42 protein-coding genes are annotated in these 51,467 nt (G+C 41.0%); 29 read left to right on the top strand and 13 right to left on the bottom strand.

The genetic code is table 11. The features are described 5' to 3' along the window. Positions 1-135 precede the first annotated feature (135 nt). Positions 136-1,014, top strand: a complete 879-nt coding sequence (gene era, locus B4Z90_RS18530) for a GTPase Era (RefSeq protein WP_070570335.1) — start codon at positions 136-138, stop codon at positions 1,012-1,014. Positions 1,015-1,087: 73 nt separating this feature from the next. Here era and uvrC read toward each other — a convergent pair whose 3' ends face one another. The 4 genes from uvrC to B4Z90_RS18510 form a co-directional block, all read right to left on the bottom strand. Next, the gene (gene uvrC / locus B4Z90_RS18525) at positions 1,088-2,887 is read right to left on the bottom strand and encodes an excinuclease ABC subunit UvrC (protein ID WP_115046553.1); all 1,800 of its coding nucleotides are present in this window, start codon (positions 2,885-2,887) and stop codon (positions 1,088-1,090) included. Between the two features lie 93 nt (positions 2,888-2,980). Next, positions 2,981-5,251, bottom strand: a complete 2,271-nt coding sequence (locus tag B4Z90_RS18520; protein ID WP_286802936.1) for a penicillin-binding protein 1A — start codon at positions 5,249-5,251, stop codon at positions 2,981-2,983. A gap of 240 nt (positions 5,252-5,491) precedes the next feature. After that, positions 5,492-5,971: a 2-C-methyl-D-erythritol 2,4-cyclodiphosphate synthase gene (ispF, locus tag B4Z90_RS18515; protein WP_070570337.1), complete on the bottom strand. Its 480-nt coding sequence runs from the start codon at positions 5,969-5,971 to the stop codon at positions 5,492-5,494. 322 nt (positions 5,972-6,293) lie between these two features. Further along, positions 6,294-7,112 (bottom strand): glycogen/starch synthase, encoded by an 819-nt coding sequence (locus tag B4Z90_RS18510; protein ID WP_286802935.1) that lies wholly within the window; start codon positions 7,110-7,112, stop codon positions 6,294-6,296. Between the two features lie 148 nt (positions 7,113-7,260). Here B4Z90_RS18510 and panC point away from each other — a divergent pair, with 148 nt between their 5' ends. From panC to B4Z90_RS18455, 11 genes are all read left to right on the top strand, one after another. Further along, positions 7,261-8,121 carry a pantoate--beta-alanine ligase gene (panC, locus tag B4Z90_RS18505; RefSeq protein ID WP_112374937.1) on the top strand — a complete coding sequence of 287 codons (861 nt, stop codon included), beginning with the start codon at positions 7,261-7,263 and terminating at the stop codon, positions 8,119-8,121. A 44-nt stretch (positions 8,122-8,165) separates the two neighbouring features. After that, positions 8,166-8,516, top strand: a complete 351-nt coding sequence (gene panD, locus B4Z90_RS18500) for an aspartate 1-decarboxylase (RefSeq protein WP_070570112.1) — start codon at positions 8,166-8,168, stop codon at positions 8,514-8,516. A gap of 120 nt (positions 8,517-8,636) precedes the next feature. Then, the gene (locus B4Z90_RS18495; protein ID WP_070570114.1) at positions 8,637-8,999 is read left to right on the top strand and encodes a hypothetical protein; all 363 of its coding nucleotides are present in this window, start codon (positions 8,637-8,639) and stop codon (positions 8,997-8,999) included. Between the two features lie 374 nt (positions 9,000-9,373). Then, positions 9,374-11,710 (top strand): TonB-dependent receptor, encoded by a 2,337-nt coding sequence (locus B4Z90_RS18490; RefSeq protein WP_112374938.1) that lies wholly within the window; start codon positions 9,374-9,376, stop codon positions 11,708-11,710. A gap of 14 nt (positions 11,711-11,724) precedes the next feature. Then, entirely contained in the window at positions 11,725-12,192 is a 468-nt protein-coding gene (locus tag B4Z90_RS18485; RefSeq protein ID WP_112374939.1) for a thioredoxin family protein, read from the top strand. 75 nt (positions 12,193-12,267) lie between these two features. After that, on the top strand, positions 12,268-12,939 hold the full coding sequence (locus B4Z90_RS18480; protein ID WP_088163058.1) for a hypothetical protein: 672 nt from the start codon (positions 12,268-12,270) through the stop codon (positions 12,937-12,939). Positions 12,940-13,141: 202 nt separating this feature from the next. Then, on the top strand, positions 13,142-13,735 hold the full coding sequence (locus B4Z90_RS18475; RefSeq protein WP_088163059.1) for an FKBP-type peptidyl-prolyl cis-trans isomerase: 594 nt from the start codon (positions 13,142-13,144) through the stop codon (positions 13,733-13,735). Positions 13,736-14,764: 1,029 nt separating this feature from the next. Continuing rightward, the gene (locus B4Z90_RS18470; protein WP_115046539.1) at positions 14,765-16,408 is read left to right on the top strand and encodes an NAD+ synthase; all 1,644 of its coding nucleotides are present in this window, start codon (positions 14,765-14,767) and stop codon (positions 16,406-16,408) included. A 284-nt stretch (positions 16,409-16,692) separates the two neighbouring features. Further along, on the top strand, positions 16,693-17,265 hold the full coding sequence (locus B4Z90_RS18465) for a DUF4136 domain-containing protein (protein ID WP_286802933.1): 573 nt from the start codon (positions 16,693-16,695) through the stop codon (positions 17,263-17,265). 179 nt (positions 17,266-17,444) lie between these two features. Beyond that, on the top strand, positions 17,445-18,065 hold the full coding sequence (locus tag B4Z90_RS18460) for a 3'-5' exonuclease (RefSeq protein WP_286802932.1): 621 nt from the start codon (positions 17,445-17,447) through the stop codon (positions 18,063-18,065). A 10-nt stretch (positions 18,066-18,075) separates the two neighbouring features. Beyond that, complete coding sequence (locus B4Z90_RS18455) at positions 18,076-19,989, top strand: DUF294 nucleotidyltransferase-like domain-containing protein (RefSeq protein ID WP_112375437.1); 1,914 nt, start codon at positions 18,076-18,078, stop codon at positions 19,987-19,989. 55 nt (positions 19,990-20,044) lie between these two features. Here B4Z90_RS18455 and B4Z90_RS18450 read toward each other — a convergent pair whose 3' ends face one another. The 9 genes from B4Z90_RS18450 to B4Z90_RS18410 all read right to left on the bottom strand — a co-directional run bounded on the left by B4Z90_RS18450 (position 20,045) and on the right by B4Z90_RS18410 (position 31,672). Beyond that, entirely contained in the window at positions 20,045-20,827 is a 783-nt protein-coding gene (locus B4Z90_RS18450; protein ID WP_286802931.1) for a glycoside hydrolase family 43 protein, read from the bottom strand. A 6-nt stretch (positions 20,828-20,833) separates the two neighbouring features. Then, a complete protein-coding gene (locus B4Z90_RS18445) occupies positions 20,834-21,097 on the bottom strand; it encodes a hypothetical protein (protein ID WP_070570132.1) in 264 nt (87 codons plus the stop codon). 1 nt (position 21,098) lies between these two features. Continuing rightward, the gene (locus B4Z90_RS18440) at positions 21,099-23,060 is read right to left on the bottom strand and encodes an alpha-L-arabinofuranosidase C-terminal domain-containing protein (RefSeq protein WP_115046533.1); all 1,962 of its coding nucleotides are present in this window, start codon (positions 23,058-23,060) and stop codon (positions 21,099-21,101) included. A 105-nt stretch (positions 23,061-23,165) separates the two neighbouring features. Then, a complete protein-coding gene (locus tag B4Z90_RS18435; RefSeq protein WP_236560294.1) occupies positions 23,166-24,710 on the bottom strand; it encodes an alpha-N-arabinofuranosidase in 1,545 nt (514 codons plus the stop codon). Between the two features lie 10 nt (positions 24,711-24,720). Next, the gene (locus tag B4Z90_RS18430) at positions 24,721-25,869 is read right to left on the bottom strand and encodes an aldose epimerase family protein (RefSeq protein WP_286802930.1); all 1,149 of its coding nucleotides are present in this window, start codon (positions 25,867-25,869) and stop codon (positions 24,721-24,723) included. A gap of 94 nt (positions 25,870-25,963) precedes the next feature. Next, positions 25,964-27,664 (bottom strand): sodium:solute symporter family transporter, encoded by a 1,701-nt coding sequence (locus tag B4Z90_RS18425; RefSeq protein WP_286802928.1) that lies wholly within the window; start codon positions 27,662-27,664, stop codon positions 25,964-25,966. Between the two features lie 69 nt (positions 27,665-27,733). Further along, entirely contained in the window at positions 27,734-29,236 is a 1,503-nt protein-coding gene (araA, locus tag B4Z90_RS18420) for an L-arabinose isomerase (protein WP_286802926.1), read from the bottom strand. Positions 29,237-29,273: 37 nt separating this feature from the next. After that, positions 29,274-29,966 (bottom strand): L-ribulose-5-phosphate 4-epimerase, encoded by a 693-nt coding sequence (locus B4Z90_RS18415; protein ID WP_286802925.1) that lies wholly within the window; start codon positions 29,964-29,966, stop codon positions 29,274-29,276. 17 nt (positions 29,967-29,983) lie between these two features. Beyond that, on the bottom strand, positions 29,984-31,672 hold the full coding sequence (locus B4Z90_RS18410) for a ribulokinase (protein ID WP_115049386.1): 1,689 nt from the start codon (positions 31,670-31,672) through the stop codon (positions 29,984-29,986). Positions 31,673-32,001: 329 nt separating this feature from the next. On the opposite strand from B4Z90_RS18410, the gene B4Z90_RS18405 reads away from it, so the two are divergent. The 17 genes from B4Z90_RS18405 to B4Z90_RS18325 all read left to right on the top strand — a co-directional run bounded on the left by B4Z90_RS18405 (position 32,002) and on the right by B4Z90_RS18325 (position 51,369). Beyond that, positions 32,002-32,706 carry an NUDIX hydrolase gene (locus B4Z90_RS18405; RefSeq protein WP_070570142.1) on the top strand — a complete coding sequence of 235 codons (705 nt, stop codon included), beginning with the start codon at positions 32,002-32,004 and terminating at the stop codon, positions 32,704-32,706. A gap of 145 nt (positions 32,707-32,851) precedes the next feature. Next, positions 32,852-33,502 (top strand): hypothetical protein, encoded by a 651-nt coding sequence (locus tag B4Z90_RS18400; protein WP_286802923.1) that lies wholly within the window; start codon positions 32,852-32,854, stop codon positions 33,500-33,502. A gap of 368 nt (positions 33,503-33,870) precedes the next feature. Further along, a complete protein-coding gene (gene atpD, locus B4Z90_RS18395) occupies positions 33,871-35,373 on the top strand; it encodes a F0F1 ATP synthase subunit beta (RefSeq protein ID WP_070570146.1) in 1,503 nt (500 codons plus the stop codon). A 21-nt stretch (positions 35,374-35,394) separates the two neighbouring features. Further along, positions 35,395-35,643, top strand: a complete 249-nt coding sequence (atpC, locus tag B4Z90_RS18390) for an ATP synthase F1 subunit epsilon (protein ID WP_070570148.1) — start codon at positions 35,395-35,397, stop codon at positions 35,641-35,643. 398 nt (positions 35,644-36,041) lie between these two features. Continuing rightward, positions 36,042-36,932, top strand: a complete 891-nt coding sequence (locus B4Z90_RS18385) for a branched-chain amino acid transaminase (RefSeq protein ID WP_112374967.1) — start codon at positions 36,042-36,044, stop codon at positions 36,930-36,932. Next, positions 36,916-38,616 carry a dihydroxy-acid dehydratase gene (gene ilvD, locus B4Z90_RS18380; protein WP_070570151.1) on the top strand — a complete coding sequence of 567 codons (1,701 nt, stop codon included), beginning with the start codon at positions 36,916-36,918 and terminating at the stop codon, positions 38,614-38,616. Before B4Z90_RS18385 ends, ilvD begins: the two co-directional genes overlap by 17 nt. Before the next feature lie 117 nt (positions 38,617-38,733). Next, the gene (ilvB, locus tag B4Z90_RS18375; RefSeq protein WP_286802922.1) at positions 38,734-40,476 is read left to right on the top strand and encodes a biosynthetic-type acetolactate synthase large subunit; all 1,743 of its coding nucleotides are present in this window, start codon (positions 38,734-38,736) and stop codon (positions 40,474-40,476) included. 8 nt (positions 40,477-40,484) lie between these two features. After that, positions 40,485-41,075, top strand: a complete 591-nt coding sequence (ilvN, locus tag B4Z90_RS18370) for an acetolactate synthase small subunit (protein WP_070570155.1) — start codon at positions 40,485-40,487, stop codon at positions 41,073-41,075. Positions 41,076-41,089: 14 nt separating this feature from the next. Beyond that, complete coding sequence (locus tag B4Z90_RS18365; protein WP_236560296.1) at positions 41,090-41,554, top strand: DinB family protein; 465 nt, start codon at positions 41,090-41,092, stop codon at positions 41,552-41,554. A 45-nt stretch (positions 41,555-41,599) separates the two neighbouring features. Beyond that, a complete protein-coding gene (gene ilvC / locus B4Z90_RS18360; RefSeq protein WP_075994367.1) occupies positions 41,600-43,081 on the top strand; it encodes a ketol-acid reductoisomerase in 1,482 nt (493 codons plus the stop codon). Between the two features lie 134 nt (positions 43,082-43,215). Next, positions 43,216-44,613: a 3-isopropylmalate dehydratase large subunit gene (gene leuC, locus B4Z90_RS18355; protein ID WP_070570162.1), complete on the top strand. Its 1,398-nt coding sequence runs from the start codon at positions 43,216-43,218 to the stop codon at positions 44,611-44,613. Between the two features lie 10 nt (positions 44,614-44,623). Further along, the gene (gene leuD, locus B4Z90_RS18350) at positions 44,624-45,214 is read left to right on the top strand and encodes a 3-isopropylmalate dehydratase small subunit (RefSeq protein WP_070570164.1); all 591 of its coding nucleotides are present in this window, start codon (positions 44,624-44,626) and stop codon (positions 45,212-45,214) included. Then, positions 45,208-46,686: an ATP-binding cassette domain-containing protein gene (locus B4Z90_RS18345; RefSeq protein WP_070570166.1), complete on the top strand. Its 1,479-nt coding sequence runs from the start codon at positions 45,208-45,210 to the stop codon at positions 46,684-46,686. Before leuD ends, B4Z90_RS18345 begins: the two co-directional genes overlap by 7 nt. A gap of 176 nt (positions 46,687-46,862) precedes the next feature. Continuing rightward, positions 46,863-47,936 carry a 3-isopropylmalate dehydrogenase gene (leuB, locus tag B4Z90_RS18340; RefSeq protein ID WP_286802920.1) on the top strand — a complete coding sequence of 358 codons (1,074 nt, stop codon included), beginning with the start codon at positions 46,863-46,865 and terminating at the stop codon, positions 47,934-47,936. A gap of 41 nt (positions 47,937-47,977) precedes the next feature. Continuing rightward, entirely contained in the window at positions 47,978-49,141 is a 1,164-nt protein-coding gene (locus B4Z90_RS18335) for a 2-isopropylmalate synthase (protein WP_083296124.1), read from the top strand. 213 nt (positions 49,142-49,354) lie between these two features. After that, the gene (gene ilvA / locus B4Z90_RS18330; RefSeq protein WP_070570170.1) at positions 49,355-50,602 is read left to right on the top strand and encodes a threonine ammonia-lyase IlvA; all 1,248 of its coding nucleotides are present in this window, start codon (positions 49,355-49,357) and stop codon (positions 50,600-50,602) included. Positions 50,603-50,853: 251 nt separating this feature from the next. Then, entirely contained in the window at positions 50,854-51,369 is a 516-nt protein-coding gene (locus B4Z90_RS18325; protein WP_070570172.1) for a DUF2911 domain-containing protein, read from the top strand. Positions 51,370-51,467: the final 98 nt, after the last annotated feature.

The raw sequence follows: 51,467 nt of genomic DNA, 5'->3' as shown, positions 1-51,467 counted from the left end.
ACCAACTGCTCCACCCCGCAATATATTTTTGAACAAAATTGCTTTTTTCTTTTGAAAAAACAAGATTATGATCCTTCCGAATTGGAGTACAAAGATATATTTTGTTTCTTTGTAATCCTAATAAAATTTAGAAAAATGTCACACAAAGCAGGATTCGTAAGTATCATCGGAAAGCCAAATGCTGGTAAGTCCACCCTAATGAACGCTTTAGTGGGTGAAAAAATGTCTATCATTACACCCAAAGCGCAAACGACAAGACACCGCATTATCGGTATTGTAAACGATGAAGACCATCAAATTGTGTTTTCGGACACCCCTGGTGTCATCAAACCAAACTATTCTTTACAAGAATCGATGATGAATTTTGTCCAAGGATCGTTGATCGATGCAGACATTATTTTATTTGTGACAGATATCCACGAAAAATACGATGAGAACGATGTTCTGGAGAAATTGCGTAAAACAAATTCCCCTGTTGCCGTGCTTATCAACAAAATTGATAAATCTTCGGAAGAAGAGGTCAAGGCTAAGATTGAATTTTGGCAGGAAAAATTAAATCCAGATACCGTTTTTGCAATTTCAGCAAAATTAAATCATAATGTCGCCGCCGTGATGCACTACATCAAGGACAAGTTACCGATTCACGAAGCCTATTATGAGAAAGATGAGCTAACGGATAAATCCATGCGTTTCTTCGTCTCTGAGATGATCCGTGAAAAAGTATTCAAACTATACGATAAGGAAATCCCCTACAGTACAGAGGTAATCGTCACATCATACAAAGAAGAAGCAAATATCACACGTATTGCTGCCGAAATTATTGTAGAGCGCGACTCTCAAAAAAATATTATCATCGGAAAAGCAGGTGCCATGATCAAAAAAGTCGGTACCTATGCCCGCCAGGATATTGAAGAGTTTATCGATGGAAAAGTATTCCTCGAACTTTTTGTTAAGGTGATTCCTGACTGGAGAAGTAAAAAGAACTACCTTAAACGTTTTGGTTACGATGATTAATTCGCTTTGAAAAGTTCGTACGGAGACCTTTTTTACCGACCTCGACTGCACGAACTATTCTTCTTTTAAATTTTTACGTTGCAAAATATTCACGAAGTGCTTTAATCTGTTTCAGATTAAGCACTTTTTTTAGTTCTTCATCGGAGGCTTCCTTCACTTTTTTTACCGATTTAAACTCGGTTAACACTTTCTCAACCGTTGTTTTTCCAATACCCGGAACATTTTCCAGCTCTGAAACGAAGGTTTTGCGGCTACGTTGATTTCTGTGGAAGGTGATTCCGAAACGGTGTGCTTCATCCCGGAGATGTTGAATGACCTTGAGGGTTTCAGACTTCTTATCCAGATAAAGTGGATATTGATCACCCGGATAGAATAGCTCCTCCAGTCTTTTGGCAATGCCGATGACCGTGACTTTCCGTTCTATCCCCAACAAGCGCAGACTCTTTAAGGCTGCGCCCAGCTGCCCCTTTCCCCCATCGATAATGATCAATTGCGGCAAAGGCTGATCTTCATCCAATAATCGCCTATAGCGTCTAAAAACAGCCTCCTCCATCGTGGCAAAATCATTGGGACCCTCCACGGTTTTCACATTAAAGTGGCGGTAATCTTTCTTCGAAGGTTTTGCATCCTTAAAGACAACAATAGCCGATACGGGATAATTCCCCTGAATATTCGAGTTATCGAAACATTCAATATGTTGCGGGAGCACATTCATGCGCAGATCTTTTTGCATCTGCTTTAAGATGCGCTCCGTCCGAATATCCGGATTAAGCTTTTCATATTGCAACAGACGCTCTTTTCTAAAAAATGCCACGTTCTTTTGGGAAAGTTCCAGCAATTTTTTCTTTTCGCCCAACTTCGGAATCGTAAATCGAATCCGTTCGTTCTCTTCAATATCCAATTCAAAAGGTACGATAATTTCCCGCGAGAGGCTTTTGAAGCGCTCCCGAATCTCCGGTATGGCCAAGGCCAAAAGCTCCTGTTCACTCTCGTCCAAACGCCTTTTCATTTCGAGGGTCTGTGTCTGAATAATAACACCATTCATGACTTTCAGGTAATTGACAAAAGCGTAACCCTCGTCTGAAGCAATACTAAATACATCCACATTGGTAATGGATGAGTTGACCACCGTCGACTTGCTCTGGTAGTTGTCCAGCTTATCCAACTTGGCCTTCATTAACTGTGCCCTTTCAAAATCCAAAGCCGCTGCTGCTGTACCAATACTTTCCTTTAAACGATTGGTCACCACAGCAATCTTTCCGTTCAGAATATCCTTGATATCACTCAGGTTCTGATCGTAGTCGTCTTCGGACTGATACCCTTCGCAGGGCCCCTTACAATTTCCAATTTGATATTCAAGACAGATCTTAAACTTGCCTTTCCGTATGTTTTCCTGTGTGAGAGCCAAATTGCAGGTACGGAGGGGAAATAGTTCACGGATCAGATCCAATACAATATGCATCATCCCCACCGAAGGATAGGGGCCATAATAACGAGACCCATCCTTGATATATTGTCTGGTCCAAAAAACCCGCGGAAAAGGTTCGTTCTTGATGACAATCCATGGATAGGTTTTATCATCCTTCAACAGAACATTATACTTGGGCTTGTGTTTCTTGATTAATGAATTCTCAAGCAACCAAGCATCAATCTCTGTATCAACTATAGTAAAAGATATACGGTTGATCTTGCGAACCAAAACACGGGTTTTGCCATTCAGCTGATTTTCATTCACGAAATACGAACCGACCCGATTACGCAGATCCTTCGCTTTACCGATATAGATCAGCTCACTATTTTTATCAAAATACTGATAGACTCCCGGTCGATGTGGTATCTTTTTTAATTCTTCTCTATAATCAAATACGTCCATTACGTTCCAATATCAAACATGTTCAGCAAAAAGGCCAGACAACAAATCTCGAAAAAATTTATTATCTGGCCCAATGGTAATCGTTAAAATAACTTAGAAACCTAAGCGATCATCTTTTAGTTTAGTTGCATCTTTACCGCTTGAATCCGTAGATCCATCTTCGACATCAGAGCCACCACCGCCCCAATACTGATTACAGTCAATGACACGGGTAAGCCCACCCTGCGGTTGCTCAAAATCGCCCTTGGTATACTTCAGATTTGAATCTTTATATACTTTCTGCATATAGTACGCAAATACAGGCATCGCTGCTGCGGCCCCCTGTCCGTACTCCATCCTGTCGAAACTAATACCTCGATCTTCTGCACCGGTCCAAACCCCTGTAACCAGTTCCGGTGTGATACCGATAAACCAGGCATCTGAGTTATCGTTGGTTGTACCTGTTTTACCACCAATTGGATTGGTGAGCTTATACATCCATTGAATACGTCTCGCCGTACCTTGGGATACCACCTTTTTCAACATATCAACAATAATATAAGCAGATTCACTATTTAAGGCTTTTACGACCTTTGGTGCTTTATCATAGATCGGTGTACCATTTTTATCTTCAATACGTAAGATCGCAGTTGGCTCAATCCAGGTTCCTTGATTCACAAATGCCGAATAAGCACCCACCATATCAAAGACCGACGCTTCATAAGCACCTAATGAGATCGAAGGATAATTAGGCACATCACTTGTTATACCCATCCGTTTAGTCAATGCGGCCACTTCTGCAGCACCAACTTCGTGTACCAAATAGGCCGTCGCATAGTTTTGCGAATAAGCCAATGCCTTCGCTAAAGTAATCGGGTTCCCACCTTGTGCATTTCCTCTTGGCGTCCACCCATTATAGGTTTGTTGGTAATTGGGAATACTGTAACATGGTGAATAACCGTTGTCAATCGCCACCGCGTACGTAAATGGTTTCGCCGTCGATCCGACTTGACGTGTACCCATTTTTACCTGATCATATTTGAAGTGGTCAAAATCAATACCACCAACCCAAGCTTTGATGTGTCCGGTCTTCGGCTCCATAGACATCATCGCATTGCGCAACATGAGTTTATTGTACTTAATGGAATCCATTGGCGTCATCATCGTATCAACACTTCCCTTCCACGTAAAAATATTCATCGGAACCTTTACATTGAAAGCCTTTTTGATTGCGTCTTCATTCAAGCCCTCTTCTTTCAAAATACGGTAACGGTCAGAGCGCTTCATTCCACTCATGAGCAGTTTGGCTTTGTCGCCTTTAAAAGGATCCCTATTTTTCCATTGTGCGGAAAATTTAGACTGCAATTGCTTCATCCATTCTTTTTGCGAATCCTCTGCATATTGCTGCATCGACATATTGATCGTCGTATAGATTTTCAATCCATCACGATCGAGGTCATACGGCGTACCATCTGGTTTGGTGATGGACAATTTTGCGAATTCTTTTTTGATTTCATCCTTTAATACCGCTCTAAAATAGGGTGCCAAACCTTCACCGTAATTTGCAATCTTCAGTTCTAAACCAAGTGGTTTCTCCTTCGCTTTGTTAGCCTCCTCTGCCGAAATAAAATTAGCGGCAACCATATTGTTCAATACTGTATTACGGCGCGTACGTGATTTTTCGGGGTACCGCACAGGAGAATATGCTCCCGGGCCTTTAAGCATTCCTACCAAAAGGGCTGCTTGTTCCGCCGTCAGTTTATCCGGAGTCGTATTGAAATAAGTCCGCGCAGCGGATTTGATTCCGTAGGTATTATAAGCACCAAAGTCTACCGTATTAAAATACATGGTAATAATCTCATCTTTGGTATAATTTCTTTCCAAACGAACAGCGGTAATCCATTCCTGAAATTTTTGGATGACACGCTTTAGAAAATTCTTTTGCCGTCCATCCGAAAATAGATTCAGAGCCAGCTGTTGTGTAATGGTACTTCCCCCCTGTTTGTTACCGGTCAAGGTGTGAAAGATAACTGTAAATGTCCGTGAGTAGTCTATCCCGGAGTGATCATAAAAGCGTTTATCCTCTGTAGAAACCAATGCTTTGACCAAATAAGGCGACAATTCACTATACTTTACATTGGAACGGTTTTGGACATAATACGTTCCCAATACCTTATGATCTTCCGTGATAACTTCAGACGCTAAATTACTTTTGGGGTTTTCCAAATCACTGAAGGAGGGTAATTTTCCAAATAGGCCAAGACGTATACTCAATATAAAGAGAAAACCTATCGCGACAATCCCGACGATAATTTTCCAAAAATTGAACGTATACCGCTTGACATCAGCCTCAGTAAGTTGATTTTTTTTTGATACTCGTTTCATCTATTTACTAAATTTCAGACGTAAATATTATTCATTGTAAAGACCGCAATGCAGAGACCATTTTTCCAACCGCAGTTGCATTTTGCAAACTTGGATAGGGCATCATTTTGATCTTTAAAGACTTCAATTAAGACATTAATGCACACTCTATCAGATAGTGTGCCAAGAATCCCTACTTTGGCAAAGGTATTACTAATTGGGCCAAAAGCAAGAATTTAAACGTGAAAATATTGTGGCGAACTACGCGCGTTCAATCAAGCAAACCGCATAGGCAACCACCCCTTCCTGACGACCGATAAATCCCATCGTTTCATTTGTTGTTGCTTTAATAGAGATGTCATCGATATCCAAACCCGTTGCTTCAGCCAGTTTAACCTTCATTTGTGGAATATAGGGTTTGATCTTAGGAGCTTCGAGACACAGCATCGCATCAATATTGCCAAGCGTATATCCCTTCGCAGCAATCAGCGCCATACATTCTTTTAACAACAATAAGCTACTAATGCCTTTCCAGCGCATATCTGTATTTGGAAAGTGGTAGCCAATATCTTCTAAATTGGCAGCGCCCAAAATGGCATCACATATCGCATGGACCAACACATCGGCATCAGAATGCCCAAAGGCACCAGCATGATGCTCCAATTGCACTCCACCAACAATAAATGGATGACCTTCTTTCATCTGATGGACATCAAATCCAAATCCTACCTTAATTTTCATGACACGAATTATATACAATAAAATACAGCCAATGTATGCTATTTGATAACCTAACCTATGAGGTATAGATCAAAACCGATTCATCTTCGCTGAGATTCCCTGGTATGAACATCTAAAATCATTGACAGATTACTGCGAAGATAGCAATTCGCAGCTATATTTATTGCGACAAAAGGTTTCTGGCAGGTAGCGCAACGAAAATCATTGAAATAACGGTTCGACCAGAAGAAAAAGAGTCGCATAAAAAAAAGGCTATCCTTGAGAATAGCCTTTTTCTATATTATTGTCTGTTTGTTTTTCGAAACGCTTCGAAAGGTAAAGCTTAAGCTTCTACTTCTTCTGGCGCAAACTGATCATATACTTCTCCAAAAGCATCGTAGTCCTGATCGCCATTAGGCTCAAAAACCTGAATATCTTTTGATCGAGCAAAATCAACTATTTCCGTGTTGACATTTTCGTCAGCGACAACCACCATATCGGTAAAATGCAAAGCACCTTTGTAGATCGCCTCATAACTACCATCGCCGTACACCTGCGCATCCGCAGCCTTAAAGGAGCCCTCGGGCGCCATTTCAGCATACTTTGTACCTAATGTACCTTTAAATTCTTCATTGAACAAAGAGTACATCACTTTTGCATCCTTGAATGTAGGATCGTCTTTATACGTTGTCTTCAAGTAAGCCGGTACCAAAGCAGAGAACCATCCATGACAGTGTACTACATCAGGGGACCAACCTAATTTCTTCACAGTTTCCAATGCTCCTTTACAGAAGAACACCGAACGCTCATTATTGTCTGCAAAGAATTCGCCATGCTCATCACTAAAAACTTTTTTACGCTGAAAGTAGTCTTCATTATCCAAGAAATATACCTGCATACGGGCCGCAGGTAATGAAGCAACTTTAATAATTAGCGGATTATCATTATTATCCACAACAATGTTCAAGCCTGAAAGACGAATAACCTCATGTAATCTATTTCGACGCTCATTGATATTCCCAAAACGCGGCATTAAGATCCGGATCTCAAAACCCTTTTCTTGCATCGCTTGCGGAAGTTGACGTGTAATTTCAGAAATTTTAGTTAATTCGAGGAAAGGCGACATCTCGTGAGTAATAAACAATATCTTCGTTTTTGCCATCTCCAGTTATTTTTATTTATTATTTTCGAACAGTAAAATCGGTCTACAAAGGTACGAAAAAAATACTTACTATGCAATTTACTATTAATCATCGTTTTATATTCCCAAAATATTATGCACCTTTGCCAACAAAAAACTAAATAGCAAAGTGGAAATTTTCAAAACGAAAGCATCTCTCCAAGCATACCTGCAAGAAGCCCGATCAACAGGTCAAAAAATCGCCCTAATCCCTACGATGGGCGCTTTACATGAAGGACATTTATCCCTATTAAATTATGCAAAACCGATCAGTGATATTCGTGTTTGCAGCATTTTTGTAAACCCCACACAATTTAACGATCCGAAAGATCTCGAAAAATATCCACGGCCCATTGAAAACGACATCAGATTACTGGAATCCGTTGATTGCGACATTCTTTTCTTACCAAGTGTTGATGAGATGTACCCCGATAAAAATGAGGCCTGGCATCTCGATCTTGGCGAACTGGACCAAATTTGGGAAGGTGAAAGACGCCCCGGCCATTTCCAAGGAGTCACGCAGGTGGTCTATAAATTATTTACATTGGTACAACCGGATATTGCTTGTTTCGGGCAGAAAGATTTTCAGCAGGTCATGGTTATTAAACGCATGATAGCCATGAAGGATCTCGCGATTCAATTGGCGATATGTCCTATCATTAGAGACCAAGACGGCCTAGCACTGAGCTCTAGAAACGCGCGCTTAAGTGAAGCTGGAAAAAGAACAGCTTTGGCACTCTCCCGTTCTCTGCAATTCGTAAAAGATCATATACATGACCCTATCCCACTAGCGGAAATAAAAGACAAAGCCCTGCAGATTTTAACAGACACCGATGGGCTTAGCGTTGAATACTTTGCGCTATGTGAAAGTTCAACGTTAAAAGAAGTCAACCACATCGATTTCAGCAAGCAGCATGTCGCACTTGTCACTGGCTGGGTTGAAGGTGTCCGTTTGATTGATAATATGATTCTGAATAATTTGTCAAATTAATTGACAAATCTTTCAAATTCAGCAGAAAGCCCTACCTTTGCGCCATGGTAATAGAAGTAATGAAATCCAAGATTCACCGCGTTAAAGTCACACAAGCGGAATTGAATTATGTGGGTAGTATCACAATAGATGAAGATTTGATGGATGCCGCAAATATCATCGCTAACGAGAAAGTTCAAATCGTAAACAACAATAATGGAGCCCGTCTTGAAACATACGTCATCCCAGGTCAACGTGGATCAGGTATTATCTGTTTGAATGGTGCTGCGGCTCGCCTGGTTCAAGTTGGCGATATCGTCATCATTATTTCCTACGCGAACATGGACTTTGAAGAAGCTAAGCAGTTTAAACCTTCCGTTGTATTTCCAGACGACAACAATCATCTGATTAAATAATCAGGAAGCAAGTTAAGCTTAGCACATAGAAACTTTATAATTTTTTAATGAGTGGATCACGAATACTCACAAAATAAAATCGTATTTTTGAAGCGTTACCCTAAAAAGTAGCGCTTTTTTATGTACCGAAAAACAACAAAATCCCCACGTCAGCTTATCGCATTATGCCAATTGGTATTAATGTCGCTGATTATTATTTCGGGTGTTGTTTTTATGCACAAGGAGGTAAAATCAACCGGTGAAATTGTCATGCACACCCACCCTTATGATTTTACAAAAAAACAAAAGCCGCAAGAAACAGATGACCAGATCGAATACCTCAATGTCATCTATCACAATACCTACGTACAAACCGAATTTACCGTCCTTGAACTTCCTATTCCGCGTGAAGTAAAAGAAGAGCATTATAATTCATTTTGTCCGGAGGCGATCACCACAACGATCGATCATTACCACTTACGTGGTCCCCCCAGCTTAGCATAAACCAAAAATCAAAGATTTCGAGGGCCTGTCCCTAGTTCCATAACGATCAAACGAACTTGGTGCAAACAAGTAAGAGATTACGTATGTGCTAAATCGCTTGGCTCCAGAACGACAGCATGAAATACCGCTATCAATATATCATCTTTGATCCCATTTTTATTTGCCTCTTCTTTGAGAATTGTCCCTGTTACAATAGCGAACTTTCGCTGAATACTGTTACGATGGTTTCAGTGAGCTCATCGGCATACATTACCTTGTCGGAAACAAGCTATTACCCTGCTTCCGATAAGACGCAATGCCTTGAACGCCGTTCATAACGAGGAACAGATCATGTTATACGAGGCCTGTATTTTTAAAATTTTCATAAAATTACGATGCTAAAGCAATACACTTTACTGGCCACATTACTGGTTGGTACATCCACTATATACGCCCAATCAAAACTTGAAGGCTACTTATTCAACAAAAACCATGAGGCGGTTCCCTCTGGTACACTGACTTTAAAAAACAGCAAGCTCGCAACTACATCCGATCCAAACGGGTACTTTAAGCTATCCGCCATACCAACGCAAAAAGTAACCTTAAATATATCGGCAGTGGGCTATCGCTCCTTCAGCAAAGTCATCTCTTTAGACACGTTGAAGTCGCCTTTGCAAATTCAACTGGAAGAAGACAACCTCAATTTGGATGAGGTCGTTGTTTCGGCTACACGCTATGGCGTCAAACGTAAGGACGCCCCCGTGGTTGTCAATGTCATAGGGCCTAAATTATTTAATGCAACACAATCTGTTGCCATGTCGGAAACATTGAATTATCAGCCGGGTGTACGGGTAGAAAACAATTGCCAGAATTGCGGCTTTTCACAAGTCCGCCTGAATGGCCTCGAAGGCCCCTATTCACAAATATTGATCAACAGTAGGGCGGTATTTTCCGCATTAAATATCGTGTATGGATTGGATCAGATTCCAACAAGTATGATCGATCGTATTGAGGTTGTGCGCAGTGGTGGTTCGGCATTATTTGGTGCCAATGCGATCGCTGGAACAATCAATATTATTACAAAAGATCCGGTAGAAAACGACTGGCAAGTAAAATCCACCAACTCACTCATTGGCGGCAAAAGCTGGGATAATACAGTGGATTTTAATACCTCCACCGTTTCGGAAGACCTCAAAAGAGGAGCCACATTCTACGGTATGCACCGTAATCGGGAAGCTTACGATGCGAATGGTGATGGTTTTTCGGAAATAACCAAACTTCGTAACACCACGTTCGGCACAAAATTATTTTACAAGCCGAGTGACCTGGATAAGATAACGGTGGACTTTAGCACCGTGAACGAGTTCCGCCGCGGTGGTGATCAACTCGATAAAGTACCGCACCTGACGCAGATCACCGAGCAGTTGGAAACCAGTTCGCTTGTTGGCGGAATCACATACGATCACTATTCCACAGATTATAAGCAAAAAATGTCGTTGTATGGCTCTATACAGAAAACTGTTCGCGACAGCTACTATGGCGGTCTTGGGGGCGGAACAACCCTTGCGGACAGCACATTAGCAGCAAATGCCTATGGAAAAACGAATGATATTGCGCTAGTTGCCGGGGGACAATATACCTACAACTTTGAAAGAGATGTATTTACTGCCGGAGTGGAGTTTTCATACAACAATACCCAGGATGAAATACCAGGTTATAAACGAACCATTGATCAGCAGAACAAAGGACTAGGCAGTTATGCCCAATACGAATGGAAGCCTTTAAGCAATTTTAAAACGTTAATCGGAGCGCGATATGATTACACCTATGTTGACGGTAAATATAGTCTTGCAGGTATAAACCGAAACTCGGATCAGCGCTTCGGCACCTTTAGCCCACGGTTGACCATCTTATACGATATCACAAAAGACCTTCAATTTAGAGGCGGCTATGCACGTGGCTTCCGCGCACCACAAGCATTTAATGAAGACATGCACGTCACTTCCATTGGCGGAAACCAAGTATTTGTATTGATCGGTGAAAATCTGAAAACAGAATACTCCAATGCGTATACAGGTTCTTTTAGCTACAATAAAAATTTCGGAAATGTACAAACCAGTTTGCTCGTGGAGGGATTTTACACGGATCTAAATAATCAGTTTGTCAACGTCATGGCGTCTGAAAAAGACGGATTGATTATCCAGGAAATGCAAAATGGTGAAGGGGCCCGGGTGTATGGTTCTAATATTGAAATCAATATCGCGCCATCCTCCTGGTTTTCTATCCAAACCGGCGGGACGATCCAGCGCTCACGTTACAAGAAAGACCAAATCATCTATACAGGAAAAGAAGATGGGCAGGATATCCTCACCAAAAAATATGTCCGTACGCCCAACATTTATGGTTATTTGAATAGCAACCTGAAAGCAACCAAACAATTTGCGATCGATCTGACTGGAGTATATACGGGAAAAATGATTGTTCCACACATTCAAAATGATGTGATGACCCTTAAAAATGCCCGGGACTTTGTGGAATTAAATCTCCGCCTAGGGTATACCTTTCCAATACATAAAGATTTCAGCATTGAAATTTTTGGGGGTGTACAAAACATGTTCAATGCTTTTCAGAAGGACTTTGACAAGGGAGCGCTACGTGATTCAGATTATATCTACGGTCCAACACGCCCTCGAACTTATACATTTGGCCTTCGTGTTGGTCATTTTCATTAACATGGATTTGGGATATGAAGCATTTCCAAAAAATATATGTGCTCTTAATCCTATTCTTTTATCCGCTCTGTTCTCAAGGACAGGAGCGGATAAATTGGATTGATTTTGCACAACTGGATTCACTCCTGAATGTTTCTCCGCGCGAAACGCTCCTCTTTATTCATACGGATTGGTGTAGCTATTGCCGGAAAATGGAACAGGAAATCTTTACAAAAAAGGAGATTGTCCAATTAATCAACAAGCGCTACTACGCCGTTCATTTAGATGCAGAATCTATCGATGAGATTGCTTTTGATCGAAGCATATGGAAGCCCTTAAAGAAAAGAAAAAAAACAGGACAATTCCATCCTTTAGCTTTGCAATTGCTACAAGGGAGAAAAATGATTTTCCCAACTCTCCTACGTTTTGACAGTGAATTTCGGCTAAAAAACATACAACAAAAATACTTGAACTCAAAGGAGTTAGCTATTTTTTTAGAATAATTTAACATTTACGTGTAGCGAACTCCATTATTCCTGCGTTTTGGATTTTATAATTAATACACACTTTAAGAAATTATGAAAAATATCACGAAATTATTAATGGCGTTTTTGTGTCTTGGGGTTCTTTTTACAGCTTGTAATAAAGATAATATCGATTATGATGCATTGAATAGACAACAAATAGAAGCTGCTAGAAAAGAAAAAGCACGCAGGGATTCCCTATTAAGAATACAAGCACCTCTTTTAGAGCAATACGCCAAAACCAAATGGAAAGAAAATGCACGGTTTTCCGACTCTACAGGAATCTGGTACAAAGTAGAGCTTGCAACAGATAACTCAACACCATATAGTTATACAGGAAGTATCGGCTATTATGGTCCACAAGCAAACGCGTGGTCTGCAACCTTAAACTTCAAAGGCGAACTGATGGATGGAACTGTGTTCGACAAAAATACAGATGGTGTTCCTAAAGTTTATGACGACATTCGCGTTGCCATAAAAACTTATGGCCAAGCATGGGTGCAAGCATTTATTCCTACCATTATTAATATCCAAGGTCAAGATGTAAGATTTGAAGGTTTATTACAAAAAGGATTGCAAAAAGGAGACAAAATAAGCTTTATTGCTCCTTCTTACTATTCTTTTGATCAAGTAGAATATACAACAGGAAGCGAAAAGGTAACTGTTCCTAAAAATACACCAGTAGTATACACCATCGACCTAAAAGCTGTTGGTGCTGTTAAATAAAAAATAAAAACAATGCATTCATCGAAGCCGTTCTCCTCGTGAGAATGGCTTTTTTGTAAGTACACGTTCAGAAGTGTAAATTAATGTATCAAAATGTTAATTGTTATAGCGAAAACCTTTAACGAAGAAAAAATAATATACATTTGCAAAGCTACTTTCATAAAGAAAATAGCTTTTCCTTGAAAAACCAATAAAAAATATAATGAAAAAACTGTTATCACCACTATTCATGGGAATTGCAGCAATCGCTTTCCTTATTATCAGCTGTAACAAAAGCGACGATGCGCCGGTTTATGATGCGAATGCACAATTTAAAACGGATTCTGTAACACTTAAAAATTACGTTAGCCAAAATTACCCCGATGCACAATACAACAGCGAAACGGGAATTTGGTATGAAATTCTTGCCGAAGGAACAGGGAACTATGAATATAAAGTGGTTGACACATTAAATGGCAAATACTTAAAATTTAAACCGACGGTAAAATACGTTGGAAAATTATTGAGTGGAAGTGTATTTGATCAAACTGATACGGCCAAAGAATTTGAAATCATCACAAACACGGGGTATCAATATCCATTTTATAGCACCATTATTCCTGCTTGGACCTTCGCATTTGCACCACAAAAAATCGGTGACATGAAATTGGGCGGCTTAACGGAAAAAGGTCTACAAAAAGGCAGTAAAATTCACATCATGGCACCTTCCCTTTATGGATACCAAAACCAGGCTGTGGGAACTATTCCGGCAAACTCCCCATTGGATTTTGTCATTGAAGTTACAGATATCAAATAATTATCGCCCCTTCTGAAGCAATAAAGCATAAAAGCTCCTAAAATGATCTCATTTTAGGAGCTTTTTAGTTCAAAGAGGTTTTCAACATAAACCTTCACAGCATCATTGCCTCATATCGACCCCTCTCTACAGGGAAATATGCTCCCACAATCTCTTCAAACTAAGAAATAAGGATTGATCTGTTTATCGGACGATAGTTTTAGTGTTTCCAAAATTATCCAAAAACTCAAAAGTAAGATCGATATTAATACTGATATATCTTGATACCTACTTATACCTAATAATAATTTTTAATCAATTTTTAAACAGTGATCAGTCACTAGTAATTCAGTGTTCACTGAGCAATCACTGAACAAGCACTGAACGATCACTGAACAAGTACTGTCTAAAGAGTTAATTTGGTCACTATCTAATTCTAATTTTTCTGTAGAAAAAATGAAAGAGAAAAAAGAAAGGCGCTATACTTAAGTAACAAAAGGATCGCTGCTGTGCGGTAATGGTATGATCCGAAAACAACACTTTAAATTAATTAAACCAAGGAGGAAATTGAAACACCACTCGAAACAGGATTTTAGAAAAAATAAAAGCTCGAAGTGGGGAACTCCGAGCTTTACCTAACCAATTATTAACCTAAATTATGAAAAGTTCTTTATATATTATTTTTAATATCTTTCGTTTCTTTTGATATATCAAAGGTACTACAGATCTGCTTTCATGTCAAGAAATTTAACAGCATTTAACGTTGTTAAAATTATGTTAAAACAATTTAGCACATTCAATATCGTCACGCGTTGTAAAAAACATACATCTACAACGATAGCAGCTTAACAGATCGACTCAACATGGACTGACTGTGCATTCATTCCACTTACAGGCCATAACTGGTAATACGATGTGCTTCAATTGATCGGAAGATAATTTAGCGCTTTTATTCGACCAAGGGCGGTCTGAGTATCAAAAAAAAGAAATAAATTTGTGAGAAGATCCGACATCAATTGGTATCTTATTTAGTTAGACGATTAATAGCATATGAAAATAGCTTTAGCACAATTGAATTACCATATCGGTAATTTTGAAGCAAATACTAAAAAAATAATTAGCGCGATCCAACAGGCCAAAGAAGCAACGGCCGATCTTATTATTTTCGCCGAACTCGCGATTGGTGGTTATCCTGCCAAGGATCTTTTGCGAAGTAAGGCCTTTAAACGTCAATGCGATGAAGCTATTCATCAAATCGCTGCTCATTGTCAGGATATCGCCTGTATCATCGGAGCCCCCGTCAAAAACAGCGATCCTGAGGGCAAAGAGCTTTATAATACCGCTGTATTTATTGAGCATGGGGCAGTCCGAAACATTGTTAAAAAAGGCCTTTTGCCCGATTACGATGTATTTGATGAATATCGTTATTTTGAACCCAGCAGACGTTTTGATTGTATCGAGTTGAAAGGCGTAAAAATCGCCTTAACCATATGTGAAGATTTGTGGGATGATGACGACGGGGGCAATTCTTACGTTGGTGATCCCATGGCGGAATTGAGAAAAGAAAATCCAGACCTCCTCATCAACATTGCGGCCTCCCCTTTTTCCTATACCCATTTTGATGAACGGATCAAGGTACTCAGCCAACAGGTAACAAAGTCTGGCAGACCGCTCATTTATGTCAATCAAATTGGTGCTCACATGGATATTATCTTTGACGGCCGCTCAATCGCCCTGAATAATGAAGGAACAAAAATTGCTGAACTAAAAAGCTTTGAAGAAGATCTTCAATTTGTCACTTATCATCAACGAAATATAACCTCCACCACAGCATCTTCGAAAGAGTCTATTGCTGAGATGGCTCTTATACATGATGCATTGATCCTCGGGCTACGTGATTATTTTCAAAAATCTGGTTTCAAGAAGGCGGTTTTAGGTTTGTCCGGTGGGCTAGATTCGGCCTTAGTTGCTGCTTTGGCCTGCGAGGCTCTGGGTGCCGATAATGTATTAGCCATTCTGATGCCATCGGTCTACTCTTCCGACCATTCGATAAAAGATGCGATGGATCTCGTCAACAATACCGGTTGCAAACATTATATCGTTCCGATCAAAGATATTGCCAATGCCTTCGAACATAGTTTAGCTCCTCTTTTTGAAGGGCTGCAGCCAGATACGACTGAAGAGAATATTCAAGCGCGCGCACGTGCGGTAATTCTGATGGCCGCTTCCAATAAATTCGGCAATATTTTACTCAATACATCCAACAAAAGTGAGGCTGCTGTAGGATATGGTACACTCTATGGTGATATGGCAGGTTCCATCTCTGTAATCGGTGATGTTTACAAATCCAAAGCCTATGATTTAGCGCGCTATATCAATCGAGAAAGGGAGATCATTCCAGTCAATACCATTGAAAAAGCGCCTTCTGCGGAACTTCGGCCCGATCAAAAAGATTCGGACTCCTTACCAGAATACGACCTCTTGGATCAAATCCTCTTTGAACTCATCGAAAATGAGAAAGCGGGATCTGAGGTTGTAGCAATGGGCTTTGAAAAATCGTTAGTAGAAAGGGTATGTAAATTGGTTAATAATGCGGAATTCAAACGTTTTCAAGCTCCTCCCATCCTGCGTATTAGTCCAAAAGCTTTTGGTCCAGGAAGGCAGATTCCGTTGGTGGCAAAATATCCTTATTAATTTTACAATTCGGATTAAACCATATTTATAGTTTTTTGTCTAAAGCAATAGATTGTAAAATCAAAAAGGATGGTAGCATCCCGGACGATAAAAAAACAATTGCCATGAAGACCGTCAACTGTACTATTTTTACAATTGAAAGGTATGCGGATAAAGAATAAAAACAAATTAGTTAAATAAATATAAGTTCCATATAGGCCATGAACCATCATGAGTGTGGTTGTCCAATGCAGCGACAAAATACTCATGGTAGATTCATCACAGTTGATAAATAAATTACTACGATGAAAAAGATTCTATTATTTTTGGTGCTTTGCGTCGCACTCGCATCATGTTCGTCTTATCAATACAATACCACTCGGGTAGAAAAGATGGATTTTACTCCTTTCAAGACCTATGCTTGGTTACCTCCGGTAGACTCGCTTTCGAAGTCTTATTTTGACAACGATATCGCCAAAGCTAATATCCTGGATGCTGCGAATACTGCGCTGGAGGCAAAGGGCCTACAATATTCTAAAGATAATCCTGATTTACTATTTCGGTATATTACCATTGTCAACAATAAAAGCCGTTTGGTCTATGGCGGCGGCGGTTATTACGGATGGGGGGGCCCCTGGGGCTGGTACCGTCCATGGTTTTCACCATATTACTATGGCGGCGGTTATTACCCAGTTGCAAAAGAACGCTATCGTTATGGCCATTTGATTATAGAAGCCATCGATCGTAAAACAAAAGCAGTGATCTGGCAGGCACGTGGTTCTGGCGATGTTGACAATCCAGAAAAAGCAATTAATAACATCAGCAAGGTTGCAAAAGGTGTTATTGATTTGTTCCCTGTGAAGACGTTAAAGAAATAAGAGATATTCTTATTTTAAAAAAGGCTGATTTACAAAATAAATCAGCCTTTTTAGTGTAACTAAAATTATTAGATAGCATCAGTGCCCTCCCTGCCCTCCCACAGCAAAAATATAAGCTGATTTACCATCTTTCCTCGGCAAATTTTGATTACTTTTAATTATTAATTACCGACAATTCATTGAAAAAATATTTGCTATTCTTAGATACGGAAACATCTGGTTTACCGAAAAAGTGGAACAAGAGTTACATGGACGGTGATAATTGGCCCCACATCTTGCAACTGGCTTGGATCATTTATGACGAAGAGCAACATGAAGTTAAACGAACCAATAAATATATTTATGAGCCGTTAATACCAATCAGTCCTGCATCAGAACAGATTCATGGATTGACACCGCCTTTTCTAATGAAATATGGTGAGAAGAAAAAAGACGTATTACGGAAATTCAGTCATGACATCAAAAAATATAAGCCCCAGCTTATCGGGCATTTTCTTTCATTCGACCTGCAGGTATTAGCGGCCGAATTCTATCGATCCAACTTGGCTATTCCATTTCATAACTTAGCATATTTTTGCACCTTGTTGCATAGCAAAAAATACGTTCGGAATCCAAATATGGTGCATCTCCCGCTTTCATCGCTGCATGATACTCTATTTGCGAGTCCAGCCACAGAAATGCACAATGCTGAAAAAGATGCTGAAATTACTGCTAAATGCTATTTTGAAATGATTCGAAAAGATGAATTATCCGAGCAGGACATACAAAATCAGCAAGCTGAATTCGAAAACATCTGTTAATGTAACTTCCATGAAAAACCCCGACGCTATACTACGCCTACTGAAATCGACTCAGCCATTTCAAATTCTGCCCGAAACCCTACAATTGAGTATCGTCGACAGATTCAATGAACATCGTTTTTCCAAAGATACCTTAGTTTATCGGCAGAACATTACCGACATGGATGGTGTTGATTTAATCCTCGAAGGTGAATATGAAACGTTCTTTCTGGATGTTTCTGATAATAAACGATTGGTCGAGATACACCATAAGCCGTATTGTTTTGGTGGAATATCGGTCTTATTAAACCGAACAAAAGCACTCAAGTCTGTTATCGCCAAAAAAGGTACAATTATTTATCGTTTACCCCGAAAAGACTTTATTGAGTTGTGTAATGCGAATGAAGAGTTTTTCCATTTTTTCACCAATTCCTTTGGAAAAAGAATGTTAGATGAGGAGTTTTCTCATTTTGTGAAGTCGCCAGCTTCCTTTGAGGAAAGCTACTTTGCGGCAGACCAACTCTATTCGCGCAAAATTGAGCATATTACCTATAAAGATATCGTATCCTGTACACCCGATACCCCCATCTTTGAGGCTGCACAGACCATGGCGAAACACAAGGTAAGCTGCATATTTATTAAAAAGGAGGAGCAGATTCTCGGCTATGCAACCGATATTACCTTAAGAGACAATGTCGTGGCCCAGCAGATTCCGGCAACGCAATCTATCGCGCAGGTTATGGATAACCCCATTGTCAGTATTTCCGATCAGGCCTATCTTTACGAGGCGGTACTGATGATGTTCCGCACGAAATCGAGGTATCTCCTTGTCGAGAAGGCGGGCAATTATATCGGTTTCCTTAGTCGAAATCGGCTATTGAGTGAACAGGGGCAGTCTCCGCTCGTATTCATTCAATCGGTTAAACTCGCCGAAACGCTGGATGAGTTGCGTGAAAAATGGAATAATGTTCCCGAGATTATTCACCAATTGCTCGGTAGGGGTGTAAATGCCGAGATTGCGAACCAGGTCATCACGACCGTTGCCGACAGTATTGCCCTTAAAGTAATTGAAAAAGTGATCGGGGAAATGGGCGAGCCACCCGCCAAATTTGTGTTTATGGTAACGGGCAGCGAAGGAAGGAAAGAACAAACGCTAATGACCGACCAAGATAACGCCATTATTTATGAAGATAAAGCAAACGAACAACGGGAGCTCGTACGCGCGTATTTCCTCAATTTTGCCAGTCGCGTGTCGGATCATCTCAATACCATCGGTTTTAGCTACTGTACCGGTGGATATATGGCCAGTAATCCCGAATGGACACATTCGCTGTCGCATTGGAAGAAAAATTACAAGAAATGGATTGAAGAGAGCATCCCCGAGAATGCGATTAAATTTTCGACCTTCTTCGACTGTAGGCGATTATATGGTGACCAGGGCATTATTGATCAACTCAAAGAATTTCTCAATATTGAGCTACAAAAACCCAACGAGCGTTTTTTTACGTTCATTGCAAAGAATGCGCTGCAATATGAACCGCCGCTCACATTTTTCAAGGCAATAAAAACGCAAACAATAGGTTCTTCTGAAGTCTTCAATATCAAGAAAGCGATGACACCCATTGTTGACTTAGTCCGGGTTTACGCACTGCAAAACAGAATTTATGAAGAAAATACCGGTGGTAGGTTGAAACAGCTCCTTGAATTGGGCATCTTCACACAAGAACAGTACGAGGAATTAAATCAATCCTATTATTACCTGATGTCGATCCGTTTAAAAAATCAGGCCAACCAGATCCGTATCGCTAAACTGGCGCCCAACAATTATGTACCTATCGATAGCTTAACCAATATCGAAAAGGCGACAATTAAAGAGATCTTCAAAACAATCCATAATTTTCAACTCGGTATTAAGCTGAAATTCACTAGCAATTTATTTGGTTAAGTACCTTATTGCCATATAAAGGCAATAAGGTACGAAGATCAGCGCTAACGCGCTTCTATTTTTTTGGGAAAGACAAATCAAACTGCCAATGCTTTGCTAATCGCTGCAACTCTTGCTTTGTTATTGGGATGACAGCACCATGTTTGGGCGAAGTGAAATTAGTAGATTTCATTTTACCTGCATTAAAGTGTCCCAGATCAACAAAATTTTTAAAATCTGTGGTTTCACTGAAGCCAAAATTATGTGGTGATATCCCATAGATATCATACATTAACACCCATTTTTCTTCCCCTATCCTTTTCCACACATTCGGAGCTTCACAGGCTTCTGGCTCAGGGTCATAGAAACGATCATCATACTGATAGGGTCCATTCGGGTGGTCTGAAACAGCTTGCTTAATGCCTGGAACACCATCATGGGCAACATAAAAAAGATGGTATTTATTCCCCACCTTCGGCATATCGCCATCGATATAATTTTTATTTGATTTGGGGTATTGAAACAAAAGCTGTGGTTCTGATTCAAATGCTGTGAACTCCTTATTTAAGTAGGCATAGTAGAGCTGATTAAGTCCATTGCCAAACCGCATCGTAAAATAGATCATCATTTTACCATTCCGATCATCATAGATGAGTTCGGGAGCCCAAAAGGCGCCAACATTTTCCCAGCCTTTAAAGGCTTTCTCCAAGTAGAGCTCCGTATGGGTCCATTGAATTAAATCAGCCGATTTCATTAAGACAATACCGCGGTTGTTACCCCATCCAAATGCGACTCCGTCGCGCTCCCATTCCGTATTTCTATACCCTTGCTTTTGTCCGTAGATATGTAGATCCGTCATGACCATTTAAAAATAACCATCTTTTCCACGCATGATATAGGGATCGCGAATACCTTTCTGCTGTGCAATGCTATCACCAGCAATGGTCGGTTTTCCTTTATTGATATCGGTGAAAGAATAGCCATCCTGACTGACAGCAACATACAGACCATGGCTTTCATCCTTAAAATAAACCATGAGGTAAGCAGCCAGATCCGATTCCTTCACCTGTGCAAACAAGTTATGCACAAATAGCATCAGGGTTGTAAAAATGAGTATGCGGATATTCATCTTATTTTACGGTCAATTTTATCAAGGTCAAGGAGTAAGGTTCAAATGTTTCAACAATTGTCTTCCCCTTATAAGTTATTGTATTTTGCTTTGGACGGATATTCAATGGTTCCTCGATACTGTTACTCTGGTTTAAGTTGGCGTTGGCCAAGGTGATTTTCTCTGCTGTCGCAGCAGGCTTTTTCTTCGAATTTATGGCAAGGTTCACTTTCATCGGCTTACTATTGTAATTGACGACTTTCACGATAAGCTGTTGCGCAACGGCATCAAATACTGCAGAAGCATATAGGCTATCTTTGCCCGCTACGAATTCACCATCCCGTTTGATCGGAACAATACTTGTCCCTTTATTGGTCGCATATAATTTTTGCACGTGGTAGCTCGGTGTTCCATATACCTGCAAGTTATCCACCCAAATTAAATCAGGTGACCACTGCCAGCCTTCGACATGACCGAATAATGGCGCGTAAGATGCCATTTCCACTACGTCGCCATTTCGTTCCAGGCCCGTCATGAAAGCGGCTTCCGAGAGGGCCGCCTCCCAGGTACTTTTGCCAGGACCGTTTGGTCGTGTGGTATGCGAAGCGTATTCCCCTGCGAAGATTTTCACCCCATTTCTAGGGTAATTATCATAACGATTGGCGCTCGACAGAAACCAGGATGGTGGGCGGTAATAATGTTCATCAATGATATCGATATTCATCGCCCGCAGTTTATCATCTAAGAAGTCAAAACGATCTCCTTCGGGATCGGTACCCGAACTGGCGATAATTTTGATCTCCGGATGTTTCTCGTTTAACGCTTTCTTGAAGACGGTTAACCGCTCGATATATTGCGGGCCCCAATTTTCATTTCCAACGCCCAACATGCTGAGGTGGAAAGGCTCAGGATGCCCCATATCCGCTCGTAATTTTCCCCATTTTGTAGCTGTTGTGCCGTTAGCAAATTCAATCAGATCCAAAGCGTCTTGAACATATGTATCTAACTCATCTAAGGGTACCACTTCACCGGTATTAAATTGGCAGGCCATACCGCAATTGAGAATTGGCACCGGAGATGCGCCAATATCTTCCGCCAGCAAAAAGTATTCATAAAATCCTAAACCGAAGGTCTGAAAATAATCAGGTGTCAGACGATGGCTAAACTCGGTATTCCAGCGGTTGATAATCAATTCCCTTTCCGTTATTGGTCCAACCGTTTTTTTCCATTGAAACCGATTGGCCAAATCTCTCCCTTCAACAATACAGCCGCCAGGAAAACGGATAAAGCCGGGTTTCATATCGGCAAGCATCTGAACCATATCTTTACGTAAACCCTTCGGTCTACCTTTCCAGGTGTCTACTGGAAATAACGAAAGCATATCGACGTCTAACGTACCTGTCCCTGTAAACCACACATTTAATTTGGCTTTATCTGTCGTTTGGTTGGCAGGAAATTTGACTGCAGCTTCAGACCATGATCCGACGGATTCAAGCGGAAGTTCAGCTGTTCCAATAACTTTATTCTGTTGATCGAGCAGTTCAACATGGATTTTCATTCCTTTAGCTGCACTTTGGTATTGTACTGAGAATTCATATGCTGCACCCGCTTTCACTCCCATTCCTCTAAAGCCTTCATTTTGTAGACCTAATTTCAGGTTAGCTGCACTATGTATCCTTAAATAACGTTTGTTCCCTTTACGTTTGCCATCGTTTAGTAGCAGGTAGCTTCCCTCAGGACCATTTTCGAGCTTTTTCCAGCCCATCCAAGGCTGATCAAACTCAAATGATCTATTCTTTACCAATTCTGCATAGATTCCCCCATCGGCACCAAGATTGATATCTTCAAAAAAGACGCCCCACATATGCGGCGATATGTTGCCTGTAGGTTTATCCAACGCAACATTTAATGTTATCGGTGACTGCGCCAATGCTGAAGAGCCCAAGCTCGCTAACAGTAACAGTGTTGACAGTACTCTTTTCATCCCTATATTTATTTTTTCAACAATAATTTATTATTTCAGGTTTTACACCAGCTTTAACAGCACAAATAGGGTAACACGACATGACAACCCTATCAAAATTAGCTGTTATATTAATTCCAATACAATAACTGAAAATGCAGGAATGTCCACTTCAATTGTACCATTTACAACCTTTGCCTTATTGTACACAACAGGTGCAATTGTTGCGGGTTTCTTAAAGGAATTATAATCGCGTAGGTTGTCCGCGGTAAGTATTCGACCTGTTACTTTTCCAGCTTTCACCGAACCCAAATCTACCTTTACCTTATTATTCTTTTTCGGATCAATATTTACTAAGGAGATATGTGTACGACCTTGCTGATCTTGAGAGGCTGAAACCGACACGGCCGGAATTTTTTCTTGGTTAAATTCAAAATCCGTTGATTGAAGGGAAATAGGAATTAACTTGGCATCCTGATGTACCTTATACATTTCCATCACATGATAAGTCGGCGTCAAAATCATATTCTTTCCTTCTGTCAGGATAACAGCTTGCAATACATTCACGGCTTGGGCAAGATTGGCCATCTTCACCCGGCGAGCATGATTGTTAAAGATATTGAGTGTCATTCCTGCAATCATGGCATCACGCATGGTATTTTGTTGGTAGAGAAAGCCCGGATTCGTGCCAGGTTCTACCGCATACCAGCCGCCCCATTCGTCTACGATCAGATCCACCAGTCCTTTCGGATCATATTTGTCCATGATGGCGATATTCTTTTCCACGAGCTCATTCATAAACCAAGCTGATTTCATGGTTTTAAAATACTCCTCCTCCGAATATTGCGTTGCAGAGCCCTTGTCGTCCCAGTTGATCACGGCATAGTGATGAAGTCCCATGCCTTTCATCAAACCACTTGGAATTTTCTTCATCAAAGTCTCCGTCCAATTATAATCGGCACTATTGGCTCCCGAGGCGATTCGATACAAACCGCTTCCATTGGTCCAGTCCGACATAAACGTGGCGTATTTGCGGTAGATGTCTGTATAGTAATCGGCAGTCATATTTCCGCCACAGCCCCAGGCTTCATTTCCTACGCCCCAGAATTTCACCTTCCAAGGCTCTTGCCGACCATTTTTTCGTCGCCAATCCGACATGGGGCTCTCGCCTTTAAAATTCACATATTGAACCCAGTCGGCAAGTTCCTGCACCTCACCGCTCCCCACATTTCCCGCCAGATAAGGCTCTGCACCCAACAATTCACACATATTGAGAAAATCGTGTGTACCAAAAGAGTTATCCTCTGTCACGCCGCCCCACCAATTGTTTACGATAGCAGGACGCTGGGCTTTGGGGCCAACGCCATCCTTCCAATGATACGTATCGGCAAAACATCCTCCTGGCCAACGCAAATTGGGAATATTCAACTTCTTAAGAGCTTCGATGATATCTTTCCGGACGCCGTCAGCATGGGGAATCGAATCATTTTTCTCACCGACATAAAATCCATCATAAATACAGCGTCCCAAATGTTCGGCAAAATGTCCATAGATATGTCGACTTATAATCTGCTCCTGCTGTGGTGTTTCCAATCTTACACTACTCTGTCCATACAGTAATCCAGTGGCCAGCGTAAAAACAACGCCTAATTTTAATCTTAGCTTCATCATATCGATTTTATTATTTCACACTAAATTGATAGGTTGTCTTTGAACTATATTTTTCTCCAGGTTTTAACACCGTTGATGTAAAATTGGGGTGATTTGGTGCATCTGGAAAATGTTGTGTCTCCAAACAAAAGGCAGAACGGAATGGATACACTTTTCCCTCTTTCCCTTTAGGATCCGAATCCTTCATAAAATTACCGCTGTAAAACTGCAAGCCTGGTTCGGTTGTGTAGATGTCCATTTCAATACCTGTCTTGGTAGCATACACCTGTGCGACCTTCTGGAAACCATCCTTCTTGTTGAGTTCAAAATTATGGTCATAGCCCTTTCCAATCTTCAGTTGAGCATTTTGATCTTCAATACGAGCGCCAATGCGTGTCGGTTTGGTAAAATCGAATGCGGTGCCCGCGACAGGCAAGCTCTTTCCTGTTGGGATCAAGGTATTATCAACTTCGGTAATTGCCTTTGCATCAATCTGAAGTTCATGATCCAAAATAGAAGAATCTCCGGCTCCATTGAGGTTAAAATACGCATGGTTGGTCAGATTTAAGACCGTCTCTTTATCTGTTGTCGCCTGATAGGCGATGGCCAAAGCACCATTGTCCTCCAGGGTGTAGGTAACCTCCATCTTGACCGTTCCTGGATACCCCGCTTCTTTATCAGGTGAGGTATAGGCTAATGTGATTGATGTATTAGTGCTACTAACAACATCCCACACCTTATTGTAAACGCCATTGGTACCGCCATGAAGTGAGTTCTCGCCATCATTCTTTTCCAACGTATACACCTCACCATTCAGTTTAAATGATGCTTTCCCGATCCGGTTACCATAACGCCCTACAATGGCGCCGTAAAAATTATTATAGTTATCCTTGTATTCTTTGGCCGAATCATAGCCCAAAATCACATCAGTCGCTTTACCGTTCTTATCCGGGACTTTTAAACTCACCAGACGTGCACCATAATTTGTCAACGTAATGGCGAGTTTGTCGTTCTTGAGCTGGAACAGTTTAACTTCTTTACCATCAATCTGACTGTCGAAAGCAGGGCTGGAAGTAGAATCAGCCATCGTTGCTGCTTGCTTATTTTGAGTTGATGAAGATTGGCAGCCATAGGCCAATGAAGCACAAGTCAACAAACCAATAATAATTTTCTTATTCATCTGTAATTAAGTTTTACCCCATCGGTCTGATGGAGGCTTCCTAATTTTCATTAGGAATGGTTCATAATTTTTTAATTATTCAAATGGCAACATTCTACCAAAAACGCACGTAGATAGCGGTCACCAACAATAAAGTCACAACAATTAATGCCAATACGGATGGTTCTACTTTAAACATCGACCGATCCAATACAAAAGCTTTTGGATTAACCTTTGGTCCAAATATGCTCACAGCAATCATAGCAATCATTGTAAATACAAATGCGAGTCCCATACATATCTGGAATGGTATTTCATAAACGCCCGCTTTGTTGAGATATGCCGTATAGATCCATGTCTCTGGTCCGAAAACCTTTGTTGCAAACTCATTGAAAAATATAGACAACGCAAATCCCGTAACAAGGCCTGTAATGGCGGCTGCACCTGTCGTCCTTTTCCAAAACATTCCTAGCAAAAACATCGCAAAAACACCTGGGCTGATGAAGCCTGTATATTTTTGGATAAAAGTAAATCCGCCGGCACCACCGATGCCCAGCGCATCATTCCAGGTAAACAAAACAGAAAGTAGAATAGAGATCACGATGGTTATCTTTCCAACCCACACCATTTTTGCTTCGCCCGCATCTTTATTGATGTATTTTTTAAAGATATCCAATGTAAAGATCGTTGCGATACTATTGGCCTTTCCGGCCAATCCGGCCACAATAGCCGCTGTAAGCGCCGCCAGCGCAAGCCCTTTCATTCCATTGGGCAGATAGCCCAATATCGCTGAATATGCATTATCGGCGTGAAACACTCCTCCAGGAGCCATTTCGTGTTGTAACGCACCATTTTTGTATAGCACATAAGCGGCTATCCCTGGAAGCATAACGATAATTGGCATAAACAATTTTAGAAATCCCGCAAAAAGAATCCCTGTGCGTGCAGTCTTTAGATCGGCTCCCAAAGCGCGTTGTGTGATGTATTGATTACAACCCCAGTAATTTAGGTTGACAATCCAGATTCCGGCAAGGTACATTCCTATTCCAGGCAGCATCAGATACTTATTGATATCTTCCTGACTAGCTCCTGGCCCTGGTTTATCGACAAATAGGTTAAAATGCTCCGGCGAATCTTCCATCAATTTATTGAATCCAGCCAAGGCGTCTTGTCCCAAACCAAAATGTTCACTGACCAAGGTCAATGCCACATAGGTCGTCGCTATACCGCCAATAATTAATACAACAACCTGAATAACATCTGTAAAACCAATAACACGCATTCCGCCTAAAGTAATAATGACGGCAAATACGGCTAAAGCAACTGTAATGGTGTGGAAGCTGTCGCCACCTCCGGCCATACTCGAAATGGCAATTGCCCCGAGATACAGGATAGATGTCAGATTGACAAAAACATACAAAAACAACCAGAAGATTGCCATGATGAGACTCGTCGTTTCATTGTATCGGTTGTTCAAAAACTGAGGCATCGTGAAAATCTTGTTTTTCAGATAGACCGGAATAAACCAAACCGCAACAATAATTAACGCTACCGCAGCAATGAGCTCGTAAGCAGCTACAGCAATACCAACCTCAAATCCATTGCCGCTCATGCCAATAAACTGTTCAGCAGAAATATTCGATGCGATCAATGAAGAGCCTATGGCCCACCAGGTCAGTGATCCTTCTGCCAGAAAGTAGTCCTTGCTGCTGCTTAAACTATTCGTCTTTTTACGATAAATCCAATAGCCATAGCCGGCTACAATAAAGAAGTAAATTACGAAGATGATGTAATCTACCGTTGCAAATTTTTCCATATTTCCCAAATTGGTTATTATCAATAAGCCATTTATACCGCGAAGAACAGGTATAAATGGCTTAGGTTATTATTTACTCAGTAAATAATAGAGTTCATTCCATTTCAATTGGTCTTCGAGTCTTGCTACCGTAGTGTCCTCGTCGATCAATACATATTCTAAACCCGCCATACGTGCAAAATCTTCCAGGTATTCGGGTGTTAAGCTCAAACTGTAGGCAGTATGGTGCGCACCCCCAGCCACAATCCAGGCACTGCAACCTGTTTTCATATCGGGCAGCGGTTTCCATAACACCCGTGCGACAGGAAGTTTAGGGAGTTCTTCTTCTACAGCAACACCTTGTACTTTGTTCACGATCAAACGGAAACGCGTTCCCATATCGACCAAAGAAGCATTCAATGCATCACCACTTTGGCCATTAAAAACCAAGCGAGCAGGATCTGCCTTGCCGCCAATGCCTAGTGGATGCACTTCTATTCGTGGTTTTCCAATTGCCAATGCGGGGTCCACTTCCAACATGTGTGAGCCAAGTACCATGGGATTCTGCGGATCAAAATGATAGGTGTAGTCTTCCATAAATGCCGTCGTACCCGGTAATCCTGCTCCCATTACTTTGCAAGCACGCACCAAAGCCGGCGTCTTCCAATCCCCTTCACCGGCAAAACCATACCCCTCAGCCATTAAACGCTGTACCGCCAGGCCCGGAAGTTGTACCATGCCATGCAGATCCTCAAAAGTATCCGTAAAACCTTTAAAGTCTCCTTGTTCCAAAAACTTCCGTAGGCCAATTTCTATCTTAGCAGCTTCGATGAGGTTAGCACGATATTCACCGCCAGCTTTCACATTTTCGGCTAGCTCATAAGTTGCTTCGTACTCTGCTAATAATGCCGCGATTTCCGCTTCAGTGCTCGCATTAATCACCTCCACTAGATCCCCAATGGCATAGGTGTTTACAGCGAAACCAAATTGCGACTCTGCCTCCACTTTATCGCCATCTGTAACAGCCACATAACGCATATTGTCACCGAAGCGTGCAAATTTGGCTCCTTGCCAGTCATGCCAGCCTGCGGCTGCACGCGCCCAAACATTAATCCGTTCCAATACTTCCGCATCTTGCCAATGGCCAGTGACGACTTTACGCGCTATTTTTAAGCGGCTAACGATATGTCCAAATTCACGATCCCCATGCGCACTTTGGTTAAGGTTCATAAAATCCATATCGATACTATGCCACGGGATATCCTGGTTGTACTGCGTATGCAGATGCAACAATGGCTTTTGCAACGCTTTTAATCCTCGGATCCACATCTTTGCAGGTGAAAAGGTATGCATCCAAGTAATGACCCCAATACAATTTTTTTCACTATTGGCGGCTGCCAATGTTGCATAAATCTCGTCTGTATTTTTTACGATCGGTTTATATTTTACCGCTACCGGAATCACCGCTTGGGTATCTAAATAATGGGCTATTTCTTCAGCATGTAGGGCCACTTGTCGCAAGGTCTCTTCACCATAAAGGTCTTGGCTTCCCACGACAAACCAGACTTCAAGCTCTTTTAAATTGATATTCATGTAAATTGTAGTTTTTGCTATAGATTTTTTATTAAAATTATTGACCATAATAGGCATTGGCCCCATGCTTCCGCTCGTAATGCTTTTTGACCAGCGCAGACTTTAATCGAGGTACATTCGGGTTGATCTGTTCTGTCAACCAAGCCATTTTCGCCACCTGTTCCAACACCGCACTGTTATAGACAGACTTTATTCCGGTTTTACCCCAAGCAAACGGCGCGTGGTTGCCAACCAGAATCATTTCCACTTCTTTATAGTCCAGCTTATTTTCGACAAAGTGATTGATAATTTGAAACCCCGTTTCATGTTCGTAGTTTCCGGCGATCATCTCATCGTGCATTGGTGGGGCACAAGGAATATCGACGGTCAAATGATCGGCATGTGTCGTTCCAAAAATGGGAATATCCCGCTGTGCCTGTGCCCATGCTGTCGCATAGGTGGAGTGTGTATGTGTTATACCGCCAATCTCTTTCCACTGTTTATACAATAGGGCATGGGTTTTCGTATCTGATGATGGCCGAAGATTACCCTCAACCACATGACCATCAAAATCTACAATCACCATATGTTCCGGTGTAAGCTCCTCATAAGGGACCCCACTGGGTTTAATGGCAAAAACTTCATGGTGACGGTCAACAACACTCACATTTCCAAATGTAAAAAGCACCAATCCCAGCTGGGGCAATTGCATATTGCAATGGTAGGCTTCTTCTTTAATTGAATTATACATGATTAAAATTTGAATGGTTAAACAGTAATGGCGAGCGATTCCTTTCCTTCGACAAAAGCACCCAGCGCTTTGTAATGTTCATAACGCTCGGCATAAATGGACACCCATTTTTCCTCAGGGATATAAGTCCGTTCAAAACCTTGCCCCATTGCCTTCATGGCATCCTCGACCCGGTTATATAAACCAGCTGCTGTTGCGGCAAACATGGCTGCGCCAATGGCACAAGTCTGTTCACTTTTATGAATACGAATAGGCATATTCATCACATTGGCCATCATTTGCATAATAAAAGGTGATTTTTTTGCAACTCCGCCTAAACCGATTAAGCCTTTTACAGGAATACCCTGCTCCACGAAACGGTCAACAATAGCCTTTGCACCGAAACAGGTCGCTTCGACAATCGCTCTGAAGATCCGCGGCGCATCTGTTCCGAGGTGTAAGCCTGTGATCGCCCCTTTCAAGGATTGATCCGCATCCGGAGTTCGGCGGCCATTGAGCCAATCTAAAGCTAATTCTGATGTTTCTGTTACGGGAAGTAATGCCGCCTGCTCACTTAGACTGACCAATAGTTTCTCTTCCAACGCTGCGATCAATTGTTCGCGCGTTCGTTCATCGATCTCTTCAACATCTTGTATCAAATTTTTCGTTGGCCATAGCAACACCTGTTTCAGCCAGGCGTAAGCATCTCCAAATGCCGACTGACCAGCTTCCATACCTATCATTCCTGGTATAATGGAACCGTCTACCTGACCACAGATTCCCCTGACCAACGTATGCTGTACCTCCTCTTTTGGAGCAACTAACATATCACAGGTTGATGTCCCCATCACCTTACTCAGATAATAGGGCTCAATTTGTCCTCCAACTGCACCCATGTGGCAGTCAAATGCACCTACACCAACAACAACTGATGTTGTAAGACCTAATCGTTGCGCCCATTCTTCCGAAAGCTGACCTGCAGATTGATCAGCAGTGTAGGTTTCTGAAAACAGGCGATCAACCAAACCATCCAACAATGGGTCAAGTGTTGAAAAGAAAGAATTTGGAGGTAGGCCGTCAAATTCTTCAGCCCAAAGTGATTTATGACCCGCTGAACAAACCCCACGCTTCATAGCAGATACCTGTGTTCCTCCAGTCAATAGAAAAGGAATATAATCACAATGCTCCACCCAGCTATAGGTGGCGGCACGGACCTTTTCATCAGCCCGAAATACATGGAGTAATTTGGCCCAGAACCATTCCGAAGAGTATACACCGCCTACATACTTCAGATAATCCACCGAACTATTTTGATTGTGCAGGTTAATTTCTTTGGCCTCTCTAACGGCTGTATGATCTTTCCATAAGACAAACATGGCATTGGGGTTGTCTTTAAACTCGTCCAACAGCGCCAATGGAACGCCGGCTGCGTTGACAGCAACTGGAGTAGATCCTGTTGTATCCACGGAAATTGCTTTTACAGCTTTGCCAATATTGTCGACTCCCGATTTGAGCAAGCAATCTTTAATTGTCGCTTCCAAGCCTTCGATATAATCCAACGGGTGTTGCCTAAACTGACTTAAAGCAGCATCACAATACGCCCCTCTTTTCCATCGCGGGTAGTAAAATACAGAAGAAGCTATCTCCTCGCCATTGTTAGCATCAACCAATACTGAACGGACCGAATCACTTCCATAGTCCACCCCAATGACATACGATTTATTCATTTTTGCTGAATTTGGTTTATAACTTATAATTGTCTCTAATGCCTTACTTTCCACTATCCCCCTTCCGAAGCTAGCCATGGAAAATAATTAGTGTCAAATAAACATTTATTTTTTTAAATATGAAAGAAAATTTTCATATTTAAAAAATAGAGCTAACTTCATAGCAGCAAATTATGGTTAACCCGAATTCCTGATATAGGGGTATAAATGCCTTTTAAAGGGATGTATCAGACAATTATTATACTTATTTTTAGCTATTTACTTTTTTACATAGTTTTGCTCGTGGAATAAATGGGGTGGTGTCAGATAAAAAGATAAAACGATAGACGATGGAATATTATAAAAAAGATTCAGGGATCCTTTTGGCAGTAGACTGCATCATATTTGGATTTAACGGCGAATCCCTTGAAGTACTTTTAATTAAACGTGATTTCGAACCAGAAAGAAATAAATGGAGTCTGATGGGTGGTTTCGTTCAATCCGACGAAAGTCCGGAAGAGGCCGCGAGCCGAGTACTCAAACAGCTAACAGGACTTGAAAATGTATACATGGAGCAATGTAGTGTATTCGGCGAACCTAATCGGGAACCTAGCGACCGGGTTGTCAGTATCTGTTATTTTGCATTGATTGACACACAGCAATATAAACATATCCTAAGCGACGATTACGAAGCCCAATGGTTTCCATTGCGGGAGCACCCAACACTGATCTTCGATCATGATCAAATGATCGCTTCGGCACAACACCGTCTACGCATGAAAGCGGCTTTGTATCCGATATTATTTGAACTGCTGCCCGAGAAATTCACGATTCCCCAAATTGCAGCACTTTATGAGGGTGTTTACAATATTGAGTTGGACAAGCGGAATTTCAGCCGAAAACTGCTTTCCTCAGACCTCATCATCAAACTGGAGGAAAAGGATAAGGAAAATTCAAAAAAAGGAGCCTACTATTTCAAACTAAACACGGCGATCTATAAGGAAAAGATCATGTCCTTTTTACGGTATTTGCCAAGTTGGTCGATCGAATCATAATAAAGTGACGGAAAATCAGGTATGTATTGGAATATATTTCACTTAACATTTTCGTTTTTTCAATAATTCCTTATATTTATCACAGGTATATCCTGGTTTTGCAATTTGGATAGGCTGGATTAACGCATTTTATAAAATAAACAACATGAGCAAATTGAGATTAGCATTTATATTCTTTACAATTTTATTTATTTCATCACATACATTACTGGAGGCACAAACTCCTACTGCGGCTCCCGCCACTACAGCAGCACAACAGGATAATGCTTTCAAGTACAGTCCGGATGGATTAAAAAAAGGAAGTTTGGCAAATCAATTTGACCACCTGAATTATATTTCGAAAAACAACTATGATTTCAAGATGGTGCGAAAAACCAATCTGGATATTGTGAAACGAAATGTCATAGATACCGTAGCAAAACTCCACAAGGAAATCAGCTCTTTAAAATCATCTTCAAGCAACTATACATCCAATACCAAAACTTTGCAAGATTCTATTCAGGTTTTAAAAGATCAGCTGGCGCAGGAGAAGGAAAAAACAGAAAGTTTTTCTTTCTTGGGCATCAATACCTCTAAAACTTTTTACAATACAGTTGTTTGGACGATCATTGCGGTATTGGCCGTAGCAGCATTTATCTTTTTATTTTCTTATCGGAAAGCGAAAGTGGACACGGTGGAATCCCAAAAGACAGCGGAGCAATCGCAAGAAGAATTCGCTACGTTCCGTAAAAAATCCATGGAAAAGGAACAGCTGCTCAAGCGCCAGTTGCAGGACGAACTAAATAAAAAAATATAGTCCTGCTTCTCATAAAATAGCATATTTATTTTGATCGACCTGTAACGACTCCTTGAGGTACTCCGTTACAGGTCGATTTTATTTCATCAGGTACCATTCCTCAAAACAAACAAAAGATTCAACGAAGTAATGCAGTAAACTTCAAAAATACCTAGCCGAATAAAAGAGAAAAACTATATTTGCAGGTATAGAAATCGAAACATACAGAATTACAATAGATAACATTTTGACCTACATTAATAAAATTGTAATTTAATTGCAAATTCTATTTGTTTTTAAAAACGAATAACCTTATTTTTGCTGACCAAAAAAGAGGCCTTTTATGTCTCTTATATAAAATTGATTAATAAATATTTAGTCCCTATAATATGCCCAAGATTGGTAAAATAGCGCAGATTATCGGCCCAGTTGTTGACGTCAACTTCGCCGACAGTGAAAATCTACCTAAAATTTACGATGCATTGTACATTCAAAAAGAAAATGGACAACGTGTTGTATTAGAAGTTCAACAACACTTAGGTCAGGATCGTGTACGTACAATTGCCATGGACGCAACTGAAGGTTTAGTTCGCGGAATGGAAGTTGTCGATACTGGTGCTCCTATCAAAATGCCTGTTGGTGAAGAAATCAAAGGTCGTGTATTCAATGTAGTTGGTGATGCCATAGACGGGATCCAAAATTTGAATAAAGAGAATGGTCGTCCTATCCACAACGTACCTCCTAAATTCGAAGATTTGTCAACTGAATCCGAAGTACTTTTTACTGGTATCAAAGTTATTGACCTTTTAGAGCCATATGCTAAAGGTGGTAAAATTGGTTTATTCGGTGGTGCCGGTGTAGGTAAAACTGTATTAATCCAAGAATTAATCAACAATATCGCAAAAGGTCACGGTGGTCTTTCTGTATTCGCCGGTGTAGGTGAACGTACACGTGAGGGTAATGACTTATTGCGCGAGATGTTGGAGTCTGGTATCATCAAATATGGTGAGCACTTTATGGAAGGCATGGAAAAAGGCGAATGGCCTTTGGAAACTGTTGACCACGAACTGATGAAAGATTCAAAATGTACTTTCGTATTCGGTCAAATGAACGAGCCTCCTGGGGCACGTGCACGTGTTGCTTTATCAGGTTTGACAGTAGCGGAATACTTCCGTGACGGTGATGGCGAAGGTCAAGGCCGTGACGTATTATTCTTCATTGATAACATCTTCCGTTTTACACAAGCAGGTTCTGAAGTATCTGCCCTATTGGGTCGTATGCCTTCAGCCGTAGGTTACCAACCAACATTGGCAACTGAGATGGGTTTAATGCAAGAGCGCATCACTTCAACTAAAAACGGTTCAATCACTTCGGTTCAAGCCGTATATGTACCTGCCGATGACTTAACTGACCCTGCTCCAGCGACAACTTTCGCTCACTTGGATGCAACGACAGTATTGTCTCGTAAAATTGCTGAGTTAGGTATCTACCCTGCTGTGGATCCTTTGGATTCTACATCACGTATCCTTTCTCCTGCCGTTTTAGGTAACGAACACTATAATACTGCACAACGTGTAAAAGAAATTCTTCAACGTTATAAAGAATTACAAGATATCATCGCCATTTTAGGTATGGACGAATTATCGGAAGAAGATAAATTAACAGTACACCGCGCACGTCGTGTACAACGTTTCTTATCTCAACCTTTCCACGTTGCAGAACAATTTACAGGTTTAAAAGGTGTATTGGTAGACATCAAAGATACCATCAAAGGTTTCAATATGATCATTGACGGTGAAGTAGATGAGTACCCTGAAGCTGCCTTCAACTTAGTCGGTAACATTGATGATGCTATCGAAAAAGGTAAAAAATTATTAGCAGAAGCAGTTTAATCTAGATTATATCTAAGAATAATGAAGTTAACAATTATCACTCCAGACAAATTAGCATTCGAAGGCGAAGTAACATCCGTTACTGTACCGGGCACTGCGGGTTCTTTTCAAATTTTGAAAGACCATGCTGCCATCGTTTCTACTTTGGAAGATGGAAAAGTAATTATTCAACAAGGTAAAGGTGAACAGGAAGTGTTCATTAAAGGTGGTGTTGTGGAAGCAAAAAACAATGTCATTACCGTGCTTGCTGAAGGAATTATCGGAGATTAAATCAAATCGATTTTATAAAATCTAAAAAGCTTCCGATAGAAATATCGGAAGCTTTTTTTTTAAAGTTTTTTTGACATTTTCTTCATTTTAGGAAGAAAATCAACCATTGTAACAAAAAATAATTTTTCAACCGTGTAGACCAATTTTAAATATGGTATGCGACTAACAAAATATAAAACCGAATAAAAGGCATTATTAAAAAATAAAATTTCATAAAAACACACTTAATGAAATTTTATTCTAAATACAAAATTAGCACTTTACCTATTGCCAATTATTGTAATTCCTGCTACCTTGAGGAAATGAAAATCGAAAGTTTTTATAGAAGCTCGAGATAGCATGATTTACCACCAATATTACAACAAAGGGAACTACTATCATCAGGTAAATTTTGGGTTATGAAATATTACGATAAAAACACATTGATCTATTTAGATGGAGCTTTTGTAAAAGCTTCCGAGGCTGCATTGGATCCCTTTGCACAGTCATTGCATTATGGGTATGCGGTGTTCGATGGTTTACGTGCGTATAACACCCACAATGGACCACGTATCTTTAAAGCCGACAAGCATTTCGATCGCTTAAAGAGATCATGTGAAGCCGTTAATATCCCCTATCGCTGGAGCAACCGAGAGCTGATCGACATCTGTTATGAGCTCTTGGCCAACAACAACCTAAGAGAAGCTTATATACGTCCTTTGGTATTGACTGGTTCAAATATGCATCTCACCTCATCAACCGAAGCAACCCTCATGATGGCAGCATGGGAATGGGGTCCATATCTTGGTCAAAACCTATTAAAGGTATGTATCTCTGATATCAAAAGACCCAATCCAAAATCCTTTAAAATTGACTCGAAGATCTCTGGGCAGTATGTTAACTCCATTCTTGCGACAACAGAAGCCATCAGGAAAGGCTACGACGAAGCTTTAATGCTCGACCACGAAGGCTACGTTGCCCAAGCATCCAGTGAAAATATTTTCATCGAAAAGGATTTCAAAATCTATACGCCGCCAGCGAAGAATATCTTTCCGGGCATTACACGCCAGACGGTAAAAAACATTTGTAAAAAATTAAACTTCGAAGTCATTGAAAAGCAATTGACGGTAGAGGATATTTACACTGCTGACAGCGCTTTCTTATGTGGAACTGCGGCAGAAATTATCGGAATCAAACAAGTCGATGATGTCATCTACAAAGAAGCCTGGGAACACAGCATAGGTGCATCAATCCAAAGAAGATATAAAAATTTAGTATTAGAGAACGAAAATTATGAAGTCATCATCTAACGGCGAAAACACAATGAACAAATACAGCCGTACATTTACACAAGACGAAACGCAACCTGCTGCAAAAGCAATGCTTTATGGTATCGGTCTTACAGATGCCGACATGGACAAAGCACAGGTCGGTATTGCCAGCATGGGATATGATGGTAATACGTGTAATATGCACTTAAATGATTTGGCACAAATCGTCAAGAAGGGCGTTTGGAACAATGAGTTAGTGGGTTTGACCTTTGGAACTATTGGCGTCAGTGACGGTATGAGCAATGGTACCGATGGAATGCGTTATTCGTTGGTAAGCCGTGATGTGATCGCTGATAGTATCGAAACGATCTGTGGCGGACAATATTATGATGGCTTGATCTCTATTCCTGGCTGTGACAAAAACATGCCTGGTGCTATTATGGCCATGGCCCGTTTGGACCGTCCTTCTCTAATGGTATATGGCGGTACCATCGCTCCAGGACACTATAAAGGTGAAGAATTAAACATTGTGTCTGCATTTGAAGCATTGGGACAACGCATCTGCGGAAATCTTTCCGATGAAGACTATGAAGGCATTATCAAACATACCTGCCCTGGTGCTGGTGCTTGTGGCGGAATGTATACCGCAAATACCATGGCTTCGGCAATTGAAGCCTTGGGAATGAGTTTACCCTACTCATCTTCCAATCCGGCGATCTCGGAAGAAAAGAAAAATGAATGTTTAGAAGCAGGTCGACATATCCGCACGCTGCTTGAGAAAGATATTAAACCCTCTGATATCATGACACGTAAAGCATTTGAGAACGCGCTACGTACCATTGTTATCTTGGGTGGGAGTACCAATGCTGTACTTCACTTTATTGCAATAGGCAAAGCCGTAGGCGTAGACATCACGCAAGACGACTTCCAACGCATGAGTGATGAAACCCCTGTATTAGCTGACTTTAAACCGTCGGGTAAATACTTGATGCAAGATCTTCAGCAATTTGGCGGAACACCTGCTGTCATGAAATATCTTTTAAATGAAGGTTTATTGCATGGTGACTGTATCACGGTAACAGGAAAAACGGTCGCTGAGAACTTGGCGGATGTTAAATCAATCATGGAATATGATCAACCGATTATCAAACCCTTGAGCGATCCAATCAAAGCTACAGGACACTTACAAATTCTTTACGGGAACTTAGCAGAGAAAGGTTCTGTTGCTAAGATCTCCGGCAAAGAAGGTGAAAAATTCACTGGTCCTGCACGCGTATTCGATGGAGAGCATGATTTAGTAGCGGGCATCGCATCTGGTAGAATCAAACCAGGAGATGTAGTGGTGATCAAAAATGAAGGTCCTGTTGGAGCGCCAGGCATGCCTGAAATGCTTAAACCAACCTCCTTGATTATTGGTGCTGGCCTTGGTAAATCTGTTGCTTTAATCACCGATGGCCGTTTCTCGGGTGGTACACATGGTTTTGTCGTCGGACATATCACACCAGAATCTTACAAAGGCGGATTGATCGGTCTTGTAAATGATGATGACATTATCGAGATCGATGCGGTAAATAACAGCATCAATGTGCTGCTTTCCGATGAAGAGATTGCGCAACGCCGTGCCGCTTGGGTACAACCAGCGTTAAAAGTTAGCAAAGGAGTTTTATACAAATACGCTAAAACTGTTGCCGATGCATCAGAAGGCTGTGTAACGGATCAGTAGAAAATAAAAAACAGAGACATTAAGCAAATACAGACCTAAACAATCGACGCTTAATGTCTCAGATCTAATATCTAAATACTAAAAGACTGAATAATCAACAATAAAAAAATCAACGTAATGAGTACACTGGAAATAACAGAAAATAAGGCCACTACAGCGCAGCAAACTCCGACACAAATTTCGGGATCGAAAGCTGTATTGGAGGCCTTATTGAGCGAAGGAGTTGATACCGTATTTGGTTATCCTGGAGGCGCAATTATGCCGATCTATGATGCCCTTTATGATTATACGGATCGTCTGAAGCATATTTTAGTGCGCCATGAACAAGGTGGAATCCACGCGGCGCAAGGTTATGCAAGAACTTCAGGTCGTACAGGCGTCGTCTTTGCGACAAGTGGCCCTGGAGCAACAAACCTAGTTACTGGACTGGCTGATGCCATGATCGATAGTAACCCTATCGTCTGTGTCACAGGCCAGGTCTTTGCTTCACTTTTGGGAACGGATGCTTTTCAGGAAACAGATGTCATCAATATCACGGCACCTGTCACCAAATGGAACTACCAAGTCACCGACGCAACTGAAATTCCAGCCGCACTCGCAAAAGCATTTTATATTGCCAGCACAGGTCGTCCAGGACCGGTATTGATCGATATTACCAAAAATGCACAGCTACAATTGTTCGATTACTTCGGTTACGAAAAATGCAGCCATGTACGCAGTTACAGACCTGCACCACAAGTTCGTAAAGAATATGTTGAGCAAGCTGCAGCGTTAATCAACGATGCAAAAAAACCATTTGTTCTTTTTGGACAAGGCATCATTCTTGGAAAAGCAGAGGAAGAATTCAAAGCTTTTATTGAGAAAACCGGCATTCCTTCGGCATCGACTGTCATGGGCTTAAGTGCACTTCCAACGGATCATAAACTTCACGTCGGGATGCTGGGTATGCATGGCAACTATGCGCCAAATGTCATGACCAATGAATGTGATGTTTTAATAGCCATCGGCATGCGTTTCGATGACCGTGTGACAGGTCGTTTGGACAAATATGCCAAACAGGCAAAAGTAATCCATTTGGATATAGATCCCGCAGAGATTGACAAAAACGTACAAACAACCGTACCTGTATGGGGCGATTGTAAGGAATCACTTCCCATGCTGACGAAATTGGTAAATGCCGCAGATCACTCCGCTTGGTTGGAACAATTCCGTGAACTTGAAAAAGAAGAAATCAAGGAAGTCATCCAAAACGAACTTCACCCACAAACCGATATTATGACCATGGGTGAGGTCATCCATGTGTTGAATGAATTGACAGGCGGTGATGCGATCATTACAACGGACGTCGGTCAACATCAAATGGTCACTTGTCGCTATGCTAAGTTCAACAACAGCAAATCGAATGTAACCTCCGGGGGTTTAGGAACGATGGGCTTTGGTCTTCCGGCAGCAATCGGTGCCTGGTATGGCGCGCCAGAGAAAACTGTCGTAGCAATCATCGGTGATGGTGGTATACAAATGACGATCCAGGAGCTGGGAACAATTATGCAATTTGGTGCAAAAGTCAAAATCATGATCCTCAACAATGAGTTCTTGGGCATGGTACGCCAGTGGCAGCAATTGTTTCATGACAAACGTTATTCGTTCGTGAATATCACGAGTCCTGACTTTGTTGCTGTTGCGAAAGGCTATTACATCGACGGTCAGAAGATTTCGGAACGTAAAGACTTACGTAATGCACTGAAAACCATGATTGATCACGACGGAGCATATCTATTGGAAGTGATGGTAGGTAAGGAAAACAATGTATTTCCAATGGTTGCACAAGGAACATCGGTATCTGAGATACGTTTAAAGTAGAATTTGACATGGAAAAACAAGAATATACCATCACCCTATATACAGAGAATTCAATCGGTCTTATCGGTCGAATCTCAACCATTTTTTCAAGAAGAAAAATCAATATTGAAAGCTTGAATACTTCCCCTTCTGAAGTAGAAGGGATACATCGTTTTACCATCGTCATCACGGAGGCTGAAGATGTTCTGCGTAAGCTTTGTCGTCAACTGGAAAAACAGATTGATATCCTCAAGGCCTATTACAATACCAATGATGAAGTGATCTGGCAAGAACAGGCGCTCTATAAAGTGCCTGCGGATGTTGTGAATGAAAAGGTATACGTAGAACGTTTATTGCGTCAATATGGTGCCAATGTTGTTGTGATCCGCAACGACTATATCGTCTTTGAAACTGCAGGTCACCGTGAGGAGATCGATAAGTTGACAGAAGAATTGACCAAATATGGTTTGATCGAATTTGTCCGTGGCGCACGTATCGCCATCATTAAAGATAGCGCAGGTTTCCACTCCAAATTGGTTCAGTTTGAAGCCAAGGAACCATCGATAGAAATTGTAGAGAACGAGTATCTCGACAAAAGAGATGATGTATTTACAATGTAAGCTTTAAAAGTATTATGCAAGAGACATTTAAATTTATCTTAAAGTCACGTCAAAAATTCATTGAATTACTTGACGGTCTTTCCATTGAACAGCTTAACAAAATTCCCACGGGATTTAACAACAATATCATCTGGAATTTTGCCCACATTGTCGTCAGTACACAGACCTTAGTCTATGTCCGTACAGGTATTAAAGCCGACACGACCTGGGTAAAATATAATGAAGACTATAAAAAAGACACCAAGCCAACCCGCTTTGTTGAACAAGCAGAGGTTGATGAATTGAAAGAAATTGCAATCCGCAGTATTGAGCAAATTGCTGCTGACTATGAACACGGTGTTTTCGGAGAAATCACCTCCTTCTCAACAGCAACCTATGGCTATCCAATGGATACCATCGAAGAAGTTATTGCCCTGACATCAGGTCACGATAACGTTCATTTCGGTTACGCCATGGCGCAACGCAGATTAGTACAATAATTAAAATAAATAATCAACAACCCATAACAGAAAGAAAGTAAAACAATGGCAAATTATTTCAACACCTTACCGCTTAGAGAGCAGTTAGAACAATTAAGTCACGCTGAATTCATGGACAACACTGAATTCACAGATGGTGTAAATGCTTTAAAAGGTAAAAAAATCGTAATCGTAGGATGTGGTGCGCAAGGCTTGAACCAAGGTTTAAACCTAAGAGATAGCGGACTGGACGTTTCTTATGCTTTGCGTAAAGAAGCTATTGAACAAAAAAGAGATTCTTGGAAAAACGCTACGGACAACAACTTTAACGTAGGCACTTACGAGGAATTGATCCCATCTGCTGATTTAGTTATCAACTTGACTCCAGATAAACAACATACGTCAGTAATCAACGCTGTCATGCCGTTGATGAAAGAAGGCGCTACATTATCGTATTCACACGGTTTCAACATCGTTGAAGAAGGTATGCAAATCCGTAAAGATATTACTGTCATCATGGTTGCTCCAAAATGTCCAGGTTCTGAGGTTCGTGCAGAGTACCTTCGTGGTTTTGGTGTTCCTACCTTAATCGCTGTTCACCCAGAGAATGATCCGCAAGGAAAAGGCTGGGCTGAAGCAAAAGCATACTGCGTAGGAACAGGTGGACATAAAGCCGGTGTATTGAAATCTTCATTCGTAGCCGAGGTAAAATCAGATTTAATGGGTGAGCAAACGATTCTTTGTGGATTGTTGCAAACAGGTTCGATCTTATCTTTCGACAAAATGATCGAGAAAGGTATCGAAGCTGGTTACGCATCAAAATTGGTACAGTACGGTGTAGAAGTAATCACGGAAGCCTTGAAACATGGTGGTGTGAGCGGAATGATGGACCGTTTGAGCAATCCAGCAAAAGTAAAAGCCTTTGAGATCTCTGAAGAATTGAAGGATATTATGCGTCCTTTATTCCAAAAACACCAAGATGATATCATGTCAGGTCACTTTAGCAAGACCATGATGGAAGACTGGGCAAATGGTGATGCGAATTTATTGAAATGGAGAGCTGAAACAGGTGAAACTGCGTTCGAAAAAACACCTGCTGGTGATGTTAAAATCAACGAACAAGAATACTTCGACAACTATACACTGATGGTTGCTTTCATCCGTGCAGGTGTTGAATTGGCATTTGAAACAATGGTTGAAGCAGGTATCAAACCAGAATCAGCATATTATGAATCATTGCACGAAACACCATTGATCGCTAACACAATCGCTCGCAAGAAATTGTTCGAAATGAACCGTGTTATCTCTGATACAGCAGAATACGGTTGTTACCTATTCGACCAAGCTTGTAAACCTTTGTTGGCCGACTTCATGAAAACTGTTGATACTGATCTCGTAGGTAAAAACTTCAATGAAGGTAGAGATGCTGCAGTTGATAACGCACAATTAGTTGTCATCAATGAAATTCTACGCGATCACCCTGTAGAAATCGTCGGTCGCAAATTGCGCAAAGCGATGACTGCAATGAAAGCAATCAAAACTGTTTAAAAGTCCATACGAAATTATACATGCTCCAAAAATCATGAATATTTCGTAATTTAGTATATCGAAATCAAGGTGATATTGAGACATTTGCAATATCACCTTGGTTCATATAAAAATAACATAAGAGAGATTAAAAAATGTCAAAAACATTAGTAGAAAAGATTTGGGATGCGCACGTCGTCAAGCGTGAAGAAGGGTTTCCGGATATTATATATATCGACACCCACTTGATTCATGAAGTTACTTCACCTCAAGCTTTCGATGGCTTGCGTAAAAGAGGAATCCCAGTTTTTCGTCCAAAGCAAACGGTAGCTACTGCCGACCACAACGTACCGACACTCAATCAACATTTACCGATCAAAGAAGAGCTATCCCGTTATCAAGTTGATATGCTCACCAAAAATTGTGCTGAATTTGGTATTGAATTATATGGTTTAGGACATCCATACCAAGGGATTGTACACGTTATTGGTCCGGAGCTGGGTATCACCCTACCAGGTAAAACGATGGTCTGTGGCGATAGTCATACCTCAACACATGGTGCTTTTGGAGCTATTGCTTTTGGTATTGGAACCTCTCAGGTTGAACAGGTCTTCGCAACACAATGTTTGTTGCAGTCGAAGCCAAAAACAATGAAAATTGAAGTCAACGGTACCCTTCAAAAAGGTGTTGGAGCAAAAGATATCATCCTATATATCATCTCTAAAATCTCTGCTGCGGGCGGTACAGGTTACTTTATTGAATATGCTGGTTCAGCAATCCGTTCTTTAAGCATGGAAGCACGTATGACCATTTGTAATATGAGTATAGAAATGGGTGCACGTGGAGGCTTAATTGCTCCAGATCAGATCACTTTCGACTACGTAGAAGGCCGTGAATTCGCACCGAAAGGTGAGGAATGGGATCAAGCCCTAGCATACTGGAAAACATTATATTCTGACGAAGATTCCATCTTTGATAAAGTGTTGACTTTTGATGCTGCAGATATTGCACCAATGATTACTTATGGCACCAACCCAGGCATGGGTATGGGTATCGCGGAACATATTCCAGCAACTAACGCACAACCAGAATCAGAACGGCCATCGTACCAAAAAGCATTGGATTACATGGGTTTTAAAGATGATTCAACAGTCTTAGGCAACCGTGTTGATTATGTGTTTATCGGAAGTTGTACCAATTCCCGTATTGAAGATTTACGTGAAGTAGCTTCATTCGTTAAAGGCAAGCAAAAAGCACAAGACGTTGAAGTATGGATTGTACCGGGCTCAAAACAAGTAGAAAAACAAGCGAAAGAAGAAGGCTTGGATAAAATATTTGAAGCGGCAGGATTCCAGCTACGTGAACCAGGATGTTCGGCATGTTTAGGGATGAACGAAGATAAAATCCCTGCTGGTAAATATTGTGTTTCGACTTCAAATAGAAATTTCGAAGGCCGTCAGGGACCGAATGCCCGCACCATGCTGGTATCTCCTTTGACAGCAGCAGCTGCGGCAGTAACAGGTAAAGTAACAGATGTAAGAGAGTTGATCTAAGCAGAAAAAAATGAAAAAATTTGAAACTTTAACGTCACAGGTAGTCCCACTACCTATCGAAAATATTGATACTGATCAAATTATTCCCGCACGCTTTCTAAAAGCGACCACGCGTGAAGGTTTTGGTGATAATTTATTCCGCGACTGGCGTTTTGACACAGACAATCAGCCTAAAACTGATTTTGTGTTGAACAACCCGACCTATACGGGAAAAATATTGGTTGCCGGTAAAAACTTTGGTTGTGGTTCAAGCCGCGAGCATGCCGCTTGGGCTATTCAAGACTATGGTTTTGATGTGGTCATCAGCTCATTCTTTGCCGATATATTCAAAGGAAATGCCCTTAACAACGGTGTATTACCGATTCAGGTACCTGAAGAGTTTTTGGCGAAAATTTTCGAATTGGTGCACCAAAATCCGTCAACGGCGATTATTGTTGATCTTGAAAAACAGACAGTCATGTTGACAGAGACAGGTGATCAATTTGAGTTTGAAATCAATCCATACAAAAAATCATGTTTGATCAATGGCTATGATGACATTGATTTTATCCTTAACCAAAAAGATTCAATCGAAGCATTTGAAGCAAACAGACAATGGTAGATCCTGTCGTCCATATTGCCAATTTAACCATTCAGTACGGTAAAGATACCGTACTGCAAGACTTAAATTGGCAAATTTTTCCTGGCGAGCAATGGATCTTAGGCGGTCCGAGCGGTACAGGAAAAACCACGCTGGCAAAAGCGATTGCCGGGCAATTGAAGTATGAAGGCCAGATTACATTCCATCTTGACCCAACGAGCCTATTGCCGGCAAAAATTCATTACGTTTCCAATTGGTTTCAGTTTACCAATCTTGAAGGCGATCGCAATTTCTATTACCAACAGCGCTACAATAAATTTGCAAAAAACGATACATTAACGGTTTTTGCCGAGTTGAAACATTTTGCAAAAGAAGAACAGCTTTCTTTTGAAAACGTACGTTCTTACCTGAACATTTTTGGATTCGAGAATTTCAAAGATCAGCAGTTGATTGAACTTTCGAGTGGCGAACACAAAAGACTGCAATTGATCAAGGCCTTGTGGCTTCAACCTCAGGTGCTCATTATCGACCAGCCTTATACAGGACTGGATGCACAGTCCAGAAAAGATCTCAATCAGATTTTCGATCAGCTTGCGGATAAAGGGGTCACCTTGTTGTTGATCAGTAATGATGACGAACAACCGGATTGTATCAATCGTTTTGCGGAAATTCAGGAAGGTAAAATCAGGATTCGCCAACGGAGTGAAGAGCTATCCAAAGGCTTGCCCCGAATAAGAAAGGCGCTGCCTTATTTTCTACAACAGGCACCTCAGGTATCTGCCCAGGTCATGGTAAAAATGAACAAAATCAATATTTCATACGGCGAAAAACAAGTCTTAAAGAATATTGACTGGGAAGTAAAAGCCGGTGAAAAATGGTTGCTACAAGGGCATAATGGTTCAGGAAAATCAACTTTGCTTAGTCTCATCAACGGCGATCATCCACAGGCTTACGCCAATGACATCCATCTTTTTGGCAAAAAAAGAGGATCTGGAGAAAGTATTTGGGATATCAAAGAACATTTGGGTATTATATCTCCGGAATTACATTGGTACTATGATATGAATGCCAACGTTGGGCAGACGATTGCTTCTGGATTTTTTGACTCCATGAGCCTATACCAACGCTTAGGATTTGAACAACAGCAAAAGCTCGAGCAAATTCTCCATTTTTTTGACCTCAAAGAGGTTAAACACAAAACATTGGGATCATTGCCTTTAGGTCAACAACGTTTGGTCCTATTGGCCCGCACGATCGTGAAACATCCAGAATTGCTGATTTTGGACGAACCTTGTCAGGGCTTAGATAAAGAGCAGACCCAGTATTTCAACGACGTCATCGATGACCTCAGTAAAAGTGGCCAGACGCTCATTTATGTAGGTCACTTCCAAACCCAGCTACCAACGTGCATTGACAATAAAATCGTGTTGGAAAAGGGAGAAGTAAAGGCTATATCCGAAGTTATCCACAAAAAAGAAACTTTATCAACATAAAAATTGTGGAAAACTTCAATTAATTCGAAAATAAGAACAAAAAAATAAAAAGAGAATCAAGATATCGGAAAACACTGGAAATCAAAAGTCAAAAATAAAGATAACTCAATAGGTTTTAGGCCTATTTTCCAAAGTTTCATTAGACCTATCTCTGATAGCTCAATATTAAAAATACAATGAAGAAAAATATTTTAATCATACCTGGAGATGGCATCGGCCAAGAAGTAACAACTTGGGGTAAAAAAGTTTTAGAAAAAATAGGTGAAAATTATGGTCATGAGTTCAGCTTTGATGAAGCTATCATGGGCCATACTGCAATTGAAGCGACAGGCAACCCGCTTCCTGATGAGACATTATCTAAAGCAAAAGCTTCTGATGCGATCCTTTTCGGCGCCATTGGCCATATTAAGTATGATAATGATCCTTCTGCTAAGGTAAGACCTGAACAAGGCTTGTTGAAAATCCGTAAAGAACTAGGTCTTTACGCAAATCTTCGTCCAATCCTTTTATTCGATGAGTTATTGGATGCTTCGAGTTTAAAGCCCGAAATTCTTCAAGGTACAGATATTCTTTTCTTCCGTGAACTGACAGGTGATGTCTATTTTGGTGAGAAAAATCGCAATGAGGATAATACCTTTGCTTCAGACTTGATGAATTATCACCGTTACGAGGTTGAGCGTATCGCACGTAAAGCTTATGATGCAGCACGCACGCGTAACAAAAGACTATGCTCTGTTGATAAAGCCAATGTATTGGAAACATCCCGCCTGTGGAGAGAAGTTGTCCAGGAAATCGCAAAAGAATATCCGGATGTTGAAACCGAGCACATGTTTATCGATAATGCGGCCATGCAATTGGTGAAAAATCCAAAGAAATTCGATGTGGTATTGACAGCCAATCTTTTTGGTGATATCCTGACAGACGAAGCGTCACAGATCGCAGGCTCGATGGGTATGTTGGCTTCTGCTTCCGTAGGTGATGGCACAGGCTTCTTCGAACCTATCCACGGCTCTGCACACGATATCGCTGGTCAAAATAAAGCAAATCCATTGGCTTCAATTTTATCTGCTGCCTTGATACTTGATATTAGCTTTGGTCTACAGGAGGAAGCTAAAGCGGTTACCAATGCTGTTGCAGAAACATTAAAAGCTGGTTGGAGAACCGGTGATATTGCCAACAGCAGCACAGAAGCTTCAAAAATCTTAGGTACTCAGGAAATGGGTGAAAAAGTATTGGAGTTTATTAAATAGTATACCCTTTTTAATTTGTAAATCTTTTGAATTAAGAAATTATGTTACACGATCCTAATCATCTTTACATTTTCGACACCACTTTACGTGATGGCGAACAGGTACCAGGCTGCCAATTAACTACTCCAGAGAAAATTGAGATTGCTAAAGACCTGGAAAAACTAGGGGTGGATATTATCGAAGCCGGTTTCCCAGTGTCTAGCCCTGGTGATTTTCAATCGGTCGTCGAATTATCTAAAGCGGTAAACGATGTCATTATATGTGCATTGACCCGTGCCAATCAAAACGATATTGACGTAGCTGCCGAGGCATTAAAATATGCCAAACGCCCACGTATCCATACGGGTATTGGTTCTTCGGACATGCATATCAAATATAAATTCAACAGCACAAGAGAAGAAATTTTAGAACGTGCCGTCGCGGCTGTAAAACATGCCAAATCCTATGTGGAAGATGTCGAGTTTTATGCAGAAGATGCGGGTCGCGCAGACTTGGCATTTCTAGCTAAAATGGTTGAATCGGTGATTGCTGCCGGTGCTACGGTAGTCAATATCCCCGATACAAACGGTTATTGTCTGCCAGACCAATATGGCTCAAAAATCAATTACCTCAAGGAGAATGTACGCAATATCGATCAGGCCATTATTTCGGCACATTGTCACAATGACTTGGGACTTGCAACAGCAAATTCTATCGCTGCGATTCAAAATGGAGCCCGTCAGGTGGAATGTACCATCAACGGTATCGGTGAGCGTGCCGGAAACACGTCACTTGAAGAAGTAGCCATGATCCTTAAAGTGCACAACCAGTCGTTTGGAAGCTTGACATCAAACATCGATAGCCGCATGTTTACGTACTTATCGCGCAAGGTAAGTGAAATGATGAACATGCCTGTACAACCGAATAAAGCGATCGTTGGTCGCAACGCCTTCGCACACAGCTCGGGGATTCACCAAGATGGTTTCCTAAAACACCGTGAGAACTATGAGATCATCAGACCAGAAGATGTTGGTTTGGTTGAAGCTGATATTATCTTAACTGCACGTTCAGGAAGACATGCCCTTAAGCACCATTTGGAGCGTTTAGGCTTCCATCTTGAAAAAGATGATTTAGCTGATTGCTATCAACGTTTCTTGGTTTTGGCCGACGAAAAGAAAAATATTTGTGATGATGACCTAAAAAGCCTCATCCAAGAAAAAATATAAAAAAAGGAAGGCTGCAGATGCAGCCTTTTTTTATCATAAATACATTTTTTTAAAAGGATCCAAATGATACGTTGCTAATTATTATTTTATCATACGTACAAACGATCTTCCATTTAAAATCAACTAAATTTAAATACTGTATAGGTAGAATCTCTCATATAACAGCGAATATCTGCGTTTTATTTGCTACCTTAACTAGGCAATCATCTAACAATGAATCTATCAACCTTAAACATCAATTCAGAAGCTACACTTGACCGCATCAAGTCTGTGGTCAACAGAACACCGCTTCAATATAATCGGCATCTATCCGAAAAATATGGCGCTGAAGTCTATCTCAAACGGGAAGATTTACAAGTCGTACGTTCCTATAAATTACGCGGTGCCTACAATAAAATTATTTCCTTAACAGCGGAAGAGCGACAACGTGGCGTTGTATGTGCCAGCGCAGGCAACCACGCTCAGGGCGTTGCTTTCTCCTGCAATAAACTCGACATCAAAGGCGTGATATTTATGCCGGGGCCGACACCACGCCAAAAGATTTCACAAACGGAAATGTGGGGTAACGGCAATGTAGAAATTATCTTGACCGGAGACACTTTTGATGACTGCCAAAAAGCAGCGCTGGCTTATACAGCAGAGCATGGCATGACTTTCATTCCGCCATTTGATGATCTCAAAGTTGTGGAAGGACAGGGTACTGTAGCCGTTGAAGCTTTACAAGATCTTCCCGATATGGACGCCATATTTATCCCAATTGGTGGCGGTGGACTTGCCGCGGGAGCGAGCTATTACCTAAAAAGTAAAAACAACGCAATCAAATGCTATGGTGTTGAACCCGAAGGAGCCCCCTCCATGCAAGCGGCCTTGACTCACGGCGCACCGATCGAGCTCGAGCATATCAACAAATTTGTTGATGGGGCAGCTGTTAAAAAAATCGGTGCAACGACATTTGAAATTGCCAAACAATTGTTGGATGATACACGCTCTATTCCCGAAGGAAAGATCTGTACCTGTATCCTAGAGCTGTACAATAAGGATGCAATTGTCGTTGAGCCTGCAGGCGCTCTATCCGTGGCCGCTCTTGAATTTCACAAAGATGAAATTAAAGGTAAGAAAGTCGTCTGCATCATATCCGGTGGAAACAACGATATCGACCGCATGAGTGAAATCAAAGAATTGTCTCTACTTTACGAAGGGTACAAGCATTATTTTATCGTTCGTTTCCCACAACGTCCAGGCGCCTTAAAACTCTTCGTTTCCGAAGTATTGGGGCCTAAGGATGATATTACCCGTTTTGAGTTTATCAAAAAAACAGAACGCGAAAGAGGTCCAGCGCTAGTCGGCATTGAGCTCAACAAGCCTGAGGATTACGAAACACTGATTGAACGCATGAAAGAATATAAGTTTGATGTCATTGAAATCAATAAAGACCAGACACTATTTGAATATCTTGTATAAATAATAGGTATAAACGAGAAAAGCCAGGATATGAATCACTGGCTTTTCTCGTTAATATAACCAAAATATCCCACTCAAAGCCTTCAAAAAAACGAACAATTCCATAACCTAAAAAATCGTATATTTCCGTTATTAAAAGATATTCAATAGCTTAGGAGAGAGCGATAAATTATTTTTATTTGACCAAAGGCATATTGCATATAAAAAGTAATTTATCTAAGTTTAATTGTTTAATCAATACTATACGAAAAATGAGAGTACTAATTTTAACGATTCTGACCTTAATAGGTCAACTTACTTTTGCTCAGACCGACAAAAGTAAACGCCCAAGTCCTCCAGACAACACTAAGGTAACCACCACCGATGGTGTCACGATTGACATTAATTATAGCCGCCCTTCATTGAAAGGTCGTCAGCTTGGTGTTGATATCGCCCCTATCGGTATTGTATGGCGTACTGGAGCAAATGAAGCGACCACCATCGAATTTAATAAAGATGTATTGGTTGAAGGCAAGAAATTAGCTGCTGGTAAATATGGCCTTTACAGCATCCCTGGGGAACACGAAACAACAATTATGTTTAATAAAGTGTGGAATCAGTGGGGAACAAAATATGATGCCAACGAAGATGCGCTCCGCGTTTCCGTAAGCAACGCTACTGCAAGTACCTCACAGGAACAATTTAAGATCAACGCTACTCCGCAAGGAACTATTTCTTTGGAGTGGGGACAGTATGTCGTTCCATTTACGGTTAAAGTGAGTAAATAGCAAAAAAACTTATTTATGATTACGCAAGTCTACCATTGTATAAATGGAAGCGCAAGGTTTATTCAGACCAATGAACTCGTTGCATTTCGCGATAAACC

It is taken from the genome of Sphingobacterium sp. UBA5639 (genome assembly GCF_002421245.1).
Lineage (GTDB): Bacteria > Bacteroidota > Bacteroidia > Sphingobacteriales > Sphingobacteriaceae > Sphingobacterium > Sphingobacterium multivorum.
Note: the sequence above shows the minus strand (reverse complement) of the source record. Positions and strands in the feature narration are given on the sequence as shown.

Excerpts from the sequence above, each read along its gene's own strand:
- era (WP_070570335.1), top strand. The coding sequence starts at position 136 with ATGTCACACAAAGCAGGATTCGTAAGTATCATCGGAAAGCCAAATGCT.
- uvrC (WP_115046553.1), bottom strand. The coding sequence starts at position 2,887 with ATGGACGTATTTGATTATAGAGAAGAATTAAAAAAGATACCACATCGA.
- B4Z90_RS18520 (WP_286802936.1), bottom strand. The coding sequence starts at position 5,251 with ATGAAACGAGTATCAAAAAAAAATCAACTTACTGAGGCTGATGTCAAG.
- ispF (WP_070570337.1), bottom strand. The coding sequence starts at position 5,971 with ATGAAAATTAAGGTAGGATTTGGATTTGATGTCCATCAGATGAAAGAA.
- B4Z90_RS18510 (WP_286802935.1), bottom strand. The coding sequence starts at position 7,112 with ATGGCAAAAACGAAGATATTGTTTATTACTCACGAGATGTCGCCTTTC.
- panD (WP_070570112.1), top strand. The coding sequence starts at position 8,166 with ATGGTAATAGAAGTAATGAAATCCAAGATTCACCGCGTTAAAGTCACA.
- B4Z90_RS18495 (WP_070570114.1), top strand. The coding sequence starts at position 8,637 with ATGTACCGAAAAACAACAAAATCCCCACGTCAGCTTATCGCATTATGC.
- B4Z90_RS18490 (WP_112374938.1), top strand. The coding sequence starts at position 9,374 with ATGCTAAAGCAATACACTTTACTGGCCACATTACTGGTTGGTACATCC.
- B4Z90_RS18485 (WP_112374939.1), top strand. The coding sequence starts at position 11,725 with ATGAAGCATTTCCAAAAAATATATGTGCTCTTAATCCTATTCTTTTAT.
- B4Z90_RS18480 (WP_088163058.1), top strand. The coding sequence starts at position 12,268 with ATGAAAAATATCACGAAATTATTAATGGCGTTTTTGTGTCTTGGGGTT.
- B4Z90_RS18475 (WP_088163059.1), top strand. The coding sequence starts at position 13,142 with ATGAAAAAACTGTTATCACCACTATTCATGGGAATTGCAGCAATCGCT.
- B4Z90_RS18470 (WP_115046539.1), top strand. The coding sequence starts at position 14,765 with ATGAAAATAGCTTTAGCACAATTGAATTACCATATCGGTAATTTTGAA.
- B4Z90_RS18465 (WP_286802933.1), top strand. The coding sequence starts at position 16,693 with ATGAAAAAGATTCTATTATTTTTGGTGCTTTGCGTCGCACTCGCATCA.
- B4Z90_RS18455 (WP_112375437.1), top strand. The coding sequence starts at position 18,076 with ATGAAAAACCCCGACGCTATACTACGCCTACTGAAATCGACTCAGCCA.
- B4Z90_RS18450 (WP_286802931.1), bottom strand. The coding sequence starts at position 20,827 with ATGACGGATCTACATATCTACGGACAAAAGCAAGGGTATAGAAATACG.
- B4Z90_RS18445 (WP_070570132.1), bottom strand. The coding sequence starts at position 21,097 with ATGAATATCCGCATACTCATTTTTACAACCCTGATGCTATTTGTGCAT.
- B4Z90_RS18440 (WP_115046533.1), bottom strand. The coding sequence starts at position 23,060 with ATGAAAAGAGTACTGTCAACACTGTTACTGTTAGCGAGCTTGGGCTCT.
- B4Z90_RS18435 (WP_236560294.1), bottom strand. The coding sequence starts at position 24,710 with ATGATGAAGCTAAGATTAAAATTAGGCGTTGTTTTTACGCTGGCCACT.
- B4Z90_RS18430 (WP_286802930.1), bottom strand. The coding sequence starts at position 25,869 with ATGAATAAGAAAATTATTATTGGTTTGTTGACTTGTGCTTCATTGGCC.
- B4Z90_RS18425 (WP_286802928.1), bottom strand. The coding sequence starts at position 27,664 with ATGGAAAAATTTGCAACGGTAGATTACATCATCTTCGTAATTTACTTC.
- araA (WP_286802926.1), bottom strand. The coding sequence starts at position 29,236 with ATGAATATCAATTTAAAAGAGCTTGAAGTCTGGTTTGTCGTGGGAAGC.
- B4Z90_RS18415 (WP_286802925.1), bottom strand. The coding sequence starts at position 29,966 with ATGTATAATTCAATTAAAGAAGAAGCCTACCATTGCAATATGCAATTG.
- B4Z90_RS18410 (WP_115049386.1), bottom strand. The coding sequence starts at position 31,672 with ATGAATAAATCGTATGTCATTGGGGTGGACTATGGAAGTGATTCGGTC.
- B4Z90_RS18405 (WP_070570142.1), top strand. The coding sequence starts at position 32,002 with ATGGAATATTATAAAAAAGATTCAGGGATCCTTTTGGCAGTAGACTGC.
- B4Z90_RS18400 (WP_286802923.1), top strand. The coding sequence starts at position 32,852 with ATGAGCAAATTGAGATTAGCATTTATATTCTTTACAATTTTATTTATT.
- atpD (WP_070570146.1), top strand. The coding sequence starts at position 33,871 with ATGCCCAAGATTGGTAAAATAGCGCAGATTATCGGCCCAGTTGTTGAC.
- atpC (WP_070570148.1), top strand. The coding sequence starts at position 35,395 with ATGAAGTTAACAATTATCACTCCAGACAAATTAGCATTCGAAGGCGAA.
- B4Z90_RS18385 (WP_112374967.1), top strand. The coding sequence starts at position 36,042 with ATGAAATATTACGATAAAAACACATTGATCTATTTAGATGGAGCTTTT.
- ilvD (WP_070570151.1), top strand. The coding sequence starts at position 36,916 with ATGAAGTCATCATCTAACGGCGAAAACACAATGAACAAATACAGCCGT.
- ilvB (WP_286802922.1), top strand. The coding sequence starts at position 38,734 with ATGAGTACACTGGAAATAACAGAAAATAAGGCCACTACAGCGCAGCAA.
- ilvN (WP_070570155.1), top strand. The coding sequence starts at position 40,485 with ATGGAAAAACAAGAATATACCATCACCCTATATACAGAGAATTCAATC.
- B4Z90_RS18365 (WP_236560296.1), top strand. The coding sequence starts at position 41,090 with ATGCAAGAGACATTTAAATTTATCTTAAAGTCACGTCAAAAATTCATT.
- ilvC (WP_075994367.1), top strand. The coding sequence starts at position 41,600 with ATGGCAAATTATTTCAACACCTTACCGCTTAGAGAGCAGTTAGAACAA.
- leuC (WP_070570162.1), top strand. The coding sequence starts at position 43,216 with ATGTCAAAAACATTAGTAGAAAAGATTTGGGATGCGCACGTCGTCAAG.
- leuD (WP_070570164.1), top strand. The coding sequence starts at position 44,624 with ATGAAAAAATTTGAAACTTTAACGTCACAGGTAGTCCCACTACCTATC.
- B4Z90_RS18345 (WP_070570166.1), top strand. The coding sequence starts at position 45,208 with ATGGTAGATCCTGTCGTCCATATTGCCAATTTAACCATTCAGTACGGT.
- leuB (WP_286802920.1), top strand. The coding sequence starts at position 46,863 with ATGAAGAAAAATATTTTAATCATACCTGGAGATGGCATCGGCCAAGAA.
- B4Z90_RS18335 (WP_083296124.1), top strand. The coding sequence starts at position 47,978 with ATGTTACACGATCCTAATCATCTTTACATTTTCGACACCACTTTACGT.
- ilvA (WP_070570170.1), top strand. The coding sequence starts at position 49,355 with ATGAATCTATCAACCTTAAACATCAATTCAGAAGCTACACTTGACCGC.
- B4Z90_RS18325 (WP_070570172.1), top strand. The coding sequence starts at position 50,854 with ATGAGAGTACTAATTTTAACGATTCTGACCTTAATAGGTCAACTTACT.